Source organism: Hyalangium gracile (genome assembly GCF_020103725.1).
In the GTDB taxonomy this organism is placed as follows: Bacteria; Myxococcota; Myxococcia; order Myxococcales; family Myxococcaceae; genus Hyalangium; species Hyalangium gracile.
Window position 1 is genome coordinate 171,502 of the sequence record NZ_JAHXBG010000004.1, and the last position, 56,053, is coordinate 227,554.

The window sequence follows — 56,053 nt, forward strand, 5'->3', positions numbered from 1 at the left end:
CTCGGACGGTTGATGGCGTTTCACGACGTCATCTCCCTCATGCAGCAACAGGCTCAGGCCTTCGGGATCCCTCTGGCGGAGATAGGCCTGGACGACATTCAGCCAGAGAAGGATCTCGTGTGAGACCTCTTGGAGGAGTTCACCTCACGGCCCGACGATGGCCAGCACGCCGCGGTTGAAGTCGATCACCTGGCGCGCCACCTCGCGCACATCGTCCGCCGTCACCGCGGCGATGTTGTCCGAGTAGTGCAGGAAGTTCTCCAGCTTCATCCCGTAGCACGTGTCCAGCGCCAGCAGCCCCGCGCGCGAGGCGTTGCGCTGCAGGCCGATCTCGTTCGTCCCAATCAAATGCAACCGCGCCCGCGCCAATTCCACCTCGGGCACGCGCTCCTCGCACACCCGCGTCAGCTCCTTCTGGATGGCCTCCACCGCGTCGCTCACCTTCTCCGGGCTCGTGCCGATGTAGGCCGCGAAGTAGCCCGGATCCAGCCCCTCCACCGTGAAGCTGCTCACGCTGTAGGCCATGGAGCGCTTGTCCCTCAGCTCCACGAAGAGCCGCCCGCCCTGCCCGGACAGCAGCATCGAGAGCACCTCCAGCGCATGCCGCCGCGGATCATTCAGCCGCATCCCCATGAAGCCGTACACCACGTGCGCCTGGGCCCGCGCCAGCACCCGCTTCTCCTGGCGCGGCCCCTCCGGTGGCGCGTCCACCGGCACCACCGGCGCCGGCTTCGCCCCGCCCCGAGGCTTGCCGAAGTACTCCCGCGCCAGCGCCATCACCTCCTCCACCTTCACGTCTCCCACCACGCTCAGCGTCAGCTGTGACGGATCCATGTACGCCGCGTGGTAGGCGCGCAGCGCCTCGGGCCCCATCGCCTCCACCGGCCCGTGCTCACCCAGCGCGTGCAGCCGGTACGGGTGCGAGCGGTACAGCGTCTTGTTGAAGAGATCGAACGCCAGCCCCGACGGCTTGTCCTCCCGCGTGAGGATGTCCTGCAGCAGCAGCCGGCGCTCCCGCGCCACCTCGGCCTCGGGGAAGGTGGGCTCCGTCACGCACTCGGCGAACAGCCGGAAGGCCTGCTCGAAGTGCTTCGAGAGGAAGTCCCCGCGCATCCCCACCGAGTTGCGCCCCCCCAGCCCGCCCAGCGAGCCCGCGAAGGCGTCCACCAGCTGGGTAACCTCCTCCGCGTCCCGGGTGCGCGTGCCCCGCGTCAGGCTGCGCCCCAGCAGCGTCGACAGCCCGTTGTTCGCCGGCGTCTCGTAGCGCAGCCCGCCGAGGAACGCCGCCCGCATCGCGAACAGCGGCACGCCGTGCTCCTCGCGCACCACGATGCGCGCGCCCGACGGCAGCGTCTCCTGGACGATCTCCCCCGTGCTCGAGCGCGAAGGAACCACCCGCAGGGCCGCACCCTTCGCGGGCCGGCGCACCTTGCGGTCCGGCCGCACCGTGGGCGCCTCGTGCGCCACCGCGTCCAGGAGCTCCTCCGCCTGGGCCGCGCTGAAGTCCGTGCCCGGCGGCAGCAGCCCCGTCACCACCGCCCGGTCGAAGCGCAGGTAGCGCTCGGCCACCTCCCGCACGTCCTCGACGGTGAGCCGCGCCACCGCCTCGTAGTAGCGCTCCTCCGCCTCCAGCCCGCCCATCGCGGACTGGTAGTAGCCCATCTTCCGCGCCATGCCCTGCACCGTCTCGCGCTGGTACACGGCCTCCGCCTCGAGGATGGCCTTCACCGTGTCCAGCTCGTCCGCGGACACCGGCTGGGCGCGCAGCTCGGCCAGCGCCCGCGTCGTCTCCTCCAGCGCCCGGCGCGCGTTCGCCGCCGGCAGCGTCAGCGAGGCGCTGAACAGCCCCGGATCCCTCGGCGTGTACGCCGAGGCATGAATCTCGTTGACCAGGTTGAGCTTGCGCTTCACCTCCACCGCCAGCCGGGACGCCTCGCCCTGGCCCGCCAGCATCGCCAGCACGTCCAGCGCCGGCACGTCCGGGTGGTCCGCCCGGGGGATGCCGAAGCTCAGGTGGAGGTGCGCCTCCTTCACGTCATCCTCTCGCAGCAGCAGCCGGCGCTGGGTGGCCGCGGGCTCGCTGGGGCGCGGCGCCAGGCCCTCGAAGGGCCGGCCCCAGTCCCCCCCGAAGATTTCCTCCACCCACCCGCGCAGCTCCGCCTCGCGCACGTCTCCCACCACCGAGAGCACCAGGTTCCTGGGCGAGTAGTACCGGTGGTAGAACTCCAGCACCTTCTCCCGCGAGAAGCTCCGGACGCTCTCCTCCGTGCCGATGACGGGCCGCCGGTACGGGTGCACCTGGTAGGCCGTGGCGAACAAGTCCCTCGAGGCCCGCCGGGACGGGGTGTCCTGGCTTCGTTTGATCTCCTCGCACACCACCTCGATTTCCCGCGCCAGCTCCTCCCGGTCGAACGCCGAGTGCCGCACCGCGTCGCCCAGGATGTCCAGCCCCATCCGGGCAAACTGGCTGGCGATGACGATGTGGTAGACCGTCTGGTCGAAGGACGTCCAGGCGTTGATCTCCCCGCCGTGCGCCTCCACGTCCCGGGCAATCTCCCCGGGGCCCCGGCGCTCGGTGCCCTTGAAGAGCATGTGCTCGTGGAGGTGGGCCAGGCCCGCCTGGTCGGGCCGCTCGTCGGCGCTGCCGGCCTTCACCCAGACCTGGAAGGCGGCGACCTTGGCGGCGTGCTGTTCCTCGAAGACGACGGTGAGCCCGTTGGAGAGCGCGTAGCGGAGGGGCATAGGAGGCGTCCGAAGCTGGCACCAGCCCTGCACGGAAGCAAGGCGCGGAGTGAGGTTTCCCTCACTCCCTAACGTCCCCGGCGCCCCCGGGCGACCCGGACGCACGCCCGAGCCCCGGGCGGAGGGGCGGGCGGGAATCCGCGCGTGTGTATTGGAGAACAGCCCCAACGGGCGATAACCTGCGCCCGTCATGGCACCGCCCCTGGAAGAGCTGGATCCGCTCGCGGACCTGCGTGAGAGCTTGGACGACGGTGCCCCCACGGCCGCACCCTCGGTGAGCAAGCCCGCGCCCGCGGTCGCACCACCTCCGCTGCCGCCTCGCAAGAACGCCACGGCTCCGGCCCCCATCCCCACCGGCAGCCAGTCCGGCATCGCCTCGCCCCTGGCCAGGAGCAAGCCGCAGGCCCCCATCCCCACCGGGAGCCAGTCCGGCGTCGCCTCGCCCCTGGCCAAGAGCCCCCGCCCCCTGGGCGGGGAGGATCCGTTCGGCGAGCCCGCCGAGCCCCGCATGCCCATGGGGGCCGCCCCGGAGGAGAAGCTCGAGTTCTTCCGCCAGGTGCTCAAGCAGAAGACGGAGACGCTGGCCCGGGCGCGCTCGCTGTACTCGGAGAAGGACTCGGAGCTGACCGGGCTGCGCCAGTCGGTGGCGCAGCTCACCCAGGAGCTCACCACCGCGAAGAAGGAGCTCACCGACGCCCGCGGGCAGCTGGGCGGGCTGAAGGAGCTGCCCCAGAAGCTGGCCCAGGCGACGGAGGCCCAGGCCCGCCAGGAGAAGCGCGCGGCCACCGCCGAGGCGAAGCTGGCCGAGGCGGAGGGAGAGCTCCAGGCCGTCGAGGCCGACCGCAAGGACTTGTCCCGCGCGCTGGCGGACGTGGAGGCGGAGATTCCCCGCCTCACCGAGGACCTTCGGGCGGAGCGGGAGGCGCGCGCGGCGCTGGCCGAGGAGCTCATCGGCGCCAAGGAGGCCCTCTCGCTGGCGCAGGACCGCGTGGCGGACCTGGCCGCGGAGAAGTCCGAGGCCCAGGGCACGATGGAGGCCGTCCAGGAGCAGTTCCAGGCCGCGCTCGCGGACGTGGAGCGGCTCACCGGTGAGCTCGAGACGGCCACCACCGAGCGCGACGCGCTGAGCACCGAGCGCGAGGAGCTGTCGCTGCGCGCCAGCCAGCTCGAGGCGGCCCTGGCCGAGGCCAACGGCAACCTGAGCGCGCTGGAGAGCGAGAGCGAGTGGTCCCGGAGCTCGCTCGAGGAGGCCCAGTCCCGCGCCCAGCTGATGGAGGCGGAGCGGGACGAGGCCCGCTCGGAGACCGCCACCGCGCGGCAGCAGGTGGAGGCGCTCCAGAAGGAGAAGGCCGCGCTCGAGAAGGACAAGGCCACCCTCAAGACGCGCCTCTCCGAGCTCGAGCGCAACCTGGCCCTCAAGGACGCGGACCTCGTGGGCGTGCGCGCGGCGCTGTCTGCCCGCACGTCCGAGGCGGGGGCGCTCATTGGCCGCGCGGAGGTGGCCGAGGGCAAGGTGGCCACGCTCACCGACCGCGTGCAGCTGCTGGAGGCGGAGGTGGCCGCGGCCACCGAGCGCGCCCAGGCCGCCGAGGTGGAGGTGGCCTCGCTCCGGGGCGCCCTGGAGGCCAGCGAGGCCGAGCAGGTGTCGCTGAGGGACCGCATCGAGGCGGACGCGGCGGCGCTGTCGGAGACGGCTCGCACCGCCGAGGCCCAGGTGGAGGAGCTCAACTCGCTGCTGTCCACGGCGCGGGCCGAGCGGGACGAGGTGGTCGGCGAGCTCGACTCGGTGAAGGCGACGCTCCACTCCGTGCAGGCGACGCTGCAGTCCACGCAGGCGGCGCTCCAGTCCACGCAGTCCACGCTGCAGACGGTGCAGGCGGAGAAGGCCAGCCTGGCGGCGCGGGCCTCCTCGCTGGAGAAGGGCGGGGCGCAGCGGGACACGCAGGTGGCGGAGCTCAACGCGAAGCTGGAGGCGGCCCGCGCGGAGGCGGAGGACAAGACAACCCGGCTCTCCCAGCGCGTGAAGATGCTGGAGGGCGCGCTGGAGACGGCGCGCAACGAGGCCGCGGCTGCGGCGAAGAAGTCCGCCGCCGAGCTGGCCACCGCCGAGACGAACCTGCGCACGCTCCGCGGCAAGGAGGCCGAGGCCACCCGGGCCACCAAGGCCCTCGAGCAGAAGGTGGCGCAGGCGGAGGCGGCCCTCAAGACGGAGAAGGGGAGCCAGGGCTCGCTCGGGCAGAAGCTGGCGCAGGTGGAGGCCACGCTGGAGGCCGAGCAGGCCGAGCGCGCCAGCCTGGAGCAGCGGCTGGCCGAGTTGGAGTCGGCGCTCCAGGCCGAGCAGGCCCAGCGGGCGAACCTGGAGCAGGAGCTGGAGCAGGCGCGTGCCGCTCCGGCGGCTCCGGCGGGGGGCGAGGCTCCGGCGGAGCTCATCGCCGAGCGCGACAAGCTCAAGGCGGACATCACCGCCATGAAGAAGAAGCTGGTGCAGGCCGAGTCCGCCATCGAGGCGGCGGCTACCTACAAGGCGAAATTGGCGCGGCTGGAGGCGCAGTTGAAGGGTGGCAAGAAGTAACCACCCCATGTCGTTCTCCGCCCCCATCGATGCCTGGACCGGGATGCCGGCGGCCCGCTTCGGGCTGTACCTTCACTTCCCGTACTGCCTGGCGAAGTGCCCCTACTGCGACTTCGCCGTGGCCGTGGCGCGCCAGGTGCCGGAGGAGCGCTACGCCCACGCGGTGCTGAGGGAGCTGGACGCTCGGCTGGCCGCCATGCCGGAGCTCCGCAAGCGGCCGCTGGAGTCCATCTTCCTGGGAGGCGGCACGCCCTCGCTGTGGCACCCGAAGTGGGTGGCGCACGTGCTGGAGGGCATCGCGGCCCGGCTGCCGGTGGCGCCCGGGGCGGAGGTGTCCCTGGAGGCGAACCCGGAGGTGGCGGACACGGAGCGCTACGCCGGCTTCCAGGCGGCGGGGGTGAACCGGCTCTCGCTGGGCGTGCAGTCCTTCCAGCCGGAGACGCTGAAGGCGCTCGGGCGGGCGCACGACGCGCGGGGGGCGGAGGAGGCGTTCCGCATGGCGCGGCGCGCGCGCTTCGAGGTGGTGTCCATGGACTTCATCTATGGAGTGCATGGGCAGACGCGAGCGCAGGTGGAGGCGGACGCGCGGAAGGCCGCGGCGCTGGAGCCGGAGCACCTGTCCACCTACGCGCTGACCCTGGAGCGCGAGGTGCTGGCGGAGGACACGCCGCTGGCCAAGCGCCTGGCCCGGGGAGAGGTGGCGCTGCCCCAGGACGAGGAGGTGGTGGCCATGGCCGACACGCTGCGCGAGGTGTACGCCGCGCACGGCCTGCGCCGCTATGAAATCTCCAACCACGCGCGGGAGGGCTACAGCTCCAGGCACAACGCGCTGTACTGGACGGGGGGCGAGTACCTGGCGCTCGGAGTGGGCGCCACGGGCATGCTGCACACGCCTTCACCCCACCGGTACGTGAACCTGCGCGGCGCGGAGGCCTGGCTGAAGGCGGTGGAGCAGGGCGCGCTGCCCGAGGCGAGCCGCGAGGCGCTCGGCCCGGAGGAGCTCTTCGAGGAGCGGCTGGCGATGGGGCTGCGGCTGCGCTCGGGGGTGGACTGGGAGGCGGTGTGCGCCGCGTACGGCCAGGAGCCGGAGCCCCGGCGGGCGGAGGTGGCGCGGCTGGTGGCGCACGGCCTGGCGACGCTGAGCGGCCGGCGCCTGGTGCTGACGGACGCGGGGGCGGATCTGCACAGCGCCATCTGCGCGAGGCTGATTTAAGGTGAGTGCTTCGGTGACAGCTCGGGAATCGCGAACATGAGCACGTGGATGTTGTGGATGATCGCCTCGCTCCTCACGGGGCGGCCGCTGCTGTCGCTGGTGCTGGTGTTCGGGCTGCTGTGGCTGATGGACCGCTACACCCTGCAGGTGCTGCCGCGTCCGCTGCGCTTCATCCACCGCTGGCGGCGCGCGGGGCAGCTCGAGCGCACGCTGCTGGCCAACACCCACGATCGGCGGGCGCGCTTCGAATTGGCGGAGCTGCGCGTGGGGCAGGGCAAGTACGCGGCGGCCGTGGAGCTGCTCAAGCCCAACCTGGAGGCGGGGGACGAGGACGTGGACACGCTCTTCCTGCTCGGGGTGGCGTACCTGGGCGCGGGCGAGGCGGCCAAGGGCGAGCTGCTGCTGAGCGAGGCGGAGAAGCTGAGCCCGGACTTCCGCCAGGGCTCCATCGACCTGGAGCGGGGCCGGCTGCGGCTGGCGGGCGGGGACGTGAAGGGCGCGGTGGAGGCGCTGGAGCGCTTCGTGAAGGGCCGGCACGGGACGGTGGAGGGGCGGGTGCTGCTGGCCAAGGCCCTGGACAAGGCGGGGCGGGACGCGGACGCGGCGCTCATGCGCGACGAGGCCTGGAAGGAGTACCTGGCCGCCCCGGGCTTCCACCGTCGCCGGGAGCGGATGTGGGCCTGGCGTGCACGTCCCAGCCGCCCCCTCACCTACGCGGCCCTGGTGCTGGTGGTGCTGGCGCTGGGCTACCGGGTGCTGAGCCAGGTCCAGCCCCCCAGGGAGACCTACTCGGATCCCTACGCCGTGGGGGCGGACGAGGATGAGGAGTGAGGAGCCTGCTCCCCCTGTATTTTCCCGTCCATCCGGGCTTCAATGGTGGTGTCGCTACTCGTGGTTTCCGTAGACTTCCGGACGACACCTGCGAGAGGTAGCCGATGTTCCCCGCCCCATCCCATGTGCTCCGACAGCGAGAGGGGACGCTCGCGGAGGTGCCGCTGCCGTTGCTGCTGCACGCGCTGGCCATGGAGGAGCGCACGTGCACGCTGGAGCTGAAGGCGCGCCAGCGGGAGAAGCGCATCACGTTCGAGGAGGGCGCGCCCGTGGCGTGTGTCTCGAACCTGCTGCACGAGACGCTGGGCAAGTTCCTGGTGGAGAAGGGGAAGCTGAGCGAGGCGGACTACCAGAAGACGCTCTCGGAGAGCATCCAGACGGGGCAGGAGATCGGCACGCTGCTGGTGCAGAAGGGGCTGATCAGCCCGTTCGACTTGTACAAGCAGCTGCAGGCGAACCTGGGGCTGAGCCTGCTGGACTGCTTCCGGTGGACGGACGCGCGCTACAAGCTGATCGCGGACGTGGAGCCGCCGGGCACGAGCGTGCGGACGAACACGGCGCAGCTCATCCTCACGGGCGTGGCGAACATGATGCCGTTCGACGCGGTGGCCACGCACTTCACCTTCACGGATGACCGGCGCTTCGCGCAGGTGCCGGGCGTGGAGGGGCCGAAGCTGTCGGCGAAGGACGCGCGGCTGTTCCAGGCGCTGCGGCTGCGGCCCACCTTCTCGGAGATGCTGGAGCGCACGGGCTACGACACGGAGTCGGCGCTGCGGCGGCTGTACGCGCTGTGCATCGTGGGGGTGGCGGACTTCGCGGACGCGGTGGACGAGCGGGCGGCCTCGGCGCCTCCGCCGCCGGTCGCGGTGGTGGAGCCAGAGCCGGTGGCTCCGGCGGTGCCCTCGGGGACGCCGTTCTCGGACGAGGACGAGGCGGCGCGCAACGAGCTGATGAGCGCCTTCATGTCTCACCGGAGCCAGGATCCGTTCGCGCTGCTGGGGGTGGCGGAGGACGTGCAGCCGCTGGCGCTGCGCAAGGCGTTCCTGAACGCGGCGGACAAGTTCAGCCCGCTGCGCTTCAACACGGCGGACTTGAAGGAGAAGGCGGAGGTGCTGCTGGCGGCGTACGCCCGGGCCTTCGGGGTGCTGATGGAGCCGGACCTGGCGGCGCTGTGGCGCAAGCGTCGGGCGGCGGCGCGGGAGAAGGAGCGGGGGGCGACGGGGCGGCCGTCGACGCAGGAGCAGTTCCGCATCAAGACGGAGCTGCTGGACGGGCGCACGCAGTTCGAGCAGGGGAAGAAGCGGCTGGAGGGGCGCAACTTCGCGGGGGCGTTCGAGTACTTCGAGTACGCGTGCGACATCGAGCCGCGGCCGATGCACCTGGCCTACCGGGCGTGGGCGCGCTACCTGATGAAGCCGGAGTCCCACGGCAAGCTGGCGCTGCAGGAGCTGAGCGACGTACTGCGCCAGGAGCCGCAGCTGGAGGAGGGCTGGTTCTTCTACGGCGAGGTGAGCCGTGGGGAGAGCCAGTGGGCCCAGGCCGAGGACGCGTACCGCCGGGCCTTCAAGCTCAACCCGAAGAACCGGCGCTACGTGGACCTCATCCAGGAGACCATCAAGAACGCCAGGCGCTGAGCCGCTCCCCTCCGGCATGGCCGAGGGTACGCTCGTCGGACCGGAGCGCGGGCGTTATCCTCTTGGGTGGAGGAGCCGCGCCATGCCTCAGCTCGGCAGGTATCAACTGATAAAGAAGCTCGCCACCGGAGGCATGGCCGAGGTGTTCCTCGCCAAGGCCCAGGGCCCCATGGGCTTCGAGAAAACGCTGGTACTCAAACGGATCCTTCCCTACATGGCGGAGGACCCCACCTTCGTGGAGATGTTCCTGGCGGAGGCGAAGCTGGCTGCCCAGCTCAACCACCCCCACCTGGTGCAGATCTTCGACTTCGGCGAGGCCGACGGCCAGTACTTCCTGGCCATGGAGTACATCGACGGCGTCAACCTGCGCACCCTGCTGGTGCGAGCGGCCCAGCAGGGAATGGCGCTGGCCCCCGAGCTGTGCGCCCAGCTCGTCGCCTCCGCGTGCGAGGGTCTGGCCTTCGCTCATGACTTCCGGGACCCGGAGACCGGCGTTCCGCTGGGGCTCATCCATCGCGACATCAGCCCGGACAACATCCTCGTGTCGCGTCACGGCGCCGTGAAGGTGGTGGACTTCGGCATCGCCAAGGTCGCTGGCCAGCCCGACAGGACGCAGGAGGGCGTCGTCAAGGGCAAGCTGGCCTACATGCCGCCCGAGCAGATCCGCGCCGAGCCGCTGGATCGCCGGGTGGATGTGTATGCGCTCGGGGTGGTGCTCTACGAGCTGCTCACCGCCCACAAGCCGTTCCAGGGCCCCACGGACGCCAGCACGATGGAGTCCATCCTCTTCAGGCCGATGGTGCCGCCCTCGCAGTACCGGTCGGACGTGCCCGACTCGCTGCTCCTCATCCTTGAGCGCGCCCTCGCGGGGAAGCCCGAGCACCGCCAATCGGATTGCCTGTCGCTCGCGGCGGAGCTCGAGGACTTCATCCTCTCGGTGGGCAAGCCGGTGACGGCGCAGCAGCTCGCCCTGCTCGTCGCGATGGTCGTCCCCGAGCAGCCCCCCTCGGGCCCCATGCCCGCGCGGGCCCCGGCGCCAGCCGCTGGCGAAGCGCCTGGGAACCCGCGCCCCTCGCAGCTCGGGCTGGATACCACCTTCCTCGCGTACTCGCCCGGTGACACCCTGGAGATCGATCCAGCCTTGGTGCGGTCCCTGGCGGAGGTCGAGGAGCTCACGGAGCCTGGAGAGCCCGAGGAGTGAGCGGCTCCGCGCGTTGAGGGCCGGGAGCTGCGTCCGAGCGTTGGAGCCGGCGGGCCCGCCGCCTCACGGCGTCACGGTGGCGACGAACTTCGTCTTCCCATCCTCCACCTTGAGCACCACCGCCTGCTTCTCCGCGTCCCGCTTGGCGTTGATGGTGATCTTCCCCGCCACGCCCGGGAAGTCCTTCGTCGCGGCGATGGCATCGCGCAGCGCCTTGCCCGACAGGTCCGGTGCCCGCTTCATCGCGTCCGCCGCCAGCTTCGTCGCGTCATACGCCAGCGCCGCCACGCTGTCCGGCAGCGAGCCGTAGGCCTTCTGGTACTTCTCGCTGAACTCCTTGAGCAGCGGGTCCGGGTTGTCCAGCGCGTAGTGGTTGGAGAAGTAGCTCCCGTTGAGCGCCGAGCCGCCCAGCTCGAAGAGCTTCTCGGACTCCCAGCCATCCCCGCCCAGCAGCGGCACCTGCAGGCCCAGCTCCCGCGCCTGCCGCGCAATCAACCCCACGTCCGTGTAGTACCCCGGCACGAACACCGCCTCCGGCTTCGCCCGCTTGATGGCCGTGAGCTGCGCCCGGAAGTCCGTGTCCCCCTTCGAGTAGCTCTCGTTGGAGATGATCTTCCCGCCCATCTTCTGGAACTCCGCGATGAACACCTCGGCCAGCCCGATGGAGTACGCGGCCTTGTTGTCCGTGAGCACCGCCACCTGGCTCAGCTTCAGGTTCTCCCGCGCGAACTTCGCCATCACCAGCCCCTGGAACGGATCGATGAAGCACACCCGGAAGATGTAGTCGCCCTTCTGCGTCACCTCGGGGTTCGTCGAGGTGTACGTAATCTGCGGCACCCCGGCCGCCTGCGCCTTCTCCGCCATCGCCATGGACACCGACGAGGCCGCCTCGCCGATGATCACCGCCACCTTGTCCTGGGCGATGAGCCGGGTGGTGGCCTGCGCCGCCTCCTCGGGCCTGCCCTGGCTGTCGTACACCCGCACCGCCAGCTTCTTGCCCTTCACCCCGCCGGCGGCGTTCACCTCGTTGATGGCCATCTCGATGCCGTTGCGCGCCGAGATGCCGAAGGTGGCCTCGCTGCCCGTGAGGCTGCCCACCTCCCCAATGAGGATGGTGTCCGACTCAGCGGGCGGGCTCGCCTTGGCCTCGCCCGCCGGCGCGCCCGTCGAGGGAGCAGGCGCGGGCTGCGACTTCTTCTCGCAGGCCACCAGGGCCAGGGTCAGCACGGAGAGCAACAGCGAGGCGGAACGGCGCACGGGCAGGTGCATGGGGCGGACTTCCTCCAGAGGGCCCCCTCTCTTCACACGTCCCCTCGACGGCTTCAACCTCGAAGCCCCTTGCCCACCCCCCCGACGGCCCACCGGCACCCCCCCTCATTTTAATGTGGACCGATTTAGTACGGTTTAAGTAGAGAGGCGCCGCGAGCCCGCGGAGTGCCCCGCGCACAGGAGAGGAAACCGGATGTTCCGGATGAGCAAGATGACCGACTACGGCCTGGTGCTGCTGACCGAGCTGGCTCGGGACGAGGGCGCCACGCGCACCGCCCGCGAGCTGGCGGAGGCCACCCGGGTTCCTCTGCCCTCGGTGAGCAAGGTCCTCAAGGGGCTGCAGGGCGCCGGGGTGCTGGTGTCGCACCGTGGCGCCACGGGCGGCTATGGGCTGGCCCGGCCGGCCGCCGCCATCCCGCTCACGCAGATCATCACCGCCCTGGAAGGGCCCGTGGCCATCACCGAGTGCGTGCAGCACACCGGCACCGAGCCGGCCTGCGAGCTGGAGTCCGTCTGCCGCGTCCGGGGCCACTGGCGCGTCATCAACCAGGCCATCCATGACGCGCTGGGCCGGCTGACGCTGGCCGACCTGTGCGCCCCCACCCCGCGTGTCGAGCGCCTCGTCGGGCTGAACCTGCCCACGCGCCCGACCACCACCGGAGGGCTCTCCTGATGAGCACCGAGACCATTCAAGAGCTGACGCGGCGCCAGTACCAGGCTGGCTTCGTCACGGCCGTGGAGTCGGACACCCTGCCGCCCGGGCTGAACGAGGACGTCATCCGCCTCATCTCCGAGAAGAAGGGCGAGCCGCAGTTCCTCCTCGACTGGCGCCTCAAGGCCTACCGCCACTGGCTCACCCTGAAGGAGCCGCGCTGGCAGAAGGTGCAGTACCACCCCATCGACTACCAGGCCATCCGCTACTACTCGGCGCCCAAGCAGAAGCCCAAGCTGGACAGCCTGGACCAGGTGGACCCGGAGATTCTGCGCACCTACGAGAAGCTCGGCATCCCGCTGGAGGAGCAGAAGCTCTTGCAGAACGTCGCGGTGGACGCGGTGTTCGACTCGGTGTCGGTGGCCACGACGTTCAAGGACAAGCTGGCCAAGGCGGGCGTCATCTTCTGCTCGTTCTCCGAGGCCGTGCGCGAGCACCCCGAGCTCATCCAGCGCTACCTGGGCTCGGTGGTGCCGTACTCGGACAACTTCTTCGCCGCGCTGAACTCGGCCGTCTTCAGCGATGGCTCGTTCTGCTACGTGCCCAAGGGCGTGCGCTGCCCCATGGAGCTGTCCACCTACTTCCGCATCAACGCGGCGGACACGGGCCAGTTCGAGCGCACCCTCATCGTCGCGGACGAGGGCGCCTCGGTGAGCTACCTCGAGGGCTGCACCGCGCCCATGCGCGACACCAACCAGCTGCACGCCGCCGTGGTGGAGCTGGTGGCGCTGGACGGGGCCAACATCAAGTACTCCACCGTGCAGAACTGGTACCCCGGCGATGCCGAGGGCCGTGGCGGCATCTACAACTTCGTCACCAAGCGCGGCATCGCCCACAAGCGCTCCAAGATTTCGTGGACGCAGGTGGAGACGGGCTCGGCGATTACGTGGAAGTACCCCAGCGTCATCCTCAAGGGGGATGACTCGGTGGGCGAGTTCTACTCGGTGGCGCTCACCAACCACCGGCAGCAGGCGGACACCGGCACGAAGATGGTGCACCTGGGGCGCAACACCCGGAGCACCATCGTCTCCAAGGGCATCTCCGCCGGCCACGGGCAGAACACCTACCGCGGGCTGGTGAAGGTGACGAAGAACGCCGAGGGCGCGCGCAACTACACCCAGTGCGACTCGCTCCTCTTGGGCAGCAAGTGCGGCGCCCACACGCTGCCCTATATCGAAGTGAAGAACGCGTCCGCGCAGGTGGAGCACGAGGCGTCCACGTCGAAGATTGGCGAGGACCAGCTCTTCTACTGCCAGCAGCGCGGCATCTCGAAAGAGGACGCGGTGTCGATGATCGTCAACGGCTTCTGCCGGCAGGTCTTCAAGGAGCTGCCCATGGAGTTCGCCGTCGAGGCGCAGAAGCTGCTCGGAGTGAGCCTGGAAGGGAGTGTGGGGTAGACATGCTGCTGAGCGTTCGCAATCTGCACGCGCGCATCGGGGACAAGGAGATCCTCAAGGGCATCGACCTGGAGATCCAGCCGGGCGAGGTGCACGCCATCATGGGCCCGAACGGCTCGGGCAAGAGCACGCTCTCCCAGGTGCTCGCCGGCCGCGAGACGTACAAAGTCACCCAGGGCGAGGTGCGCTTCGACGGGAAGGACCTGCTGGCCCTGTCGCCCGAGCAGCGCGCCACGGCGGGCGTGTTCCTCGCCTTCCAGTACCCGGTGGAGATTCCGGGCGTGGGCAACCTCCACTTCCTGCGCACGGCGCTCAACGCGCAGCGGCGCACCCAGGGGCTGGAGGAGCTGGACGCCATGGACTTCCTCTCGCTGGCCAAGGAGCGGATGAAGCTGGTGCAGATGGACCAGGGCTTCCTCAACCGCTCCGTCAACGAGGGCTTCTCCGGCGGCGAGAAGAAGCGCAACGAGGTGTTCCAGATGGCGGTGCTCCAGCCGCGCCTGGCCATCCTCGACGAGACGGACTCGGGCCTGGACATCGACGCGCTGCGCATCGTCGCGGGCGGAGTGAACGCGCTGCGCTCGAAGGACCGGGGCATGCTCGTCATCACCCACTACCAGCGGCTGCTGGACTACATCGTCCCGGACAAGGTGCACGTGATGGCGGCCGGGCGCATCGTCCTGTCCGGCGGCAAGGAGCTGGCGCTGGAGCTGGAGAAGAAGGGCTACGCGTGGGTGGAGCGGCTGGCTCCGCAGGCGGGACGGGAGGCACGCCCGTGAGCGCGGGGCTCCAGCACTACCTCGACGTGGCCCAGCGCTTCCAGGCGGAGCAGGCCGCGAGCTCGCCCCTGTGGCTGCGCACGCTCCGGGAGCAGGGCCTCGAGCAGCTTTCGCGCCAGGGCTTCCCCACGGCGCGGCACGAGGACTGGAAGTACACGGATGTGGCGCCCATCGTCTCGCGGCCCTTCGCGCCCCTGGCCGTGGGCTCGAAGGTGGAGCTCCAGGCGCGGGTGGCGCAGCTCGCGCTGCCGGGGCCCCGGCTCGTCTTCGTGGATGGCCGGCTCTCGCCGGAGCTGACCTCCCTGGAGGGGCTGGCCGCCGGGGTGACGGTGAAGCCGCTGCGTCAGGCCATCCGGGAGGACGCGGAGGCGCTGGAGGCGGTGCTCGGCCGGAGGGCTCGCGCCGAGGCGCACCCCTTCGTCGCGCTCAACCTGGCGCTCCTGGACGAGGGGGCCTTCGTGCACGTGCGGCCGGGCGCCGTGGCCCCGGGCCCCGTGCAGCTCGTCTTCCTGGCCTCCGGCGCGGACGCGACGCCGGTGCTCTCCAGCCCGCGCGTGGTGGTGGTGGCGGGCGCCAACAGCGAGGCCTCGCTGGTGGAGCTGTACGCCGGAGCGGAGGGCAGCGCCTCGTTCACCAACGCGGTGACGGAGGTGGTGCTCGGCGAGAACGCGCGGCTGCACCACTACAAGCTCCAGGTGGAGCCGGACGCGGCCTTCCACGTCGCGAGCCTCCACGCCGAGCAGGCGCGCGACAGCCGGCTGGCCTCCCACGCCTTCGCGCTGGGCGGGGCGCTGGCGCGCAACGAGGTGAGCTCGGTGTTCGCGGGCGAGGGCGGCGAGTGCGTGCTCAACGGGCTCTATGTCGGGCGCGGCACGCAGCACCTGGACAACCGCACGGACCTGGACCACGCGATGCCTCGCTGCACCAGCCGCGAGCTGTACAAGGGCGTGCTGGATGGGCGCTCGCGAGGCACCTTCCACGGGCGCGTGCTGGTGCGCCCGGACGCGCAGCGCACGGACGCGAGCCAGACGAACCGCAACCTCCTGCTCTCGGAGGAGGCGCTGGTGGACACGCGCCCGCAGCTGGAGATTCTCGCGGATGACGTGAAGTGCGCGCACGGCGCGGCGGTGGGTCGGCTGGACGAGCAGGCTCTCTTCTACCTGCGGGCCCGGGGCATTCCCAAGGCCGAGGCGGAGCGGCTGCTCACCTACGCCTTCGCCAGCGAGGTGGTGGGCGCGGTGCGCCTGGAGCCTCTCCGGGCCCGGGTGGAGCAGATGCTGGCGGCGCGGTTGCCGGGCGGAGCCTGGCGGGAGGTGGTGGCATGAGCGGGGCTCGACTCAACGTGGCGAAGGTGCGCGCGGACTTCCCCATCCTCCAGCAGGAGGTGCGGGGCCGGCCGCTGGTGTACCTGGACAGCGCCGCCTCCGCGCAGAAGCCGCGGGCGGTGATTGACGCCATCACGAACTTCTACACGCACGACAACGCCAACGTGCACCGCGGGGTGCACTTCCTCTCCGAGCGCTCCACCGTCGCCTTCGAGGCCGCGCGCGAGAAGGTGGCCCGCTTCCTCCACGCGAAGGACTCCAAGGAGATCGTCTTCGTGCGCGGCACCACCGAGGCCATCAACCTGGTGGCGCAGACCTTCGGTCGCAAGAACATCGGCCCGGGCGACGAGGTGCTCATCACCGGCCTGGAGCACCACGCCAACATCGTCCCCTGGCAGATGCTCTGCGAGCAGCAGGGCGCGAAGCTCAAGAACATCCCGGTGAACGCGGACGGAGACCTGGCTCTGGACCGGTTGGACGAGCTGCTCACGCCGCGCACCCGCATCCTCGCGCTGACGCACGTCTCCAACGCGCTGGGCACGGTGGTGCCGGTGAAGGAGCTCATCCGCCGGGCGCACGCCAAGGGCATCCCGGTGCTGGTGGACGGGGCGCAGGCGGTGACGCACTTCCCCGTGGACGTGGTGGACCTGGACTGCGACTTCTACGCCTTCTCCGGGCACAAGCTCTTCGGGCCCATGGGCATCGGCGTCCTCTACGGCAAGAAGGAGCGCCTGGAGGCCATGCCTCCGTACCAGGGCGGCGGGGACATGATCCTCTCCGTGACGATGGAGAAGACCCTCTACAACCGAGTGCCCTACCGCTTCGAGGCGGGCACGCCGGACGTGGCGGGCGCGGTGGGGCTCGGCGCGGCCATCGACTACCTGGAGCGGGTGGGCATGGAGGCCATCGCGGCGCATGACCGCGAGCTGCTGGCCTACGCGGAGGAGGTGCTGGGGCGCGTGCCGGGCATCCGCATTCTCGGCCACGGCCGCGAGCGCTCCGGCGTGGTGTCCTTCGTGATGGAGGACATCCACCCGCACGACATCGGCACCATCCTGGACCGCGAGGGCGTGGCCGTGCGCACGGGCCACCACTGCGCCCAGCCGCTGATGCAGTGCTTCGGCGTGGCCGCCACGGTGCGCGCCTCGCTGGCGCTCTACAACACGCGCGAGGACGTGGACGCGCTGGTGCAGGGGCTCCACAAGGTGCGGGAGGTGTTCGGATGAGCTCGGACCTGCAGGACCTCTATCAAGAGGTGGTGCTGGACCACGGCAAGCGCCCGCGCAACTTCCGCGAGGTGGAGGGCGCCAACGCCCGCGCCCTGGGCCACAACCCGCTGTGCGGTGACCAGCTCACCGTCACGCTGAAGGTGGAGGACGGGGTCATCCGCGACGTCGGCTTCCAGGGACAGGGGTGCGCCATCTCGCGCGCGTCCGCGTCGCTGATGACGGGCGCGGTGAAGGACCGCACGCGCGAGGAGGCAGAGCAGCTCTTCGAGCAGGTGCACAAGCTGGTGACGGAGGGGCCGGCCGAGGTGGACACCGAGGCGCTCGGCAAGCTGGCCGTCCTGTCTGGAGTGAGTGAGTTCCCGGCGCGGGTGAAGTGCGCGAGCCTCGCGTGGCACACGCTGCGCGCGGCGCTCCGCGGTGAGGCGGAGTCGGTCTCCACGGAGTAGGGAGGGCGCATGAGAGGGCTGGTCGTCATCGAGCACGAGTGCGAGGCCACGCTGATCCCCAGCGGGGATCGGGTGATGATCCCCGCGGGCACGGACCTGCGCGTGATGCAGACGCTGGGCGGCAACGTCACCGTGCAGTCTGAGTCCACCGGGCAGCTGCTGCGCATCGACGCCAAGGACGCGTCCGTGCTGGGGCCGGAGTATGCCGAGGCGCCCAAACCCCCCGAGCCCGAGCCGGCGGCGGACGGCGCCTTCGACGAGGAGCGCGTCTGGGAGCAGCTCCGGACGGTGTACGACCCGGAGATTCCGGTGAACATCGTGGAGCTGGGGCTGGTGTACCAGTGCAAGGCCACGCCGCTGCCCGAGGGCGGTCAGCGCGTGGACATCGAGATGACGGTGACGGCGCCCGGCTGCGGCATGGGCCCGGTGCTCGTGGAGGACGTGCGGCGCAAGGTGTCGAGCGTCCCCGGCGTGAAGGAGGCCCACGTGGAGCTGGTGTGGGAGCCGCCCTGGGACCAGAGCCGCATGTCGGAAGTGGCGCGGCTCGAGCTCGGATGGATGTAGCGCCCTCGGGCGCTCACACGGGGGCTGGAGAAGGCGTCGCCAGATCGGCGGGGGCCTGAGGAAGGAGGACGCGGAAGGTAGCGCCCTTGCCGGGGGCGGAGTCGACGGTGATGTCGCCACCCAGGCCCAGGACGATGCCGTAGCAGACGCTCAGGCCGAGGCCTGTGCTGGAGCCCATGCGCTTGGTGGTGAAGAAGGGCTCGAAGACGCGGCCCAGGTGCTCCGGGGCAATGCCCTTGCCGTTGTCCTGGACTTCGATGACGACGCGGCCGTCCTCCTGAAGGCCGGTGGCCACGCGAAGGGAGGGAGCAGAGGAGGCCTCCTTGAGGGCCTGGGCGGCGTTGGCCAGCAGGCCGAAGAACACCTGCTGCAGGCCGTTCTCGCTGGCGAACACGGGAGGGACGTTCTTGAAGTCGCGCACCAGCTGGACGTCGGAGGCCAGCAGCGAGCGCACCTCGCCCAGGGCGTGCTCGAGCACCTCGTGGACGTTGACGCGGGTGCGAGGGGCCTCGTCCAGGCGGGAGAACAGCTTGATGTTCTGGATGATGCGGCGGATGCGCTCGGCGCCCTCGTAGGACTCGGCGCACACCTCGCGCAGCTCCTGCATGTCGTTGGGCGTGAGGCTGGAGGCCTCCAGCTGGGTGCGCAGGTAGCCGAGGTTGGCCAGGATGAAGCTCAGAGGGTTGTTGATCTCATGAGCCAGGCCGGCCGACAGGCGCCCCAGGGCCTCCAGGCGCTGGGACTGGACGAGGCGAGCGTTGGCGAGGGTGAGCTGGTGGGTGCGCTCCTCGACGGCGCGTGTGAGGTCCTCGAGGTGGAGGCGGTTGGTGCGAAGCAGCTCCCACTTCTCGGTGAGGGCGAAGGCGAGCTGGCGCACCTCGATGCCGTCGAAGGGCTTGCGAAGGATGAGCAGGCGCTGGGACAGGCCGAGCCTGAGCATCATCTCTTCCCAGGAGTAGTCGGCGTAGGCCGAGCAGATGACGACCTGGATGTCGGGGTCATCCTTCCAGATGCGGGAGGTGGTCTCCACGCCATCGATGCCCGGAGGCATGCGGATGTCGATGAAGGCCAGGGCGTAGGGCTTGCCCTGCTGGCGGGCCGCGCGCGCCATCAGCAGCGCCTCTTCCCCCTGGAACGCCGAGTCCACCTCGAAGCCCGGCAGCTGGGTGGCGGCCTCCGCGTGGCCGAAGAGATCCGCCTCCATCGCGTCCAGCGAGTCGTTGGCCACGGGAGGCGAGAGGATCTTCCGGAAGTCCTGGTGGATGGTGCGGTTGTCGTCCACCACCAGGATGCGGCGGTTGGGTGAACCGGGAGTGCTCACGACCTGACCTCCTCGTCCGACAGTGGCCACCCCATGCGCAGGCGTTGGGCCTCGGGGACGGACCGGACTCGAATGCTCAAGCGCTTCTCCTGTCTCTGACTTTCCACCAGCGCGTGCCGCGCGTTGCTCGACGAGTTGATTCGGATCTGGAGCAACTCGTGCCGGTTGATGACGGTGGGCGGGACAGTACCGTAGTTGCGTTGCCTGGGGCGCCAGTGCTGGCCGCCGCGAGGGCTCTCGACGTGCGTGTTCATCACTCGCCCCCCGGCAGTGCGCTGCGTCGTCTCGATGGCTTTGTGTTCGCCATGTCCCCTGGGCGTGCTTGCAGGGCTCCATCCCCACAACCCACCTGCACACCACGATTTTGTTCTGAAGATGACAGTATCTTCAAAGACCCCGGTAACTTTCGAGGGCCTTGAGGATGGGGGGACAGGTGGGATTCAGCCGCTCACCGCCGGATTGTCCCAAAAGACATGGGATGAAGACCTACCCAGGGGTCGTATGTGGGTGTTCCACGGCAGCCTGAGGAAGGAGGACGCGGAAGGTAGCGCCCTTGCCGGGGGCGGAGTCGACGGTGATGTCGCCGCCCAGGCCCAGGACGATGCCGTAGCAGACGCTCAGGCCGAGGCCTGTGCTGGAGCCCATGCGCTTGGTGGTGAAGAAGGGCTCGAAGACGCGGCCCAGGTGCTCCGGGGCAATGCCCTTGCCGTTGTCCTGGACTTCGATGACGACGCGGCCGTCCTCCTGAAGGCCGGTGGCCACGCGAAGGGAGGGAGCAGAGGAGGCCTCCTTGAGGGCCTGGGCGGCGTTGGCCAGCAGGCCGAAGAACACCTGCTGCAGGCCGTTCTCGCTGGCGAACACGGGAGGGACGTTCTTGAAGTCGCGCACCAGCTGGACGTCGGAGGCCAGCAGCGAGCGCACCTCGCCCAGGGCGTGCTCGAGCACCTCGTGGACGTTGACGCGGGTGCGAGGGGCCTCGTCCAGGCGGGAGAACAGCTTGATGTTCTGGATGATGCGGCGGATGCGCTCGGCGCCCTCGTAGGACTCGGCGCACACCTCGCGCAGCTCCTGCATGTCGTTGGGCGTGAGGCTGGAGGCCTCCAGCTGGGTGCGCAGGTAGCCGAGGTTGGCCAGGATGAAGCTCAGAGGGTTGTTGATCTCATGAGCCAGGCCGGCCGACAGGCGCCCCAGGGCCTCCAGGCGCTGGGACTGGACGAGGCGAGCGTTGGCGAGGGTGAGCTGGTGGGTGCGCTCCTCGACGGCGCGTGTGAGGTCCTCGAGGTGGAGGCGGTTGGTGCGAAGCAGCTCCCACTTCTCGGTGAGGGCGAAGGCGAGCTGGCGCACCTCGATGCCGTCGAAGGGCTTGCGAAGGATGAGCAGGCGCTGGGACAGGCCGAGCCTGAGCATCATCTCTTCCCAGGAGTAGTCGGCGTAGGCCGAGCAGATGACGACCTGGATGTCGGGGTCATCCTTCCAGATGCGGGAGGTGGTCTCCACGCCATCGATGCCCGGAGGCATGCGGATGTCGATGAAGGCCAGGGCGTAGGGCTTGCCCTGCTGGCGGGCCGCGCGCGCCATCAGCAGCGCCTCTTCCCCCTGGAACGCCGAGTCCACCTCGAAGTTGAGCGCCTGCTCCGGCTGCTCGGACTGCCCGAAGAGGCTGGCCTCCATCATGTCCAGCGTGGAGTCGCGCGAGCGATCCGGACAGAGGATCTTCCGGAAGTCCTGGTGGATGGTGCGGTTGTCGTCCACCACCAGGATGCGGCGGTTGGGTGAAGCGGATGTGCTCACAACCTGACCTCCTCTCCTGGGCCGGGTGACGGGGGGCCACGCAGCAAGACCCGGGGATTGTGGTCAGGAATCGCCGACGACTTCAAAGCGAAGAAAAGGTTTTCCAGGCACCTATTCTCCGTGCTGGCCGTTTTCACTTCTGGGAAGATTACACGGCCAGTGCCCCGCGCTCGCGAAGCTTGTAGCCGAGCGCGGCGACCGCCAGCCCCCCCGCGAGCCAGCGCAACCAGGACCGAGCCTCCTTGGGGCGCTCCCGGAGCTGGGATGCCGGGAGGTGCTCGGCGAAGAGCGAGACCATGGCCTTCTCGAAGGCCACCAGGTCGTGCGGCCCCCGGCTGGAGACCCAGGTGCCGTCGCGGACCACCGGGGTGTCCTCCCAGATGGCGCCCGCGTTGCGCAGGTCGTCCTGGATGCCGGGCCAGGAGGTGATGCGCCGCCCGCGCACCAGGTCCGCCGAGGCCAGCAGCCACGGGCCGTGGCAGATGACGGCGACGGGCCGCCCGAGCCGCTCGAAGTCGAGGACGAACTCCCGCGCCAGCTCGCTCTGGCGCAGCAGGTCCGGGTTGACGAAGCCGCCGGGGAGCAGCAGCGCGTCGTAGTCGGCCGCCTTCACCTCTCGGAGCGTGGCGTCCACGCCCACCTTCTTGCCGGGCAGCAGCAGGTTCATCCCGCGGATGGAGCCCGCCCGCAGCGAGATGATCTCCACCCGCGCGCCCTCGCGCCGCAGCTTCTTCACCGGACGCGTCAGCTCCACCTGCTCGAAGCCATCCGCCGCCAGCACCGCCACCCGAAGCCCCTTCAGCTGCTTGCCCATCGGCCCTCCCAAAGGAACGCGCTCCGGGTCCACCGAAGCGCCTCCCTGACTCTGGGGATGGAGCCGGGGAGGGGGAATGGGGCATGGGGAGCCGGGCAGGCGAGGGCCCCGCGCCCTCCCAGCGCCCCAGGGGGACAGGTGGCCCTTCGTGGGAGCCCCCACTAACGGGTGAGGACCAGATCCCTCGTCTGGATGAGGTCCACGTCGCCGGCGAACTGGGCGAAGGCGTCGTAGTCCTTGGGGTAGACGCGGTTGCGCGGCAGCCGCATGCCCTCCAGGAACGTCACCACGTTGCCCTCCTGCTTCTCCGAGCGCACGAAGCGGCCGAAGCGGCCCTTCACCTCCAGGGCGGCCTGCGGGTCCTGCAGCGTCCAGCCCGCCGGCAGGGTGAGCGTCGTGCGGTTGTTGCTGGCCTCGGAGTCCTCGAGGAACAGCGGCGTGTCGCGGGAGCTGAGCTGCACGTAGCGCCGGCCGAGCATGGCCGGGAAGGTGACGGGCCCCAGCACCATGCGCTTGTCCTCGATGCGGGCGAAGCGCGGGACGTTGAACTCGTAGCGCAGGGTGAAGGCGGCCCCCACCTGCTCGGGGTGATCCAGCTTCACGGACGTCAGCTCCGCGCCGCCGAAGTACCGGGTGACGGCGCCCTGGAGCGCCTGCTTGCGGCTCTCGGCGGAGAGGGCATCGAAGGCCTCGGCGAGCTGCGCGCCCGTGAAGCCCATGTACACCTCCTCGCCCTGGGCCACGAGCGTGCCGTCCGGCTTGAGCTCCAGCTTGAGGTCCACCTGCTTGTTGACGCGCTCCACCAGCGGCGGCGTCTTCAGCTTCACCAGGGGCCGGCCCGGCTCGGGCAGCAGGTACACGTCCCGCTCGCCCATGGCGTTCTCGGGCAGCTCGCCGAAGGGCCCGAAGCGCACCGTGGTGTCCACCCACACGGGCTCCTCGCCGGGCACCTCCACGTGCAGGCCCACGTAGGAGATGAGCGTCTCGGTGGGGAAGAGGTAGGGCGCCGGATCCGCGGAGAAGGGGCGCACCGCCGCCAGCCGCACGGGGATGCCCAGCGACTCCAGGGAGGCCTTGAGCAGCATCAGCCGGCTGCCCCGGTCCTGCGCCAGCGTGGAGATGGCCGACTGCGCCAGCCCCACGTCCCGCCCGGGGATGCGCTGCATGATGGCCGCGTGCAGGGCCTTCACCGCCTCCAGGCCCGACACGCCCTCCGTCACCTTGCGGGCGAAGGCCTGGACGTCCGCGTTCCACCGCGTCCGGTCGTGGAAGGAGTCCGCGTAGATGGCCGCCATGCGATCATTGCCCGTGGTGCCCGCGCCGACGATGACGAAGGGCAGGTACTCGTTGGAGGACCAGGGCGCGTCCGGCTCGGGGATGAAGGGCGGCACCTTGCGGGCCTCGTGGAAGAAGATCTCCACGTCCCCCTTCGTCTCGGGCGGGTTCACCTTCAGCCCGTGCGCGTCCACGCGCATGCCGGTGCCCTTGGGCGCCACCACGGTGTAGGTGGCCCAGTTGTTGGGCAGGTTGGCCACCTGGAAGAAGAAGGCGGACGCGGCGAAGCCCGGCTGCGCGGGGCCGCGGCCCGACTCGGAGAGCAGGTACTCCACCTCCACGTAGTCCCCCACGTTCACGCCCGGCAGGCTGATGTTGTCCTTGCCGGCGATGTTCTCCGGCTCCAGCACCGTGCCGTCCGCCTTGATGGTGCGCAGCGCCAGCACCTGGGCGTTGTTGGGCAGGTTCACCTCGGCGATATCCTCGATGCCGTTCTGCTCCAGCGCCTTCTGGATGGTGTGGATGCGGTTGACCAGCGTGCCGTCCGGGAACACCTGCACGGCGGCCGCGTCCAGCACGAACGTGGCGGCGGCGTTCTCCTCTCCGCGCGCCGACTCGTAGGCCGCGATGGCCGCCTTGCCGTCGACGGCGTAGTCCTGCAGCACCTCCTTGCCCGTCTTCGCGCGAATCACCGCGCGGCGCAGGGACAGGTCACTGCCCTCGAGCGACAGGGCCTTCTCGCGCAGCGCGAGCGCCTCGGCCGGGGCCCCGGCGTACTCGCGCACGTCCGCCAGCCGCTTGTAGAAGAAGGCGAAGCGGGGCCACTGGCGCACCAGCTCCTTGAGCGTGGCCGCGGCGTCGTCGTAGCGGCGCAGCGAGACGTAGAGGTTCGCCAGGGTGGCGCCGGTGCTCACGTTGCCCGGGTCCCTCGCGAGCATCTCCGCGTAGAGCTGGGCCGCGGTGGCCAGGTCTCCCCGCTGGCGCGCGTGCTCGGCCACCCGGGCCTGCGAGTTGGGGCAGCCGGCGAAGTCCGCGACGAGCTGCTCCATGAGCTCCGAGGCGTCCCGCCGGCGGGCCAGGCTGTAGCGCAGCGACAGCGCCTCGCACAGCTTGGGCTGGGCCTCGAGCGCCGCGGAGAGCGCCTCCTCGGCCTGCGCATCCACCTGGAGCGCGATGGCCGCCCGGGCGCGCAGCATCTGCAGGGGGTAGCTCTCCGGGCCGGCGATCTCCAGGGCCGTCTTCAGCACCTCCTGCGCGGAGATGGGCTGGCTGTCGCTCAGGGCCAGCTCGGCGCGCAGCAGCAGCGCGGACACGTCACGCGGATCCTTGGCGAGCACCGCCTCGAGATCCCTCGTGGCCCGGCCGCGCGACACCTTGGTGGGCACGGAGCGATCCTGCGCGGCCAGCTCCGCGCTCAGCATGAGCAGGGCCGGGGTTCCGCGCGCCGCGTCTCCCAGGCTCGCCAGCAGCAGTCGGGTGCCGTCGGGATCCCGCCCCACGCCGTCCCGCGCCGCCAGGTAGGTGGCCAGCAGCCCGCCCACCTCGGACTCGAGCGCGGCCGCGAGGTCCGCCGCGGTGGGGTAGAAGTTCGGAGCCTGGAGGGCGGCCGGCGCCTCGCCCGTCCAGGAGGGAGCGGGCCCCGTGGCGGCGGTGAAGCGCGCGTCCGACGGGCGGCCGTCCGCGCGCGGCAGGGTGAAGGAGATGGTGCCCGTGGCGCTCTCCTTGATGAGCTTCACCACGAAGCGGTGCTTGCCGGGGGCCAGCGTCACCGCGCGGCCGTTGACGGTGGACTCGGCGCGGCTGAAGGCGCGGCGCTCGAAGAGCAGGGCGCCGTCCAGCAGCACCTTGAAGGAGGAGGTGGCCACGGAGCGCGCCAGGTAGACGCCGCCCTCGGTCACCTCCGCGTCGAAGGCGAGGATGTACACATCGCTCTCGGCCGGCTCTCCCTCCAGCCGGTGCCTGCCGTCCGGAGCCTGCAGGGTGCGCGGCGTGAGCGGGCCGTAGGGGCCGGTGAACGGGCCCGCCAGCGAGCCGTCCTTCTCCGGCGGGGTGATGTCGTCGAAGGACAGCACGTGGAAGGGCGAGAACGGACCCACGAGCGTCGCCACGTGGGCGGCGCCCACGTCCTGGACTCCGGCCGCCGTGCCCTTGGCGTCGCCGCGCACCAGGTGGACGCCCATCTGGCAGCCGCGCAGCAGCTGGGCGGCCTCGCCCGTCGCGCCCGCGTCGAGCGCCTTCTGGGTGCCCTCGAGGATCAGCTTGTCCAGCTCGGGCGAGGTGCCCACCTGGTCGAGGATGTAGCGGGTGGCGGGCACGGCGAGCGGGTGGTTGGGCGCGCGCGCCACCAGCGCCAGCATCGCGGCGAGGGCCCGGTCCATGGCGCCCACGCGCCGCGCGAGCAGGCTCTGCCCCATGAGGGCGTACGGGTCACCCGGGTCCTTGGCGATCGCGGCGTCGAAGCGGGCCTGCGCGGCCTGGGCGTCTCCCTGCACCAGGTACGCATGGAAGCCCGCGAGCGCGAGCGTGCGGGCCTCGCCGCCGCCCTTCTGGGCCTGCTCGGCGGCGTTCTCGAGGAGATCGGTGGCGGACGGGGGACGGCGCGGGCAGCCGGTCAGGCCGGCGACGAGGGCGAGCAGCGCAAGGAGGCCGCGAGAGGTACGCATAGGGCCCGAAGGGATAATGCAATCCCTCGGGCGCGGCTACATCTGCATGCAGGGTGTGTCCACCCCAGGCAACTACCGCCCCTTCTTCTTGGGAGGCGGGGCCTTGGCCGGCGGCTTCTTGGCGGGGGGTGGGGCCTTGGCCACGGGCTTGGGGGCGGCGGGGGGGCGGGGCGTCAGCTCCGCCACGGTGGAGGTGGTGGCGGTGGCCGGGGCCTGCTTCACGGAGTAGCTCAGGCCCTCCACGCGGCAGGTGCCCTCGATGCAGCCGACGGCGGAGCGGGGCACCTCGCCGAACTGCTTCTGCCAGTCGCGGCCGATGATGAGCGGCTCGCCGACGGCGCGCCGGTCCTTGCCCGTGCCCACGAAGGCGCGCAGCACGCCTTCGGCGTCCACCTCCATCTCCAGGTGGGCGACGCCGGTGGGCGAGGCCTGGCCCAGCATGGTGCCGCGGCGCTCGCCGAGCGCCCACTCCAGCCGCAGCGGCGCGCCGGAGCCCTCCTGGATGAAGGCCACATAGCGCCCCGTGGAGCCCACGAGCATGAGGGCCACCTGAGGATCCGGCGGAGGCCCGTAGAGCACGGTGTGCAGCCGCGCGGTGGGCGTGAGCGGACTGCCGTCGGCGAGCACGTCCGCCTTGAGCAGGGCGATGTCGCCCTCCATGTCCACCACGTCCGCCACGGCCCGGCCCACGCGGGACTGGTTGCTCATCTCCAGGCCGGGGAACACCAGCGCCTTGCCCTCGGTGGTCACCGGCCGGCCGGTCGTCAGGAAGGAGACCGAATCCGGCCCCTCCCCCACCTCCAGGTACTTGCGCTCGGTGCCCTTGGCCAGCCGTCCGGGCAGGGTGCGCACCATGTCCGCCCCGAGCTCTCCGGTGAGGGCCGCTCCGGGCACCATCGGCGGGCGCTTCTCTCCGCTGCGCAGGTACGCCACCCCCAGCACGCCGAGGGCCGCCAGCACCACCAGCGTCATCACCACCTGGGCCACCGTGCGCACCACGCGGCGCGCGCCGACCTTGATGCGCTGCACGCGGGTGAGCGGCTGGGGCGGCTGGGAGGTGAGCACCGGAGCCAGGGGCTCCAGGTCCGCCATCAGCTCGGCGACGGTGGAGTAGCGGTCCGCGGGGTCCGGCTTGAGGCAGCGGGCGACGATGGCATCCAGCCGCGGATCGATGCCCGGCTTCGTCTTCGAGGGCGGATCAAACGTGCCCAGCGGCACCTCGCCCGTGAGCAGCTCGTAGAGGATGACGCCCAGCGAGAAGATGTCCGCGCGCTTGTCGGCGTTCTTGGCGTCCACCCGCTGCTCGGGCGCCATGTACGACAGCGTGCCCATGGAGACGTGGGTGCTGGTGAGGTTGAAGCGCGAGTTGGCGTCGTCCAGGAACGAGGCCAGCCCGAAGTCCGTCACCTTGGCGAGGCCTCCGGCCTGGTGATCGAAGAGGATGTTCTCCGGCTTCAGGTCGCGGTGGATGACGCCGCGGTTGTGCGCGTACTCCACGCCCCGGCAGATCTCCATCATCATCCGCAGGGCTTCCTTGGGCGTCAGCAGGGGTGAGCGCACCTGCTCGCGCAGCGAGGGCCCGTCGATGAACTCCATCACCAGGTAATAGGTGGTGTCCGTCTTCCCCTTGTCGACGATGGCGACGATGTTGGGGTGCGAGAGGGCCGCCAGCGCCGCGGCCTCCTTCTCGAAGCGCGCCACGAAGGCGCCATCCTTGGCGAGCTCCGGGTTGAGCAGCTTCACCGCGACGGTGCGGCCCAGCGAGAGCTGGACGGCCTTGTGGACCTCGCCCATGCCGCCCATGCCGACGAGGTTCTCGAGGCGATAGCCGCTGATGGGATCAGGAATGCGCGGCCGACTGATGGCGGTGGTATCCAGGGATGACATGGGTGCTTTGAGAGGGGGCCCAGGGTAGCAGACCTCGGGGCGAGACGAACCCCCCAGGGTGTGAATCACCCCGTCCCTTCCGTCATACCTGGAATGCGGCCCGGTGAAACCCGGCTCAGCGGCCGGCGCCCAGCGCCATCATCTCGGCCAGCTGGGTGCGCGTCTGCGACAGCGAGGAGCGCATCTGCCGGTGGCGCAGCGCCGTGCCGAGCCCGCCTGCCAGGGCCTTGAGCAGGGTGGTCTCCTCGGCCGTCCACACGCGGGCGCGGCGGCAGTCCTCGATGCCGACAAAGCCCCACTTCTCCTTGCCCACCTGCAGGGGCGCCAGCAGCACCGACTGCGTCTTGTGGTCGGTGAGCAGCAGCTTCATCCGCACCGGCGCGGCGCTCGTCAGGCAGGAGACCGTCTGGCCCTGCAGCAGCGCCTCGGACCACAGCGGCGCCAGCTCGCGCAGGGAGATCTGCCGCATCGTCGGCGAGTCCGTGAGCGCCGTCAGCCCCGGCGAGCTCCAGGCGTAGCGGGCGTCGGCCACCATGCGGCCTTTGATGGGGAAAGGCTGGTGCTCGAAGATGGACACCCGGTCCACTCCCATCGCCGTGCCGACCTGGGCCAGCGCCGACGTCACCGTGGTGGGGGTGAAGCCCGTCTCCATCAGCAGCTTGGACGCTTCAGAGATCTTCGCGAACGCTTCGATCATCGGCGGCTCCGGGGGAGAGCGATTGGCCGGCTTGTGCAGGAAAATGACGTATCCTGTAATGACAGATTAAGCATGATTTCGGCTTTTCTGTCAAATCTCGATCTCGCTGTATTTCGAGTGGGCCGGTGTGGGAGCGCCTGCGGAGAAAAAAGACAAGGGGACGCCCTCCGGGTTCGGGAGGAGGACGCCCCCTTGCGGCTCCGAGAGGAGCGCGGGAACTACTTGGTCTCGGCCGCGGTCTTGGGGGCCTCGGCCTTCTTGCCGTCCTTGGCGTCGACCGGCTTCGCCTCGGCCGGCTTCGCCTCGGCCTGCTTGGTCTCGGCGGCGGCCGGCTTGGCCTCGGCGGGCTTGGCGGCCTTGGCCGGCTCGCTGGCGAAGGCGGTGGTGGCGACGAGGGCGACGGCGACCATGAGCTTCTTCATGACGGGTATCTCCAGGTACGGGGGAGTGGAACAGCGCGACAAGCGCCGTGTCCGTTGGGAGGCAAAGCACTCCCCGTGCCACGCGGAACCCCGCGATTTCTGGACTTCCTGCTCCAGGGCCTGGGGAGCTTCTCCTCAAGTGAGGCGTGGGCCTGGTGAAACCCTCCTCACGGCGTGTCGCTACGACTTCGGATGACACCCACCCCGGCTTCGTCGAGGGCTGAGCCGAGCCGCGCCGGGCCCGCAAAGCAACGAGGGCGCCCCCTGGACAGGAGACGCCCTCGCGCCGATTCGCCTGGAGGCGAAGTGAGAACTACTTGGCGCCCTCGGCAGGCTTCGCCTCGGCCTTCTTGGAGGACTTCTTGGTGCTGGTCTTCTTCTCGGTCTTGGTCTCCGTCTTGGTCTCGGCGGCCGGAGCGGCAGTCTCGGTCTTGGTCTCGGTCTTCGTCTCGGTGGTGGCCTTGCTGTCAGCGGCGGGGGCCGGCTGGGCGGCGGGGGCCGGCTGGGCGGCCGGGGCCGGCTGGGCGGCCGGGGCCTGGGCGAAGGCGGTGGTGGCGGCGAACACGGCGGCGACGATGAGCTTCTTCATGGTGGAATCTCCGTTTTCAGGCAGGGACGGCGCGAGGTGCGCCCGTGTGCACCTGGCGCTAGAGCACCCCGCGTGCCACGGCGGCTCGCTCGGAGCGCTCGGCTCCGCGCGCCCTCTGTCGGGGAGAAGATCCACATTTGGAATTCCAACGATGAGGATGTTCTCCCCAGGCCTACTCTGGCGGTCTTTGACGGCCCCCCCCTCGCTGCTGCAATGTGCGGGTCATGCGGTACCTCTTCATCGCTGCGGTGGCCGCGGTGTGCGGGCTGGGGTGCGCGACGGTGCCCCCTTCCGCGCCCCCGCTGATCCAGGCCCAGGTGCAGGAAGTGGAGACGTGGCAGCGCCGCTATGAGGAGGCGCGCGCGCGCTCCGAGGAGCTGGCCTGTCAGCTGGCGGCGGCGGAGGCGGCCCTCGAGGTGCGAGCGCTGGAGCGCGCCGAGTCCGAGCAGTCCGAGCAGCTCCTCAATGAGGAGCTGGTGCGCCTGCAGTCGGATCGCCACCTGCTGGAGGAGCACAACGCGCAGCTCCAGGTCCGGCAGCGCGAGCTGGCGCAGATGCACGAGCAGATGTCGGACGTGTGGTTCGAGTCGGCGCTGTCCCGGGCGCGGCGGCACAGCGCGCCGCCAGAGCAGCCGCCGGCCCCCAGCCAGGGCGGCGGGCAGGGGGCCTCGCCCTGAGCGCTTCGTGAACGCGCGCGCTCCCATCCGCGGCTACCGGGCCGGGTTCCTCTTCGCGGTGGCGCTCCTGTCCGCCGTGGCGGGCTTCACGCTGTGGACGGAGGTGCGGGCCGGCCAGCAGGTGGACGCGCTGGTGCGCCAGGCGCTGGAGCGCGCGAGCCTCATCGGCCGCATCCGCGTGGATGCGCTCTCGCTGGAGAGCGCCATCGAGGCCCACATCCGCGCCAAGGACGACGAGGGGCGCCAGGCGGCCAACGCGGTGATGGAGGACATCCTCGAGAGCATCCGCCGCTCCACCGAGGCCTACACGCGCAACCTGCCGCCGGGAGAGAAGGTGGAGTGGGAGCGCTTCAACGCCGCGTGCCAGACGCTGGCGGACCAGGTCCGCGCCGCCGCGGTGCTCTCCAACCGCAGCGAGGCGGAGCTCGCCCGGCACCACCTGTCGGACAGGGTGCGGCCGCTGGTGATGGAGGTGGACACGCTGGCCACGCGGCTGTCGCGGGAGAACGCGGACGAGGCGCAGGAGCTCGTCGGGCGCCTGGCCTCCATGCGGGTGCGGACCACGTCGCTGGGCGCGGGGGTGACGCTGGTGGCGGTGCTCATCTCGCTGCTGGTGGGCTGGCACATCACCTCGGTGCTGCGGCGGCAGGAGGACACCATCCAGCGGCAGCTCGAGGAGGTGAGCCGGGCCAACCAGGAGCTGGACGCGTTCACCCGCCGGGTGGCGCATGACTTGATGGGGCCGCTGGCGCCGCTCAAGGGCTACCTCACGCTCATCCGGCGCACGGGAGGCGTGAAGGACGCCGGCGCGCTGGAGATGCTGTCCCAGTGCGAGTCGAGCGCCGTGCGGATGGGCGAGCTCATCGAGGCGCTGCTGCGCTTCTGCCGCTCCGGCACGCGGGGCGAGCGGACGGTGGCGGAGCTGGACACGGCGGTGAGCACGGTGCTGCTGGAGCTGTCGCAGACGGCCGCCGCGCAGGGGGTGACGCTGGAGCGCGAGCTGGAGCCGGGCGTGCGGGTGGACTGCCCCAACCAGCTGCTGCAGGTGGTGGCGCGCAACCTGGTGTCCAACGCGGTGAAGTACACGGCGGGGCGGCCCTCGCCGCGCGTCTCCGTGCGGGTCTCCGGGGTGGGCAGTGAGGCCGTGCTTCGGGTGGAGGACAATGGTATCGGCATGAGCGCGGCCACGCGGGGCTCGCTCTTCCAGCCGTTCTTCCGCGCGCCCGAGGCGCGGAGCCTGCCGGGCCACGGGCTGGGGCTGGCCACCGCGAAGCGGCTGGTGGAGGCGCACGGGGGCACGCTGAGCGTGGACTCGCAGGAAGGGGTAGGGACGACGATGACGGTTCGCTTTCCGAAGGTAGCCGTGGCGGAGGCCGTGAGCGCCGAGGCGGCTCCGTCCGCGCGCCGGGTGGCGCCATGACGGCCGCGCGCATCCTCGCCGTGGACGATGACCCTCACGCGAGGGATCTGCTCCAGCGGCTGCTGGGCACGCTGGGCGAGGTGCTGGTGGCCTCCGACCCGAAGGGTGCCTCCGAGCGGCTGGCCGAGGAGGGGCCGTTCGACCTGGTGTTCACGGACATGGCGATGCCCAGCCCGGGTGACGGGTTGCAGGTGCTCCAGGCGGTGAAGGCGAAGCTGCCGGACACGCCGGTCATCGTGGTGACGGCGTTCGGGAACATCGAGGGCGCGCTGGACAGCATCCAGCAGGGGGCCTTCGACTACCTGGCCAAGCCCTTCGACGTGGACGCCATCCTGCGGGTGGCGCGGCGGGCGCTGGAGCAGAAGCGGCTGGTGGAGGAGAACCGCTCGCTGCGCAAGCAGGTGGAGCGCAGCTCGCTGGTGGGCCGCAGCCCGGCGCTGCTGGAGGTCTACAAGCAGGTGGCGCGGGCGGCGACGACGCAGGTGCCGGTGCTGATTACGGGCGAGACGGGCACGGGCAAGGAGATGGTGGCGCGCGCGCTGCACAAGCGCTCGCCGCGCGCCAGCGGGCCGTTCATCCCGGTGGACTGTGGCGCCATCGCCGAGACGCTGATGGAGAGCGAGCTGTTCGGGCACGCGCGAGGCTCCTTCACGGGGGCGACGGGGGCGCGGCGTGGCCTGTTCGAGGAGGCCAGCGGCGGCACGCTGTTCCTGGACGAGATTGGCGACGTGGGGCCCAAGGTGCAGTCGCAGCTGCTGCGCGTGCTGCAGGAGGGGGAGATCCGCCGGGTGGGGGAGAGCGCGCCGCTGAAGGTGGACGTGCGGGTGGTGGCGGCGACGAACAAGGACTTGAAGGACCGGGTGGCGGAGGGGCTGTTCCGCGAGGACCTGATGTACCGGCTGGACGTGGTGCACCTGCACCTGCCGCCGCTGCGCGAGCGCCGGGAGGACATTCCGGCGCTGGTGGAGCACTTCGCGGCGCTGCACGCGCGGGGCGGGGTGCGGCCGGTGGTGACGCCGGAGGCGATGTCTCGGCTGACGGCGTACGACTGGCCGGGCAACGTGCGGCAGCTGGAGAACGTGGTGGCGCGGGCGCTGGCGCTCAACGTGACGGGCGTGCTGGGGCCGCAGGACTTCCCGGAGCCCATCGGGGACGCGTCCAAGAAGGCCACGGGGCTGGCGGAGGACATGCCCAGCCTGGCGGAGCTGTCCCGCCGCTACGCGGCCCACGTGCTGCAACACGTGGGCGGCAACAAGAGCGAGGCGGCGCGGCTGCTCGAGGTGGACCGCAAGACGCTCTACAAGCTGCTGGAGACGCCCGAGCCGGAGGAGCGCTGAGCCTGGCGCTACGCCCGAGGGAAGCGCAGCGTGAAGGTGGTGCCCTTCCCGGGCTCGGAGTCCACCGTGATGGCGCCGCCGCTGCGCCGCACGAAGGTGTCCACCATGGCCAGCCCCAGGCCGGTGCCCTTGTCCCCCTTGGTGGTGAAGAAGGGCTCGAAGAGGTGCTGCTTCACCTCGGGGGGCATGCCCTGGCCGGTGTCGGCCACCTGCAGCCACCCGCCGTGCTCGGAGGTGCCCGTGCGCACGGTGATGGTGCCACCCTCCGCGGGCATCGCCTCCTGGGCGTTGACGACCAGGTTCACCAGCGCCGTCACCACCTCCGCGCCTCGGACGAGGGCGCGCACCGGGCCTCCATGCATCACCTCCAGGTGCACGCGGCTGTGCTCGCCCAGCCGGGGACGGCAGAGCGCCGCCGCCTCGTCCACCAGCACGTTCAGGTCCACCTCCTCCGTGCGCACCTCTCGGGACTGGTGCCCGAAGAGTCGCAGCCGCTCCACCGTCTCCACGCCGTGCTTCACCACCTGCTTCATCTGGCCGGCGAGCTCCACCACCTTCTCGGGGTTCTTCGCCAGGCGCTTCACGATGTCGATCTGGAGCGACAGCGGGTTGAAGATGTTGCGCAGGTCATGCGCGATGCCGGCGGACATCTCTCCCAGGGCGCGCAGCCGCTCGGTGCGCACCAGCAGCTCCCGCGTGGACTGCAGCTCCGCCATGCTGCGCTCCAGCGTCCTGCGGTGGAAGGCCTGGTCCAGCGCCACCGCCCCCAGGTCCGAGATGCCTCGCGCCATCAGCGGCCGGTAGTCGCTGAAGCCTCCCGGCTCGCGGAAGCAGAGCACCAGGACGCCATACAGGTTGGTGCTGCTCACCAGCGGCAGGGTCTTCACCTCCGCGTACCGCGAGCCGCAGGAGGAGTGGATCTGCAGCTCCATCTCCCGCCCGATCGTCTCCGTCGAGAACTGTCCGGAGCACGCCTCGGGCGGCATGTCCCGAGTGGCCGCGACCCGGAGGCCGTCTCCCTCCGCCACCTCCAGCACCATGGCTGCCTGGGCCCCCAGGTGGTCGACCGCCGTGTCGGCCAGCAGCCGAAGGATCTTCTCGGGGTCCTGCGCTTCGGAGATCAGCTGGGCGAAGCGCACGCAGGCGGTGATGACCTGGGCAACCGAATTCTCCATATGAGGCCATCATGACCATTTGGCGAAACTGAACAAGGCGCTTGTCCTGCGTTCCATCCGCTGCCTACCTTGGGCAGGCCGGGAGGGAGATGATGCTTTCCACACGGGAGTACATGAACAGGCTGGGCTTCACCGAGCAGGAGCTCGCCAGCCGCCGGGCCTATTTCCAGCTCGCCGACGAGGACCTCTCCCGCCTGGCGGCCCTGCGGCCCTTCGCCGAGCGCCACAATGACGCCGTGGTGGACGCCTTCTACCAGGAGCTGATCCTCAAGCACGCGGACAGCCGGCTCTTCTTCACGGACCAGGCCTCGCTCCAGCGGGCGGTCGCCGCGCAGAAGCGCTACTTCCTGGAGCTGTTCTCCGGCGCCTGCGACCTGGACTACCTGGAGAACCGCCTGAAGGTGGGCGCCACCCACCAGCGCATCGGCGTGGCGCCCAAGTGGTACCTGGGGGCCTACGCGCACTACCTGCGGCTCATCTCCACGCGGCTGCTGGCGGAAAAGGGCCACTCCGCGGAGACGCAGGGCCAGCTCCAGAGCATCCAGAAGATCATCTTCTTCGACATGGCGATCGCCATCGAGACGTACATCGCGGCGGGCATGGACGCGCTGGCGCGGCACCAGGCGGCCATCCGCGAGCTGTCCACGCCCGTCATCCAGGTGGCGGAGAAGGTGCTGCTGCTGCCGCTGATCGGCACCATCGACACCGCGCGGGCCATGCAGGTGATGGAGAGCGTGCTGATGCGCGTGGTGGACCGGCAGGCCCGCGTCCTCATCCTGGACATCGCGGGGGTGCCGGTGGTGGACACCCGGGTGGCCAACCACCTGCTTCAGACGACCGAGGCGGTGCGGCTGCTGGGGGCGGCCACCATCCTCACCGGCATCAGCCCCCAGGTGGCGCAGACGATGGTGCAGCTCGGCGTGGACCTGTCGGCGATGCACACGCGCGCCAACCTCGAGGAGGGGCTGGAGCTGGCGCTGGACCTGACGGGCCGGGTCATCCGGCCGAAGGAGAAGTGATGCAGTCAGGGCTCATTCCCATCCTCCGCATTGGCTCCACCCTGCTGGCCACCATCCAGACGGAGCTGCGGGACACGACCGCCCAGGCCTTCCAGCAGGACGTGCTCAAGGCCATCGAGAAGTCCCGGGCGCGGGGGCTCATCATCGACATCACCGGCCTGGACATGGTGGACACGTTCGTGGCGCGCATCCTCACGGACACCGGGCGCATGGCCCTGCTGATGGGGGCCCACACGGTGCTGTGCGGCATGCGGCCGGAGGTGGCCGCCACGCTGGTGCGGATGGGCTTCGTCATGCAGGGGGTGCACACGGCGCTGAACATCGACGACGGCATGGAGCTGCTGGCCAGGCTCCAGCGCGCCCAGGCGAAGGGGTGAGGACCGCATGCCCGTTCGTGTCCTCTCGACGCAGGAGATGAAGCTCGACAGCGAGGACGACGTGGTGCTCATCCGCCGCGCCGTGCGGGCGCTGGCGGATCGCCGCGGGTTCGACTCGTTTGCCTCCGCGGCCCTCACCACCGCCGTCACCGAGCTGGGCCGCAACGTCTGGGTGCATGCCCGGCGGGGCAAGGCCATCATCGAGGAGCTGGAGGACGCGCTGAAGCCGGGCCTGCGCGTGGAGTTCCGGGACGAGGGGCCAGGCATTCCCGACATCGACTGGGCCATGGCGGGCGGCAACAGCACCGCGTCGTCGCTGGGGCTGGGGCTGTCCGGGACGAAGCGCCTGGTGGATGAGTTCCACCTCCAGTCCGAGGTCGGACGAGGAACGACGGTCCGCATCACCAAATGGAAGCGCTTCTAAACCGCTGGCTGGAGGGGACCGACGCCGTCCTCACCCTGGACGAGGCCTCCATCTCGCAGGCCCGCGAGCGCGTGCGGGCGGTGGGGCGCGAGCAGGGGCTGGCCGGGCCCGAGGTGGAGCGGCTGGCCATCGTGGTGAGTGAGCTGGGGCACAACCAGCTCGCCCATGCCCACGGGGGAGCGATCGCGGTGCTGCCGGTGTCGCGTGGCGGCGTGGCGGGGGTGGAGGTGATCGCGGCGGACCGGGGCAAGGGCATCGCCGATCCGGTGGCGGCGCTGCGAGGCCCGGGCAGCGTGACGGGCTCGCTGGGCCAGGGGCTGGCGGGGGTGGTGCGGCAGGCGGACGAGGTGGACTTCGATGTGCGCTGGGGCGAGGGCACCTGCGTGCGCGCGCGCAAGTACGTCACGCCGCCCTCCTACCGCGCTGAGGTGGGGGTGATCGGCCGGGCGTACCCGGGCGAGCCCGTGAGCGGAGATCACGCCCTGTGGCAGTGGGGAGACAACGAGCTGGTGGTGGGCGTGGTGGACGGGCTGGGGCATGGGGTGGACGCGCACGAGGCGGCGGATCGGACCATCGAGCTGTTGCGCGCCCAGCCGCTGTTGTCCCCCGAGCTGCTGCTGCAGCGGTGCGACGCCGGACTGAAGGGGACGCGGGGCGCGGCCCTGGCCGTGGCCCGGCTGCAGCGAGGGAGCGGGGCGCTGGTGCATGCCTGCGTCGGGAACATCGCCACCCTGCTGTGCCGGCCCGGGCAGGTGGAGGCGCTGGCCTGCACTCCTGGGGTGCTCGGCATCGCGCAGCCGCGGCTGCGAATCCGCCGCTCCGAGGCCTCGCTCCGGCCCGGAGAGCTGCTGGTGATGCATTCCGATGGCCTGAACACGCGCACCACGGTGGAGGACGCGGTGCTCCTGCGGCGCCACCCGCTCGAGGTGGCCTACGAGCTGATGACCCGCTTCGGAAAGAACCACGACGACGCCCTGGTGCTGGTCGCGCGGTCGGGCTGAGGCGGGGATCAGGCAGGTCCGAGGAAGTCTCTTCAAGCCCACCCTCCTGCCGGACACTGGCCGAACTGGTCTGCTTGTCATACCAGTTCGGTACCGGTTCACTCACAGGGCGCCTCCCGGGCCAGGCCGTTCCCCTGGCACAGGCGCCTCCTTCCAGGGGGCAGGAAGTCCTTCGGCAGGACTCAGGGTGGGTACCTGCCCGTGCTCGGAGGCGGGGGTGGGCGTGCGAGGAGCTCCTTTCGGCGCTGGAGGACGTCCTTCACGGGATCCCACGTGCCACAGACCCAGGGCAGGACGTCGTCCACGATGGCCTTGCGGACCTCCCGGGCGGCCTCCTGCTCGGAGAGGCGGGGCGCTTCCTCGCTGGAGCCGAGGGCCATGGTGATGACGGACCGGCTGCCGAGCGCGCGGCAGGCGCTGAGCACGGTGGAGCCCAGGAAGCCTCCCTCCGCCGAGTGGAGCGGTTCAGCCCGGCTCTTCCACTCCGCGAGTTGCGCGTCGCTGGGGATGCAGAGGGTGGCGAAGGTGGTGGCCCACGAGGCCGAGAACGCGGAAGGTGCGCAGAGCTGGCTTGGGGTGAGGTCCGCCCGCTCGACGGCGATTCGAGCGCTCGTGTCGTTGGGATCGTTCAGCCAGTCCGCCACGAGCTGGAGGGCATCCCGGGGCGAGCCGTGCAGGGAGTACTCGGTCTCCCAGAGGTTCTCCACGCGCCGGGCCGCCGCCAGCGCGATGCGCACGCAGAGCTCGCGTCCGTACGGGAGGAAGCCCGCGGCCCAGCGAGAGAGCGCCTTGTCCGGAGGTTCGGTGGGCTCCAGGAGCGAGGGCTCCTCCAGGAGCCGGACGGCGCGCTCATCCCGGAGTTGCTCCGCGGTGGGCGCGGGCTTCTCGGCGAAGAGCTGTCCCCGGGCGATGCTGTCGACGGCGGTCATGAGGAAGCCCTCGGCGCGAGAGCCGGGCGGGAGGCGGCGCAGGGCGGGAAGGAGGGGCTCGGCCCTGACGCCGAGCTGCTCCACGAGCTGGAGGGCGCGGAGGGTGGCCAGCAGGCGCCGATCGTCCCGATCGGACTTCTCCACGAGGAGGAGTTCCTCCTGGAGGAACCCGAGGGCGCGCGGCGCGTCGAAGGCGAACAGGGCGGTGATGGCCTCGAGCCGGTTGGCGTCATCCAGGATGACCTGCTCCTCGATCGCCGTGCGCACCTCCGGGTCGGGCGCCGGGAGTCGGGCCAGGAGGTGGAGCACATGGCGGCGCACCCGCTTGTTCGGGTCGGTCAGCCGCTCGAGCGCCGCGCGGCGGAGCTCGGGAGGAAGAGGGGCGGCGAGCCTGGACAGGGCCTGCGCGGCGTCGGCGCGGACCTCCGGCTCGTTCCTGCTCTTCAGGCAGGAGAGCAGCTGGCGGACGGCGAGGGTGCTCGGGTGAACGGGGAACGTCGTCAGGGCGCGAAGCGTGAGGCGGCGCAGGGTGGTGCTGGGGACGGAGAGGGTCTCCAGGAGGGCGGGGATGGCGCAGGTGGGAAGCGGCTGGATCCGCGCCAGGGTCAGCACACAGTGGCCGCGGATCCAGATGTCGTGCTGGCTCCGGGTGGACAGGCGCTTCGTGCGCAGCGTCTCGACCAGGGCGGGGACGGCTGGGAGTCCGGCCTGGATCAACCGCTCCGCGGGCTCGGGAGCGGAGAAGTAATGGCCCAGAGGGTAGCTGCTGTACTCCGAGATCCACTCCCGGAAGGCCTTCCCCCCCACCTTCCAGCCCGTGCGCTGGAGGGCGCGGTCCAGCCGCCGCAGGGACTCGAGGTCGTCTGGTCGGGCCTTGCGCCTCAGGTGTTCGAGTTCATCGCTCATGGCCGGCCACCCTGACTCTAATCTCCCAGGGAACTGACCTGGGAGGCAGCGGGCCTGTGCACTTCCACCATAGGATGCGGGCATGGGCATGAGGCTGGATGGCAGGACCGGGTTTCTGGCGGGGGCAGGCATCCTGGGAGGCGTGCTCTTCCTGGTGGCGGTGGAGCTGGAGGCCTTCCATCTCCGGCTGGGGACCAAGGCCATCCCCATCGTCTGCCTGCTGCTGTGGATGTGGCCGCCGCGCGAGCGCTACGCGCGGCTGATCTGCGTGGGGCTCGTGCTCTCGCTGGTGGGAGACCTGCTGCTGGAGGTGGACTCGAGCCTGTTCCTGCCCGGCCTGGGAGCCTTCCTGTGCGCCCACGTCGCGTACGTGGCCGCCTACCTCATGGTGACCCGGGTCCCGAGCCTGACGCGGGGAGTGCCCTTCGCGCTCCTGGGCGTGGGCGCCACGGTGTTCCTCTGGCCCGGGCTGGGAGGGCTGGCGCTGCCGGTGACGGCCTATGTGGTCGTCATCTGCACGATGGCGTGGCGCTCCGCCGCCATGGTGGGAGCGGAGGGCCTCGCGCGGCGCGAGCAGTGGCTGGCGCTGGCGGGGGCGCTGATGTTCGCCGCGAGTGACGGGCTGCTCGCCATCAAGCTCTTCGTTCAGCCCGTGGCAGGCGGCAGCTACGCCATCATGCTGCTGTACTGGGCTGGACAGCTCTGCATCGCCCTCTCGGCGCGAGAGCCGACGGAGACAGCGCGCGCGCTTGTACCCGGCTAAGGTCCCCTCCCGGATTTCCGGGCTCGAAGGGAGCAGACCCATGCCTCAGTACGACTTCGATCTGTTCACGATTGGCGCGGGCTCGGGTGGCGTGGCCTCCAGCCGCCGGGCCGGCTCCCATGGCGCACGCGTGGCCATCTGCGAGTCGGATCGGGTGGGCGGCACCTGTGTCCTGCGCGGCTGCGTGCCCAAGAAGCTGCTCGTCTACGGCGCGCACTTCCGCCACGACTTCGAGGACTCGGTCGGCTTCGGCTGGTCCGTCCCCGAGCCCAAGCACGACTGGAAGAAGCTCCAGGCGGCCAAGGACAAGGAGCTGGACCGGCTCAACGGGGTGTACAAGCGGCTGCTGCGGGACTCGGGCGTGCAGCTCATCGAGGGGCACGGGCGCATCGTCGACCCTCACACGGTGCAGGTGGGTGAGCAGCGCTACACGGCGGCGCACATCCTGGTGTCCACGGGCTCGCATCCCTTCCTGCCCGAGCTGCCCGGCATCGAGCATGCCATCACGTCGGACGGCGCGCTGAGCCTGAAGGAGCTGCCGCGCAGGCTCATCATCGTGGGCGGGGGCTACATCGGCGTGGAGTTCGCCGGCATCTTCAACGCGCTGGGCGTCAAGGTGATGATCCTCATCCGTGGCGACACGGTGCTGCGCGGCTTCGATGACGACGTGCGCGCGTTCCTCACCCAGGAGATGCGCAAGAAGGGCATCGACATCCGCTCCGAGGTGTTCGTGCGCGACATCGAGAAGCGCTCGGACGGGACGCTGAGCGTGCTCACGCGGATGGGAGACACGCTCGAGGCGGACGCGGTGCTGTTCGCCACGGGCCGCGTCCCCAACACCCGAGGGCTGGGGCTGGAGGAGGTGGGCGTGAAGCTGGATGCGCGCGGAGCGGTGGTGGTGGACGAGGGCTCCCGCTCGTCCGTGGAGAACATCTATGCGGTGGGGGATGTGACGGACCGGCTCAACCTCACGCCGGTGGCCATCGCCGAGGGCCGGGCGCTGGCGGAGACGCTCTTCAACGACAACCCCATGCGGATGGACCACTCCGGGGTGCCGTCCGCGGTGTTCAGCCAGCCGCCGGTGGGCACGGTGGGGCTCACGGAGCTCGAGGCGTGCCAGCTGCACGGGGCCGTCGACGTGTACGTGTCCAGCTTCCGGCCCATGAAGCACACGCTGAGCGGCCGGGAGGAGCGCTCGATGATGAAGCTCATCGTCGAGCGGAAGAGCGGCAAGGTGCTGGGCTTCCACATGGTGGGGGCGGACGCGCCGGAGATCATCCAGGGGCTGGCGGTGGCGCTGAAGTGCGGCGTCACCAAGCAGCAGCTCGACTCCACGGTGGGCATCCACCCCACGGCCGCCGAGGAGTTCGTCACCATGCGTGACAGGCGCCCCGACCCCCAGACGAGCGCGACCGATGAGCTGGGCCGCGAGGCCGTGAAGAAGTGAGCCACGGAGCCGGGAGGCTGGTAGGGTCCGCGCCCCATCCAACCTCCTTTTCCTGAGAGGGACTCCATGGTCTCGGCCATCTTCAACCCGGCGCGCTGGAAGGCCGTCGACGGCTTCAACTTCAAGGACCTCACCTTCCACCGGGCGGTGGACCAGGGCACGGTGCGCATCGCCTTCAACCGGCCCGAGGTGCGCAATGCCTTCCGGCCGCGCACGGTGGACGAGCTGGCCACGGCGCTCGACGCCACCCGCTTCATGACGGACGTGGGCTGCGTGCTCATCACCGGCAACGGCCCGTCGCCCAAGGACGGCGGGTGGGCGTTCTGCTCGGGCGGGGACCAGCGCATCCGCGGCAAGGACGGCTACAAGTACGAGGGCGACGAGGGCAAGGTGGACCCCGCCCGCCTGGGGCGCCTGCACATCCTGGAGGTGCAGCGGCAGATCCGCTTCATGCCCAAGGTGGTCATCGCCGTGGTGCCGGGCTGGGCGGTGGGTGGCGGACACAGCCTGCACGTGGTCTGTGACTTGACGCTGGCGAGCAAGGAGCACGCCCTGTTCAAGCAGACGGATCCGGACGTGGCCAGCTTCGACAGCGGCTACGGGTCGGCGCTGCTGGCGCGGCAGGTGGGCCAGAAGCGCGCCCGGGAGGTCTTCTTCATCGGCCGCAACTACACGGCGGAGGAGGCCTTCCAGATGGGCATGGTGAACGCCGTGGTGCCGCACGCGCAGCTGGAGGAGTTCGCGCTCGAGTGGGCGGCGGAGATCAACACCAAGAGCCCCACGGCCATCAAGATGCTCAAGTACGGCTTCAACCTCCCGGATGACGGGCTGGTGGGCCAGCAGCTCTTCGCCGGCGAGGCCACGCGCCTGGCCTACGGCACCGAGGAGGCGCAGGAGGGCCGCGACGCCTTCGTGCAGAAGCGCAAGCGCAACTTCTCGCGCTTCCCGTGGACGTACTGAGGCCGCCCGGCCGTCCTCACGCCGCCGTCTTGTGGAAGCGGCGGGAGGCCACCGTGAGCACCGCCGCGCCAAAGAGGGCCAGGAGGAGGACCTGGGGCCACAGGTCCGAGAGGCTCGCGCCCTTGAGCAGCACGCCGCGCAGCACCTCGACGTAGAAGCGCACGGGGTTGAGCCAGGTGAGCCACGCCAGCCAGTCCGGCATGGCGCGCAGGGGCGTGAGCACGCCAGAGAGCAGGATGGCGGGTAGCAGGAAGAGGAAGCCGCCCACGAAGGCCTGCTGCTGGGTGCGGCTCAACGTGGCGATGAGCAGGCCTACCCCCAGCGTGGACATGATGTAGAGCAGCGTGGCACCCGCCACCAGCCCGAGGTTGCCTCGCAGCGGCACCTCGAACACCCAGGTGCCCACGGTGAGCGCGAGCCCCACGTCCACCAGCCCGATGAGCACGAACGGCGTCACCTTTCCCACCATCAAGATGCCTGGCTTGAGCGGCGTCACCTGGAGCTGCTCCAGCGTGCCGCTCTCCCGCTCGCGGGCCAGGCCCATGGCCATCGTCACCGTGGTGACGATGAGCAGCAGCATGGCCATGATGCCGGGAATCACATACACGGCCGTGGACAGCGTCGGGTTGTAGAGGACCCGGGGCACCAGCTCCAGCGCCTGTCGGGGTGGCGTCTCCCCGCGTGCCTGCGCCTGCTCCTGGAGGCGCTGCACGGCCCGCGCCGCCGCGTGCCGGGCCACCGCATCCACGGCGGTGGACGAGCGCACCGGATCCGAGCCATCCACCAGGGCCTGCACTTGAGCGCCCTCGCCGCGCAGCAGCTCCCTCTGGAAGTCCGGGGGGAACACCAGCGCCACCGCGGCGTCGCCTTGTACCAGCAGCTCCTCGGCGGCGCGCTCGTCCGCCGGCTCCGCCTTCAGCTCCAGCGTGTCGCTGGCGAGCAGACCGCGCGCGTGAGCCAGGCTCTCCTGGCTGCGGTCCCGGTCCACCACGGCGGTGGGCACATGGCGCACGTCGAAGTTGACGGCGAAGCCCAGGACGAACAGCTGCACCAGCGGCGCGAAGGTGAGCAGGGCCAGCACGCGCTTGTCGCGCACCGTCTGCCTCACCTCCTTCACCACCACGGCGCGGTACTGCACGAGGAGCGGGTGCATGCGGACGGTCCTCCTCTCAGTCCAGCCGGCGCTGGAAGCGCGCCATGGCGGCCATCAGCACCAGCGCCGCGAAGAGGGTGAGCGCCACGAGCTGGGGCCACAGCTCGGGGAAGCCATTGCCGCGCAGCAGCACCCCGCGCAGCGTGCCCACGAAGTAGCGCGCGGGGATGATCGTGCTGAGCAGGCGCAGCGGCAGCGGCAGGTTCTCGATGGGGAAGATGAAGCCCGACAGCAGCATGGAGGGCAGCACGGACGTCATCGTCGCCATCTGCGTGGCCACCACCTGGTTGCGTGTCACCACGGAGATGAGCAGCCCCTGGCCCAGCATGCCGATGAGGAACAGCAGCGCCCCGAGCCCCAGCACCACCAGGCTGCCGCGCACTGGCACGTCGAACACCCAGGCGCCCACGGTGAGGACGAGCAGCACCTGCAGGATGCCGATGCCCAGGTAGGGCAGCAGCTTGCCCACGACGATCTCCATGCGCCCCACGGGCGTGGCGAACAGCTGCTCCATGGAGCCGCGCTCCCACTCGCGCGCCACGGTGAGCGCGGTGATGAGCACGGCGACGATGGCGAGCAGGTACGACGCCAGTCCGGGCACCAGGTACAGCGCCGAGCGTCCCGTCGGGTTGAAGAGCGTGCGGACGCGCACCTCCAGCGGCGGCGCCGGCAGGGACATTCCCGGAGGGGCGAACCGCTGGGAGGCGGCCTGCACCAGGGCCTGGGCCTTGGCGAGCGCCTGCGTGGCGGTGTTGCCGTCCGCGCCATCCACCAGCAGCTGCACCCGGGCTTCGCCGCGAGCGATGTCCCGCGAGAACCCACGAGGCACCACCAGCACCGCCACCGCCTGTCCGCGCCGCAGCTCTCGGAGCGCTTCCTCGGGAGCGGCGCCCTCATGGACGGGGGTGAACTCGCCGGCCGCGGTGAAGTGGCGAACCAGCTCTCGCGAGGCCGTGCTCCGGTCCTGGTCCACCACCGCCAGCTCCAGGTGGTCCACATCGAAGCTGATGCCGAAGCCGAAGAGCACCAGCATCAGCACCGGCATGGCCAGCGCCAGGTACAGCGTGCGGATGTCCCGGCGGATGTGCTGCACCTCCTTGCCCGCCATGGCGAGGGTGCGGCCCAGGGTGCGTCGGAGGGCGGAGGAGGCCATGGCGCGTCACTCCTTCCGGCCCGCGGCCGACGTGAGGGCCAGGAAGACGTCATCGAGCGTGGGCGCGGCCTCTTCCAGCTCCAGCGGCTCCACGCCTCGGGCACGCAGCAGGTCCGCGAGTGCCTCCGCGGACAGGCGCTCCGGGTCCACACGCACGCTGGCTCCGGCTCCGAAGCGGCTCACGTCCAGCACGCCCGGCGTGCTCTTCAAGTCATCGAGCGCCCGGGACAGTCCGGGGCCGCGCACCTCCAGCACCCGCCCCGGAGCATGCGTGCGCTTGAGGCCCTCGGGCGTGTCCAGCGCCACCAGCCGCCCGTCCACCATGATGCCGATGCGCGCGCAGTACTCGGCCTCATCCATATAGTGGGTGGTGACGAAGACGGTGGTGCCCTGGGCGGACAGCTCGCGGATGAGCTGCCAGAAGCCGCGCCGCTGCAGCGGATCCACTCCGGCGGTGGGCTCGTCCAGGAAGACGATGCGGGGGCGGTGCATCACGGCGCTCGCCAGCGCCACGCGCTGCTGGATGCCTCCGGGCAGCCTTCCCGTCACCTCGTCCTGCACGGAGCTCAGCTGCATGCGCTCCAGCATCTCGTCGATGCGCGCGTGCAGGGCAGCTCCGTGAGAGCCGTAGGCCGAGGCGAAGAACTCCAGGTTTGCCCGCACCGTCAGGTCCAGGTAGAGCGAGAAGCGCTGGGACATGTAGCCGATGCCGGCCTTGACGCGCTCCGGCTCTCGCCCCACGTCGAAGCCCGCCACCCGCGCGTGCCCTCCCGAGGGCTTCAGCAGCCCGCAGAGCATCCGGATGGTGGTGGACTTGCCGGCGCCATTGGCTCCCAGGTAGCCGAAGATCTCCCCCGCCCCCACGGAGAAGCTCACGTCGTCCACCGCCGTGAAGCCACCGAAGCGGCGCGTCAGGTGCTCGACCTCGATGGCGCTCATGCGGCCCTCCCTCGGATGAGCTCGAGGAACACCGCCTCGAAGTTGCCCGGCGCCACGCCCTGCGCCCGGGCCAGCTCGCGCGGCGCGCCCTCGGCGATCACCTCGCCCGCGTACAGGAGCCCCACCCGGTGGCAGCGCGCCGCCTCGTCCATGTAGGGAGTGGACACCACCAGCGTCATGCCCTCGTGCACCAGCCCGTACAGCAGCTCCCACAGCTCGCGGCGGCTCACCGGATCCACGCCGTTGGTGGGCTCGTCCAGCAGCAGCACGCGCGGCCGGTGAAGCAGCGCGCACGCCAGCGCCAGCTTCTTGTACATGCCTCCGGAGAGCGCGTCCGCGCGCCTGTCCGTGAAGCGCTCCAGCCGGGTGATGGAGAGCAGGCGCTCCCGCCGCGCCTCGAAGTCCGCGCGGGCCAGCCCGAACAGCCGCGCGAAGAAGCGCAGGTTCTCGTCCACGCTCAGATCGCCGTAGAGGCTGTTGCGCTGGGGCACCAGCCCGAGCTGCTCGCGCACCGGGCTGCGCGGGTGCGCCGGATCCTCTCCGAGCACCCGCACCTGGCCCTCGTCCGGGCGCATCAGCCCCGACAGCATGCGGATGGCCGTCGTCTTCCCCGCGCCGTCCGGGCCTACCAGGCCGTAGACCTCGCCGGAGCGCACCGCCAGGCACACGCCTCGCAGGGCCTGGGTGGCGCCGAAGGAGCGGCGCACGCCGGACAGCTCCAGGTCCACGGCGTGCGCGCTCATGGCCGTCGCTCCGCCACCGCGCCGGCGCGCGGCGAGAGGGTGATGTCCACGGGCATGCCCGGCAGCAGCAGCCCGTCGGGATCCTCGATGCGGACCTCCACCGGATAGACGAGCCGGTCGCGGTCGCTCCGGGTCTGCACGTTGCGAGGCGTGAACTCCGCCACGGTCGCCACGGTGACCACGCGGGCCTGGAAGCTGCGATCGGGATACGCGTCCGCGCGGACGATGGCGGGCTCCCCGGGACGCACGGCGGCCAGCTCCGCGTTCGGCAGATAGAAGGTGGCGCGCGAGTTCCGCGTATCCACCAGCCGCGCGAGCACCGCGCCGGGCATGGCCAGCTCCCCCACCTCCAGCACCAGCGTCTCCACCGTGCCCGCCAGGGGCGCGTGCAGCTCGCACTCGGCGACGGACAGGCGCGCGCGGCGCACCGTGGCCTCGGTGGCCTGGACGGCCTGGGTGGCGGCGGAGGCCTGCTCGCGGCTGGCGCGCTCCTGCTCGGCGGCGGCTCGCGCCTGACGGCTGGCGGCGGTGCTCGTGTGCTGGGAGGCGGCGAGCTGCTGGCTCAGGGCATCCGCCTGGGCGCGCGCCTGGTCTCTCGTGGCCACGGCGACGGCCTCTCCCATCTGCTCCATGCGCGCGGCCTGCCGGGAGGCGAGCCCCTGCTGCGCGGCGAGCGACTCGAGCTGCGCCTGGGTGCCGCTGGCCTGCGCCGTGGCGGCCTCACTGGCGCGCAGGGAGGCGAGGGCGGCGGCATCCGCGGCGTGAGCCTGGGCGCGCGCCATGGCCAGCCGGGCCTCGGCCTCGGCGAGCAGGGCCTCGGGCTCGGTGCAGTCCAGGGTGGCCAGGAGCGCGCCCTTCTCCACGCGGGCTCCCTCCTTCACGTGCAGGGCGAGCACCCGCGCGTTGAGCCGCGAGCGCACGTCCACGGCGGTGCCCTCCACCACGCCCGAGCCGCCCGGCGGGCCTTCCGCCGCTCGGCGATCGCGCACCAGCCGCAGTCCCAGCAAGGTGCCCAGCACGACCACCAGGGCGATGAACAGCACGACGACGCGGCGCATGCTCCCTCCTCGAGCCGCCGCGGACCGCGCGGCGTCCCAAGGCGAGAGACAGCAAGGCACATGCCGTAGGTGCGCTCCGAAGGCACCTGGGAAGACCCTGTCGGGAGCCCGCGCGTCCCCCTGCCGGGAATCCGGCACCCCCTGTTCGAGATCCCGGCGGTCGCCACCTCTCCATCGAGCGGAGAGCCCTGGCACCCCCCTTGCTCTCGGAGGCTGAGGCGCATGTGCGCTCCAGAAGGCCCGAGGCCCCATGATCAGCCTGCTCCTGTTCCTCTATGCACCGCTCCGCGCACCCCGAAAGGCGCGGCCGCACCCGAGCCGTCCCGCGAGGCAGCGCCCCGAGCTCCGGCTGGTCGAGCCGTCCGAGCCGACAGAGCCGAGCTCCCGCTCGGGTGCCAGGGCCTCCCGGAAGCGTCGCAAAGCGGGAAGCTCGGCGCCGCTCGCCATTGTCGGAGGCCGCGCTGGCATGCCATGAACCGTGGCTGGCGGAGAGCGGAGGCTGTCGTGTACACGCAGGTACTGCGCAACTTCGATGACATCCAGCTCAAGCACCTGGGGCGGACGTTCGGCCGAATGGTGCGCATACGCCTGCGAATTGGTGTCGGGCTGGCGGTGGTGGCGACGGTGGCGACCCTGCTGGACCCCGCGCCCTGGCGGCTGGTGTGGCTGGGCGTGACGGTGCTCGGTGCCGGCGCGTTCATCCTCTACGAGGAGCGTCGGTTCGCCCGCGAGGGGTTCACGGCCCGGAGCCTTCCGATCAACCTCTGGGTGGCCCTGCTCATGGAGCAGAGCCTGCTGCTGGGCACGGGAGGGATCAGCAGTCCGCTCCTCCCCACGCTCCTGGCCATCACCTTCGTTGGCAGCGTGGCCGCCCAGCCCCGGCAGCGATGGCGGTTGCTGGCGGCGGCGCTCGGCGCGCTCACGGCGATGTCCGTGGCCCAGCTCTCCGGGTGGCTCCCGGGACTGCCGCTGCGCTACCTCGGCTCGGCTCCGCCCGCCCTGGTCGCCACCTGCGCGACGGTGATGGGGCTGCTGTGCATCGCGGCCACCGTCGTGGGAGGCGTGCTGCGCCGGACCTTCGACAACATGCTCGCGGAGGCCCTGGCGCACCGGGATGAGCTGCTGTCCACCCACCGGGCCCACGCGCGGGAGCTGGAGGCGCTGTCCGGCGAGATCGCCCACGAGCTGAAGAACCCGCTGGCCACGGTGAAGGGGCTCACCCAGCTCATGGCGCGCGAGGCCGGCCGTCCCCAGTCGGTCGAGCGGCTCCAGGTCCTCTCGGGGGAGGTGGCGCGCATGCAGGGCATCCTCGAGGAGTTCCTCAACTTCTCCCGGCCCCTGGTGCCGCTCTCGGTGAGCGCGGTGGACCTGGGGGCGCTGTGCGACGAGGCGCTGGTGCTCCACGAGGGCCTGGCGGGCGAGCGCGGCGTGCGGCTGGAGCGGCGGGGCTCGGCGCAGGTGAGCGCGGCGTGTGATCCGCGCAAGGTGAGGCAGGTGCTCATGAACCTCCTGCACAACGCCATCGAGGCCAGTCCCCCGGGGGGCCAGGTGACGGTGACGGTGGAGCCCACGCCCGCAGGGGATGCGCGGGTGCGGGTGCGGGACGAGGGGCCGGGGCTCGCGCCGGAGGTGGAGGGGCGCGCCTTCGAGGCGGGAGTCACCACCAAGGCTCGGGGCTCGGGGCTGGGGCTGACGGTGGCGCGGGCGCTGGCGCGGCAGCACGGCGGCGAGGTGACGCTGACCAACGGGACACCGGGCGGGTGCGTGGCGGAGCTGCTGCTCCCGCGCGAGCTGCCCGCGGGCGCGCTGGGGCCCGTGCGCGAGGTGGCCCATGGCTAAAGGAACTCCGGAGAGTCCCCGCCCTCGGGTGCTGGTCGTGGATGACGACGCGGGAGTGCGCTACACGCTGCGAGAGACGCTGGCGACGCTGCCGGGAGTCGAGGTGGACGAGGCCGCGGACGGCACGGTGGCCCTGGAGCGGCTGGCGGCGCACTCGTGCGATCTGGTGATCACCGACCTGCGCATGCCGAGGATGGATGGCCTGGAGCTGGTGCGTCGGCTGCAGGGGCTGCCCCATCCGCCGCGGGTCATCGTCATCACCGCGCACGGCTCCGAGCGCTTCGCGGTGGAGGCGATGAAGGCGGGAGCGTACGACTACTTCCGCAAGCCCTTCGACGTGGACGAGCTCTTGGCGGTGGTGGGCCGGGCGCTGGAGACGGTCCGTCTGCGGCGGGACAACGAGCGGCTGGCGGGAGAGCTGAACCTGTCGCGCTCGATGGTGTTCGCGTCGGAGGCGATGAGCCGGCTGGCGCAGCTCGTCCAGCGGGCGGGGCCCAGGGACGTCACGGTGCTCATTACCGGAGAGAGCGGCACCGGCAAGGAGCGGGTGGCGGAGGCGCTGGTGAGGGCCTCGCCTCGAGCGGGCCGGCCATACCTGCGCTTCAACTGCGCCGCGCTCACGCACGAGCTGGCGGAGGCGGAGCTGTTCGGCCACGCGCGGGGCGCGTTCACCGGGGCGCACAAGGACCGGCTGGGGCTGTTCCGAGAGGCGGACGGCGGCACGCTGCTGCTGGACGAGGTGGGCGAGCTGGCCCCTCCGCTCCAGGCCAAGCTGCTGCGAGTGCTCCAGGAGGGCGAGGTGCGGCCGGTGGGGGAGGACCGGGCCATCAAGGTCGATGTGCGCATCATCGCCGCCACGCACCGGGACCTGCGCAAGCTGGCCGCGGAGGGCAGGTTCCGAGAGGACCTTTACTACCGGTTGAATGTGGTGCACCTGCGCGTGCCCTCGCTGCGAGAGCGTCCGGAGGACATCCCGGTGCTGGCGCGCATGTTCCTGGATCGCTTCAGTGACCGGTTTCACACGGGGCCGCTGAAGGTGCCCGCGGGCTTCCACGAGCGGCTGCTCGCCTGGCCCTGGCCGGGGAACGTGCGTGAGCTGGAGAACACCCTGGAGAGCCTGGTGGCGCTCTCCAACGAGGGAGAGCTGGAGCTGAGCCTGATCCCAGGCTCTGAATCTTCCACGCCGGCTGCGGGGACGGCGGTGGTGGTGGGCAGCCCGGAGGACCCTGGTCGCGAGCCAACGGCCTCGGCGAGCCTGGGGCTCAAGGAGCGGGTGGAGGCCTACGAGCGAGGTCTCATCCTGGACGCGATGCGTCTGGCCGGGGGGAACCGGAGCGAGGCGGCCCGGCGGCTGGGGATCGGCCGCGCGACGCTGCACGACAAGCTCCGCAAGTATGGGATGGACGTGGCAGCTTCCTCGGGGGAAGGGGGATCCACGGGGTAAGCTGCGGATCTACTGTCCAGGCGGCCTCGATGACTCCTTCACCTCCTCCGATTCCCGCCCCCCGTCCAGAGGACGTCGCCACCCCCGCGGCCATTGTCGCGGCGCTCTACGACGTCATCTCCGGGCCGAGGGGACAGGCTCGTGACTGGAACCGCTTCCGGTCCCTCTTCGCGCCGGGGGCGAGGCTGATCCCCTCCGGCAGGCGCCCGGACGGCCACACCGGCCACCGCGTGCTCACCCCCGAGGAGTACATCGCCCGGTCCGACAGGCTGCTCGCCGAGGAGGGCTTTCGGGAGCGGGAGCTCCACCGTCATGAGGAGCGCTTCGGCACGCTCGCGCACATCTTCAGCACCTACGAGGGCTTGCGCGACGGAGACACGAAGCCCTTCGTGCGAGGCATCAACAGCATCCAGGCGGTGCACGATGGCAAGCGGTGGTGGCTGCTGACGGTCGCATGGACGCCAGAGACGGCGGAGTACCCCCTGCCCTCGAAGTACCTCCGCCCGTGATCAGCCCACGACGGAGACGGTGACGCGGCGCCGGTGCGGCGCGGTGCGGTGCTCCCACACGTAGATGCCCTGCCACGTGCCGAGGTCCGCCGCGCCGTCCTGGACGGGGATGGACAGCGAGTTCTGGGTGAGCACCGTGCGCACGTGGGCCGGCATGTCGTCCGGGCCCTCGGCGTCGTGCTGGAAGAGCGAGTCCCCATCCTTCACCAGGCGGGAGAAGAAGGCCTCCAGGTCCCTGCGCACGTCCGGGTCGGCGTTCTCGCAGAGGATGAGGGACGCGCTGGTGTGGTGCAGGAACACGGTGCACAGGCCCTGGCGGGCGCCGCTCTCCTTCACGGCGCGCTGCACCTCGGGGGTGATGTCGTGGAACCCCCGTCCCCGGGTGGACACCGTCAGCTCCCGTGAGTGGTACACGGCGTGCGCCTCCTCAGCGGGCTTCCAGCCGCGCCACCAGGAAGTCCGCCATCCGCTTCAGTTCCTCGGGCGCGATGGTGTGCGGCCCATCGAAAGGTACGAACTCCACCCCCAGGCCGGCCTCCGTCAGCAGCTCGTGCAGGCGCTCGGCGGCCTGGAAGGGGAGGATGTCGTCATACCGCCCGTGGCCCTGGAAGACGGGCATGCCCTTGCGAGCCGCCGCCCGGGCCTTCCACTCCTCGCGGGCGATGAGCGTGCCGGAGAGGATGCACAGGCCGGAGGGAGGCTCCTCCAGGCGCAGCGCCACGTCGGTCGTCACCATGCCGCCCTGGCTGAAGCCGCCCAGCACGATGCGGCCGTAGGGCAGCCTCGTCGCGGCCGACAGCGCGGAGATGGCGCTCATCACCGCCCGGCGCGCGGCGGGGAGCCCCTCGGGCACCGCGCGCGCGTACTCGTCCCAGTCGCGCTGGCGGCCCGTGAGCAGCTCCATGGGCAGGTGAAACCAGGCCCGGCTGGAGGGCATCCCCAGCTCCATCAGCGACAGGGGGGCCGCGGGGAAGACGAAGCGAGCCCGCTTCGCCAGCTCCGGGCGGAGCATCATCAGCTCGGCGGCCAGGGGCACCAGGTCGGTGGCCGGAGCCCCGTAGCCGTGGCACAGGAGGACGGCGAGCTCCGGCTCGGTGCCGGGAGGCAGGGCATCGACGACCTGGCAGTCCAGCTCGCCGAGCCGGGTGGAGACGCGTCTCATGGCGCGCCTACGGCTGCTTGTCGGAGATGGTGACCTTCTTGATTACCACCGGGGTGACGGGGGCGTTTCCGCCGCTGGTCGGCACCTTGGAGATCTTCTCCACCACGTCATAGCCCTTCACCGTCTCACCGAAGATGGTGTGGTGGTTGTTGAGCCAGGGCGTGGGCGCCACGGTGATGAAGAACTGGCTGCCGTTGGTGGCGGGGCCGCGGTTGGCCATGGCGAGGATGCCGGGCTTCTCGAAGGTGCGGCCGCTCTTGAACTCGTCCTCGAAGGTGTAGCCCGGGCCGCCGATGCCCTTACCGAGCGGGTCGCCGCCCTGGATCATGAACTTGGGGATGACGCGGTGGAAGATCGTCCCGTCGTAGAGTGGGCGCGTCGTCATCTGCAGGGTGGTGGGGTCCTTCCACTCCTTCTGGCCGGTGGCCAGGCCCACGAAGTTGGCCACGGTCTTCGGCGCATCCTTGGAGAAGAGCTTCACGACGATGGTGCCCTCGCTCGTGTCGAGGGTGGCGTAGAGGTCCTTGCCCTCCATCGCATCCTTCTGGAAGCCCGTCAGCTCGGCCTGGGCGGGCGGCGGGGGGGTGGTCGGGGGAGCGGGGGGCTCGGGGGGCCTGGCCTGCGGGGGCTCCGGAGGCTTCACCGAGGTAGCGGCGGACTCGGGAGGCTTGGCCTGGGTGGTCTCCTTCTCCTTGTCCTTGGAGCAGGCGGTGAGGGCGAGCAGCAACAGTCCAGTGGTCAGGATTCGGGTGCGCATGGCGGGCGCATCCTAACGCCAAACCGGCGCGTTCGCTCGACTTTCTGTAGCATTTCCGGTGGTTTACGGTGGGCAAAGCCCGTCAGATGATCCACCCCCAGGGCTCATCGAAGTCCGGGGAGTTCCACTCCTGAAGGATGTTCTCGCCCTGGTCGAGCACGGCCTGGACGAGGGCGTCCACGTCCGCGCGGGTTGCGCGGTGGTTCACATTGCAGGCGCGGATGGCGAAGGCGCCGTTCACGATGGTCGAGGAGGGCACGGCCAGGCCTCGCTCCTGGACGCGGAGGAGGAGCTCCGTGTTGAGCCGATCGAGCTGCTCGGCCGGGAGGCCCTCTGGCCGGAACCGGAAGCACGCCACGTTGAGCGGCGCGGGAGCGAGGAGCTCGAGGCGGGGGTGCTCCTCGATCTTCCGGACGAGGTAGCGCGTCTGCTCGACGTTCTGCTCGATGATGCGCGCGAAGAGCTCCACGCCGTAGGCCTTGAGACACATCCAGGCCTTGAGCGCCTTGAAGGCGCGAGTGAGGTCCACGCCCCGGTCCGAGAAGGGGAAGCCGCCCGCGCTGACGCCTCGGGGCTGCCGGGCGATGTAGCTGGGCGCGAAGGCGAACGTCCCGGTGTGGGCCTCCGGGTGACGGACGAGCAGGCACGCGATCTCGAAGGGGAGGTACATCCACTTGTGGAGATCGAAGGCCAGCGAGTCCGCGCGCTCGAGGCCCGAGAGGAGGGGCGCGAGCTTCGGGGACAGCCGGGCGAGGGCGCCGAAGGCCCCATCCACATGGAACCAGAGGTCCTGCTCCTGGCAGAAGTCCGCGAGCGCCCGCAGGTCATCGATGGCGCCGGTGTTCACGGTGCCGGCCGAGCCGACGACACAGATGGGCCGGTGCCCGGCGGCCCGGTCTGCGGCGACAGCGTCCCGGAGCGCGGCGACGTTCATCCGGAACTGCGTGTCGACGGGGATGCGCCGCAGCCAGTCGGTGCCGATGCCGAGCAACTCGACGCCCTTCTGCACCCAGCCGTGCGTCTCGGTGGAGCAGTACACGGTGAGCCGAGGTCCGCCGCCCTGGAGGCCCTGCTTGCGCATGTCCATGCCGGACTTCGCGTGCCGGGCCACGGCCAGGCCGAGGATGCTGGCCATGGTGCCGCCGGACTCGAGGACACCGCTCGCGTTCTCCGGGAAGCCCATCAGCGCCGCGAGCCAGGAGACGACCTTCTGCTCGACCAGGGCGGGGGCCTGGTTGAAGCCAGCCAGGTGAGGATTCATCCCGGAGGCGAGCATGTCGGCCAGCATCGCGAGCGGGATGCCGTTGCCCTGCACCCAGCCGAAGAAGCGCGGGTGGAGATTGCCATTGGGGTAGGGGAGGACGTTGCGGCGGAAGTCCTCGTAGGCCCGAGCCTCGCCTTGTGGGAGCCGCGGAAGGGGCTCGTTCAAGAGGTCTGTCTTGATGGAGTCGGGAACCTGTCTCCAGGCGGGCTGCTCGCGAAGGGTTGAGAGGTGGTCAACCATGTCATCGAGCATCCGATGCCCCAAGGCCCTGAAGTCCTCCCAGCTGCGGGGATCCAGGTTGAACTCTTGAGCGCTCGGACTCGCCACCTCATCCTTGTCACGCGCCATGCTGTCTCCGTGGGACTGCCGGCGCGGGACTCTCGTGCACCCCAGGGTCAATGGCCACCCGGATCTTGCGCTGCGTGGCCTGTATCCGAGGAGTGTTTAGCTGGCGCCGCCTGGGCACGCTCGGCATAAGTGTGAGATCCGGATGGATCTTTTGAGGTGGTAGAAGGATGCCGGGCAGTGGGGCTGTGAGGAGGGTACGCTATGGAGGGTCTGGGCGAGCGATCGCTTGTGGAACTGATGGCGGTGCTGAGCAGCTCGCTGGACCTGAACGAAGTGCAGACGCGCTTTTACGAACACCTCTCCCGGCCCCTGGGCGCGGATCATGCGGCCCTGTGCGTGTCCAAACCCGGACGTGCCCAGGACTACGACTGGATGGTGGCGCAGATACCGCAGGCCTTCTTCGCCCATTACTCCGAGCTGGCGGGCGAGGATTTCGTGCTGCGTTCCGTGGTGCGGCACCGCAACATGGTGCTGCGTGACTCCGAGATGGTGTCGCGCACCGAGCTCAAGCGCAGCCCCCTGTACGCGCACTGCCGGAACCTGGGCATGCCCATGGAGTACGTGATGGCGGTGCTGCTGGACCAGGGACTCGACTGGCATGGTGGCTTGACGTTGTACCGCGACAGCCAGCGGCATCCGTTCACGGATGACGAGCGGATCTTCTTGCAGCGCTTGACGCCGATGCTGGCGAGCACGCTGCGCAACTGTCGGTTGCTGGGGAAGGTGGCCCAGAGCGGTCAGCTCCTGGAGGCGCTCTGCCGCCAGAACGACTTCGAGCTTGTCGTGCTGAACCCACCATCGACCGAGGTGATGCGCACGTCCCGGGCGACGGAGTTGCTCGAGAGGTGGTTTCTGCGCCTCGAGTGCAGTCACTCCGGCCTGCCGATCGCGCTGTTGGGGCAGCTGGGGCAGCTGGTGGCCACGGGAGGGCCCGTGGTCTTCGGGCAGGACACGCTCGTGCGCGAGAAGGGGACGCGACGCCTGGTTACCACCTTCGTTCCGCTCCCTCCCCAGGACGGGAAGCAGCTCTGGGCCTTGGTGCTGCAGGAGTCCTCCATCATTCCGGAGAAGTGGCGCAAGCAACTGACCGAGCGCGAGGTAGAGGCGGTGGAGGCGGTGATGCAAGGCTGGGACAACCAGACCATCTCCAGCGAGCTGCAGTGCGCGCTCGACACGGTGAAGGTGCATCTGAGGCACAGCTACAGCAAGCTGGGAGTGGGCAGCCGGGCCAAGCTGATCTCCGCGGCCTCGGAGCTGAACGGGGAAATACATAGGTTGGGAGTGGGCGGGTGAGCCGTCCTCCAGCTCACGCGCCCTCCCTTCGGGCTCAGGTCGCCAGGGTTGGATTCGCGCCCTCCTCCTCGGGGAAGAGGCTCAGGTAGAGAGCACGCGTGGTGCGGGCCGAGAGCAGGATGGCGGCCTGCTCCTCCGGCTCCTCCAGGGAGCGCAGCACCGTGGCCAGCTCGGCCACATGCTCGCCGTCCGCGCCCGCGTGCCCGCGCAGGAAGGTGACGGCCTTGTGGATGTTCGGGATGGCATTCCGAGCGAGCAGTCGCTCCACGGCCAGTCCCGCGCGATGGACGGAGAGGTACTCCAGGACATACGCCGTGCCGAGGAACGCGGTGGGGGTACCGGCCTCCGAGGTGAAGCGGTTCCACGCCACGTAGGCGGCCACCGAGGGGCGAAGCTCGAAGCGCTCCACCTGGTCGCGCGTCCACCCCAGGTTCTTCAGGTCCGCCAGGAGCCACCGCTCATGGCCCCGCTCCTCCGAGGCCTTCTGGAGCAGCAGCTCCGCGAGCACCGGGTAGCGCCCGAGCCGCTTCATCCGCTGGCCCGAGAGCGCCAGCAGCGGCGTCGTCCACCGGACGTAGTGGTA

49 protein-coding genes (2 of these 49 running past the window's edge) are annotated in these 56,053 nt (G+C 70.6%); 27 read left to right on the forward strand and 22 right to left on the reverse strand.

The annotated features are described in order from the left end of the window. On the forward strand, positions 1–123 hold the 3' portion of the coding sequence (locus KY572_RS09615; RefSeq protein WP_224242245.1) for a hypothetical protein. It extends 108 nt beyond the left edge of the window; only the last 123 of its 231 coding nucleotides appear in the window; the start codon falls outside the window, past its left edge; the stop codon is at positions 121–123. A 21-nt stretch (positions 124–144) separates the two neighbouring features. On the opposite strand, the gene KY572_RS09620 is transcribed toward KY572_RS09615, so the two are convergent. Beyond that, positions 145–2,742 (reverse strand): M16 family metallopeptidase, encoded by a 2,598-nt coding sequence (locus KY572_RS09620; RefSeq protein ID WP_224242246.1) that lies wholly within the window; start codon positions 2,740–2,742, stop codon positions 145–147. Between the two features lie 190 nt (positions 2,743–2,932). Between KY572_RS09620 and KY572_RS09625 the strand changes: the two genes are divergently transcribed. The 5 genes from KY572_RS09625 (at position 2,933) to KY572_RS09645 (ending at position 10,193) form a co-directional block, all read left to right on the forward strand. Beyond that, positions 2,933–5,314, forward strand: a complete 2,382-nt coding sequence (locus KY572_RS09625) for a gliding motility protein (RefSeq protein WP_224242247.1) — start codon at positions 2,933–2,935, stop codon at positions 5,312–5,314. Between the two features lie 7 nt (positions 5,315–5,321). After that, entirely contained in the window at positions 5,322–6,527 is a 1,206-nt protein-coding gene (gene hemW / locus KY572_RS09630; RefSeq protein WP_224242248.1) for a radical SAM family heme chaperone HemW, read from the forward strand. A 36-nt stretch (positions 6,528–6,563) separates the two neighbouring features. Then, the gene (locus KY572_RS09635; RefSeq protein ID WP_224242249.1) at positions 6,564–7,358 is read left to right on the forward strand and encodes a tetratricopeptide repeat protein; all 795 of its coding nucleotides are present in this window, start codon (positions 6,564–6,566) and stop codon (positions 7,356–7,358) included. A 104-nt stretch (positions 7,359–7,462) separates the two neighbouring features. Further along, positions 7,463–8,992: a J domain-containing protein gene (locus KY572_RS09640; RefSeq protein WP_224242250.1), complete on the forward strand. Its 1,530-nt coding sequence runs from the start codon at positions 7,463–7,465 to the stop codon at positions 8,990–8,992. 82 nt (positions 8,993–9,074) lie between these two features. Further along, positions 9,075–10,193, forward strand: a complete 1,119-nt coding sequence (locus tag KY572_RS09645; protein ID WP_407659922.1) for a serine/threonine protein kinase — start codon at positions 9,075–9,077, stop codon at positions 10,191–10,193. A 63-nt stretch (positions 10,194–10,256) separates the two neighbouring features. On the opposite strand, the gene KY572_RS09650 is transcribed toward KY572_RS09645, so the two are convergent. After that, positions 10,257–11,450: an ABC transporter substrate-binding protein gene (locus KY572_RS09650; protein ID WP_407659931.1), complete on the reverse strand. Its 1,194-nt coding sequence runs from the start codon at positions 11,448–11,450 to the stop codon at positions 10,257–10,259. 205 nt (positions 11,451–11,655) lie between these two features. Between KY572_RS09650 and KY572_RS09655 the strand changes: the two genes are divergently transcribed. The 7 genes from KY572_RS09655 to sufT are packed head-to-tail and all read left to right on the forward strand — an operon-like array spanning position 11,656 to position 17,914. Further along, positions 11,656–12,135, forward strand: coding sequence for an SUF system Fe-S cluster assembly regulator (locus tag KY572_RS09655; protein WP_224242252.1), 480 nt, complete (start codon positions 11,656–11,658; stop codon positions 12,133–12,135). Continuing rightward, positions 12,135–13,571: a Fe-S cluster assembly protein SufB gene (gene sufB / locus KY572_RS09660; protein WP_224242253.1), complete on the forward strand. Its 1,437-nt coding sequence runs from the start codon at positions 12,135–12,137 to the stop codon at positions 13,569–13,571. Before KY572_RS09655 ends, sufB begins: the two co-directional genes overlap by 1 nt. Positions 13,572–13,573: 2 nt before the next feature. Then, the gene (sufC, locus tag KY572_RS09665) at positions 13,574–14,350 is read left to right on the forward strand and encodes a Fe-S cluster assembly ATPase SufC (RefSeq protein ID WP_224242254.1); all 777 of its coding nucleotides are present in this window, start codon (positions 13,574–13,576) and stop codon (positions 14,348–14,350) included. Further along, a complete protein-coding gene (sufD, locus tag KY572_RS09670; RefSeq protein WP_224242255.1) occupies positions 14,347–15,675 on the forward strand; it encodes a Fe-S cluster assembly protein SufD in 1,329 nt (442 codons plus the stop codon). The genes sufC and sufD overlap by 4 nt, the downstream gene beginning before the upstream one ends. Then, positions 15,672–16,901 carry a cysteine desulfurase gene (locus KY572_RS09675; protein ID WP_224242256.1) on the forward strand — a complete coding sequence of 410 codons (1,230 nt, stop codon included), beginning with the start codon at positions 15,672–15,674 and terminating at the stop codon, positions 16,899–16,901. Before sufD ends, KY572_RS09675 begins: the two co-directional genes overlap by 4 nt. Next, on the forward strand, positions 16,898–17,350 hold the full coding sequence (gene sufU, locus KY572_RS09680; RefSeq protein ID WP_224242257.1) for a Fe-S cluster assembly sulfur transfer protein SufU: 453 nt from the start codon (positions 16,898–16,900) through the stop codon (positions 17,348–17,350). The genes KY572_RS09675 and sufU overlap by 4 nt, the downstream gene beginning before the upstream one ends. A gap of 9 nt (positions 17,351–17,359) precedes the next feature. Beyond that, complete coding sequence (gene sufT, locus KY572_RS09685) at positions 17,360–17,914, forward strand: putative Fe-S cluster assembly protein SufT (protein ID WP_224242258.1); 555 nt, start codon at positions 17,360–17,362, stop codon at positions 17,912–17,914. Between the two features lie 13 nt (positions 17,915–17,927). On the opposite strand, the gene KY572_RS09690 is transcribed toward sufT, so the two are convergent. From KY572_RS09690 to KY572_RS09725, 8 genes are all read right to left on the reverse strand, one after another. Beyond that, positions 17,928–19,235, reverse strand: coding sequence for a hybrid sensor histidine kinase/response regulator (locus tag KY572_RS09690; protein ID WP_224242259.1), 1,308 nt, complete (start codon positions 19,233–19,235; stop codon positions 17,928–17,930). A gap of 486 nt (positions 19,236–19,721) precedes the next feature. Then, positions 19,722–21,026, reverse strand: coding sequence for a hybrid sensor histidine kinase/response regulator (locus tag KY572_RS09695; protein ID WP_224242260.1), 1,305 nt, complete (start codon positions 21,024–21,026; stop codon positions 19,722–19,724). Between the two features lie 148 nt (positions 21,027–21,174). Then, complete coding sequence (locus KY572_RS09700) at positions 21,175–21,840, reverse strand: type 1 glutamine amidotransferase domain-containing protein (protein ID WP_224242261.1); 666 nt, start codon at positions 21,838–21,840, stop codon at positions 21,175–21,177. Between the two features lie 161 nt (positions 21,841–22,001). After that, positions 22,002–25,778, reverse strand: coding sequence for a tetratricopeptide repeat protein (locus KY572_RS09705; RefSeq protein ID WP_224242262.1), 3,777 nt, complete (start codon positions 25,776–25,778; stop codon positions 22,002–22,004). Positions 25,779–25,850: 72 nt separating this feature from the next. Then, a complete protein-coding gene (locus KY572_RS09710) occupies positions 25,851–27,665 on the reverse strand; it encodes a serine/threonine-protein kinase (protein ID WP_224242263.1) in 1,815 nt (604 codons plus the stop codon). A 115-nt stretch (positions 27,666–27,780) separates the two neighbouring features. Beyond that, a complete protein-coding gene (locus KY572_RS09715; protein WP_224242264.1) occupies positions 27,781–28,362 on the reverse strand; it encodes a GAF domain-containing protein in 582 nt (193 codons plus the stop codon). Positions 28,363–28,580: 218 nt separating this feature from the next. Continuing rightward, on the reverse strand, positions 28,581–28,784 hold the full coding sequence (locus KY572_RS09720) for a hypothetical protein (RefSeq protein ID WP_224242265.1): 204 nt from the start codon (positions 28,782–28,784) through the stop codon (positions 28,581–28,583). 313 nt (positions 28,785–29,097) lie between these two features. Continuing rightward, positions 29,098–29,373 (reverse strand): hypothetical protein, encoded by a 276-nt coding sequence (locus tag KY572_RS09725; protein WP_224242266.1) that lies wholly within the window; start codon positions 29,371–29,373, stop codon positions 29,098–29,100. 224 nt (positions 29,374–29,597) lie between these two features. On the opposite strand from KY572_RS09725, the gene KY572_RS09730 reads away from it, so the two are divergent. Genes KY572_RS09730 through KY572_RS09740 form a run of 3 tightly spaced genes read left to right on the forward strand, consistent with a single transcriptional unit; the run spans position 29,598 to position 32,807 of the window. After that, positions 29,598–30,050, forward strand: a complete 453-nt coding sequence (locus KY572_RS09730) for a hypothetical protein (RefSeq protein ID WP_224242267.1) — start codon at positions 29,598–29,600, stop codon at positions 30,048–30,050. Between the two features lie 7 nt (positions 30,051–30,057). Beyond that, positions 30,058–31,470 (forward strand): sensor histidine kinase, encoded by a 1,413-nt coding sequence (locus tag KY572_RS09735; RefSeq protein WP_224242268.1) that lies wholly within the window; start codon positions 30,058–30,060, stop codon positions 31,468–31,470. After that, positions 31,467–32,807, forward strand: coding sequence for a sigma-54-dependent transcriptional regulator (locus KY572_RS09740; RefSeq protein ID WP_224242269.1), 1,341 nt, complete (start codon positions 31,467–31,469; stop codon positions 32,805–32,807). Before KY572_RS09735 ends, KY572_RS09740 begins: the two co-directional genes overlap by 4 nt. Positions 32,808–32,815: 8 nt before the next feature. Here KY572_RS09740 and KY572_RS09745 read toward each other — a convergent pair whose 3' ends face one another. Then, positions 32,816–33,982: a sensor histidine kinase gene (locus KY572_RS09745; protein WP_224242270.1), complete on the reverse strand. Its 1,167-nt coding sequence runs from the start codon at positions 33,980–33,982 to the stop codon at positions 32,816–32,818. An 89-nt stretch (positions 33,983–34,071) separates the two neighbouring features. Here KY572_RS09745 and KY572_RS09750 point away from each other — a divergent pair, with 89 nt between their 5' ends. Genes KY572_RS09750 through KY572_RS09765 form a run of 4 tightly spaced genes read left to right on the forward strand, consistent with a single transcriptional unit; the run spans position 34,072 to position 36,803 of the window. Next, a complete protein-coding gene (locus KY572_RS09750) occupies positions 34,072–35,001 on the forward strand; it encodes a protoglobin domain-containing protein (RefSeq protein WP_224242271.1) in 930 nt (309 codons plus the stop codon). Beyond that, entirely contained in the window at positions 35,001–35,378 is a 378-nt protein-coding gene (locus tag KY572_RS09755) for an STAS domain-containing protein (protein WP_224242272.1), read from the forward strand. The genes KY572_RS09750 and KY572_RS09755 overlap by 1 nt, the downstream gene beginning before the upstream one ends. A 7-nt stretch (positions 35,379–35,385) precedes the next feature. Further along, positions 35,386–35,802: an anti-sigma regulatory factor gene (locus tag KY572_RS09760; RefSeq protein ID WP_224242273.1), complete on the forward strand. Its 417-nt coding sequence runs from the start codon at positions 35,386–35,388 to the stop codon at positions 35,800–35,802. After that, positions 35,787–36,803 (forward strand): SpoIIE family protein phosphatase, encoded by a 1,017-nt coding sequence (locus tag KY572_RS09765; protein WP_224242274.1) that lies wholly within the window; start codon positions 35,787–35,789, stop codon positions 36,801–36,803. Before KY572_RS09760 ends, KY572_RS09765 begins: the two co-directional genes overlap by 16 nt. A gap of 182 nt (positions 36,804–36,985) precedes the next feature. On the opposite strand, the gene KY572_RS09770 is transcribed toward KY572_RS09765, so the two are convergent. Further along, positions 36,986–38,638 (reverse strand): HEAT repeat domain-containing protein, encoded by a 1,653-nt coding sequence (locus tag KY572_RS09770; protein WP_224242275.1) that lies wholly within the window; start codon positions 38,636–38,638, stop codon positions 36,986–36,988. 82 nt (positions 38,639–38,720) lie between these two features. On the opposite strand from KY572_RS09770, the gene KY572_RS09775 reads away from it, so the two are divergent. From KY572_RS09775 to KY572_RS09785, 3 genes are all read left to right on the forward strand, one after another. Further along, positions 38,721–39,401, forward strand: a complete 681-nt coding sequence (locus KY572_RS09775) for a lysoplasmalogenase (RefSeq protein ID WP_224242276.1) — start codon at positions 38,721–38,723, stop codon at positions 39,399–39,401. A 40-nt stretch (positions 39,402–39,441) separates the two neighbouring features. Beyond that, on the forward strand, positions 39,442–40,848 hold the full coding sequence (gene gor / locus KY572_RS09780) for a glutathione-disulfide reductase (RefSeq protein ID WP_224242277.1): 1,407 nt from the start codon (positions 39,442–39,444) through the stop codon (positions 40,846–40,848). Positions 40,849–40,914: 66 nt separating this feature from the next. Continuing rightward, the gene (locus tag KY572_RS09785) at positions 40,915–41,808 is read left to right on the forward strand and encodes a 1,4-dihydroxy-2-naphthoyl-CoA synthase (RefSeq protein WP_224242278.1); all 894 of its coding nucleotides are present in this window, start codon (positions 40,915–40,917) and stop codon (positions 41,806–41,808) included. Between the two features lie 16 nt (positions 41,809–41,824). On the opposite strand, the gene KY572_RS09790 is transcribed toward KY572_RS09785, so the two are convergent. The 5 genes from KY572_RS09790 to KY572_RS09810 are packed head-to-tail and all read right to left on the reverse strand — an operon-like array spanning position 41,825 to position 46,854. Continuing rightward, complete coding sequence (locus KY572_RS09790; RefSeq protein ID WP_224242279.1) at positions 41,825–42,961, reverse strand: ABC transporter permease; 1,137 nt, start codon at positions 42,959–42,961, stop codon at positions 41,825–41,827. A gap of 16 nt (positions 42,962–42,977) precedes the next feature. Further along, entirely contained in the window at positions 42,978–44,114 is a 1,137-nt protein-coding gene (locus tag KY572_RS09795) for an ABC transporter permease (protein WP_224242280.1), read from the reverse strand. Between the two features lie 6 nt (positions 44,115–44,120). Further along, positions 44,121–45,053 carry an ABC transporter ATP-binding protein gene (locus tag KY572_RS09800; protein WP_224242281.1) on the reverse strand — a complete coding sequence of 311 codons (933 nt, stop codon included), beginning with the start codon at positions 45,051–45,053 and terminating at the stop codon, positions 44,121–44,123. Continuing rightward, positions 45,050–45,796, reverse strand: coding sequence for an ABC transporter ATP-binding protein (locus KY572_RS09805; RefSeq protein WP_224242282.1), 747 nt, complete (start codon positions 45,794–45,796; stop codon positions 45,050–45,052). The genes KY572_RS09800 and KY572_RS09805 overlap by 4 nt, the downstream gene beginning before the upstream one ends. Further along, entirely contained in the window at positions 45,793–46,854 is a 1,062-nt protein-coding gene (locus tag KY572_RS09810) for an HlyD family secretion protein (RefSeq protein WP_224242283.1), read from the reverse strand. The genes KY572_RS09805 and KY572_RS09810 overlap by 4 nt, the downstream gene beginning before the upstream one ends. A 504-nt stretch (positions 46,855–47,358) precedes the next feature. Between KY572_RS09810 and KY572_RS09815 the strand changes: the two genes are divergently transcribed. From KY572_RS09815 to KY572_RS09825, 3 genes are read left to right on the forward strand one after another with little or no spacing between them, the layout of a single operon-like run. Next, the gene (locus KY572_RS09815) at positions 47,359–48,693 is read left to right on the forward strand and encodes a sensor histidine kinase (RefSeq protein ID WP_224242284.1); all 1,335 of its coding nucleotides are present in this window, start codon (positions 47,359–47,361) and stop codon (positions 48,691–48,693) included. Further along, positions 48,686–50,137 carry a sigma-54-dependent transcriptional regulator gene (locus KY572_RS09820; RefSeq protein WP_224242285.1) on the forward strand — a complete coding sequence of 484 codons (1,452 nt, stop codon included), beginning with the start codon at positions 48,686–48,688 and terminating at the stop codon, positions 50,135–50,137. The genes KY572_RS09815 and KY572_RS09820 overlap by 8 nt, the downstream gene beginning before the upstream one ends. A gap of 29 nt (positions 50,138–50,166) precedes the next feature. Further along, entirely contained in the window at positions 50,167–50,646 is a 480-nt protein-coding gene (locus KY572_RS09825; protein WP_224242286.1) for a nuclear transport factor 2 family protein, read from the forward strand. Here KY572_RS09825 and KY572_RS09830 read toward each other — a convergent pair whose 3' ends face one another. From KY572_RS09830 to KY572_RS09845, 4 genes are all read right to left on the reverse strand, one after another. Beyond that, positions 50,647–51,060, reverse strand: a complete 414-nt coding sequence (locus tag KY572_RS09830) for a secondary thiamine-phosphate synthase enzyme YjbQ (RefSeq protein ID WP_224242287.1) — start codon at positions 51,058–51,060, stop codon at positions 50,647–50,649. A gap of 13 nt (positions 51,061–51,073) precedes the next feature. Further along, the gene (locus tag KY572_RS09835) at positions 51,074–51,808 is read right to left on the reverse strand and encodes an alpha/beta hydrolase (RefSeq protein ID WP_224242288.1); all 735 of its coding nucleotides are present in this window, start codon (positions 51,806–51,808) and stop codon (positions 51,074–51,076) included. 7 nt (positions 51,809–51,815) lie between these two features. Beyond that, the gene (locus tag KY572_RS09840) at positions 51,816–52,565 is read right to left on the reverse strand and encodes a peptidylprolyl isomerase (RefSeq protein WP_317987832.1); all 750 of its coding nucleotides are present in this window, start codon (positions 52,563–52,565) and stop codon (positions 51,816–51,818) included. 82 nt (positions 52,566–52,647) lie between these two features. Next, positions 52,648–54,177 carry a pyridoxal phosphate-dependent decarboxylase family protein gene (locus KY572_RS09845; protein WP_224242289.1) on the reverse strand — a complete coding sequence of 510 codons (1,530 nt, stop codon included), beginning with the start codon at positions 54,175–54,177 and terminating at the stop codon, positions 52,648–52,650. A 237-nt stretch (positions 54,178–54,414) separates the two neighbouring features. Between KY572_RS09845 and KY572_RS09850 the strand changes: the two genes are divergently transcribed. Next, entirely contained in the window at positions 54,415–55,470 is a 1,056-nt protein-coding gene (locus tag KY572_RS09850) for a LuxR C-terminal-related transcriptional regulator (RefSeq protein ID WP_224242290.1), read from the forward strand. 34 nt (positions 55,471–55,504) lie between these two features. On the opposite strand, the gene KY572_RS09855 is transcribed toward KY572_RS09850, so the two are convergent. Beyond that, positions 55,505–56,053, reverse strand: partial view of an iron-containing redox enzyme family protein gene (locus KY572_RS09855; RefSeq protein WP_224242291.1) — the 3' portion only. The gene runs 156 nt beyond the window's last position; 549 of the gene's 705 nt are visible here — the last part of the coding sequence; its start codon lies beyond the right edge, outside the window; its stop codon occupies positions 55,505–55,507.

Coding starts and splice junctions, on each gene's coding strand:
- KY572_RS09850 (WP_224242290.1), top strand. CDS start 54,415: ATGGCGGTGCTGAGCAGCTCGCTGGACCTGAACGAAGTGCAGACGCGC.
- sufT (WP_224242258.1), top strand. CDS start 17,360: ATGAGAGGGCTGGTCGTCATCGAGCACGAGTGCGAGGCCACGCTGATC.
- KY572_RS09770 (WP_224242275.1), bottom strand. CDS start 38,638: ATGAGCGATGAACTCGAACACCTGAGGCGCAAGGCCCGACCAGACGAC.
- KY572_RS09745 (WP_224242270.1), bottom strand. CDS start 33,982: ATGGAGAATTCGGTTGCCCAGGTCATCACCGCCTGCGTGCGCTTCGCC.
- KY572_RS09705 (WP_224242262.1), bottom strand. CDS start 25,778: ATGCGTACCTCTCGCGGCCTCCTTGCGCTGCTCGCCCTCGTCGCCGGC.
- KY572_RS09730 (WP_224242267.1), top strand. CDS start 29,598: ATGCGGTACCTCTTCATCGCTGCGGTGGCCGCGGTGTGCGGGCTGGGG.
- KY572_RS09820 (WP_224242285.1), top strand. CDS start 48,686: ATGGCTAAAGGAACTCCGGAGAGTCCCCGCCCTCGGGTGCTGGTCGTG.
- KY572_RS09715 (WP_224242264.1), bottom strand. CDS start 28,362: ATGATCGAAGCGTTCGCGAAGATCTCTGAAGCGTCCAAGCTGCTGATG.
- KY572_RS09620 (WP_224242246.1), bottom strand. CDS start 2,742: ATGCCCCTCCGCTACGCGCTCTCCAACGGGCTCACCGTCGTCTTCGAG.
- KY572_RS09655 (WP_224242252.1), top strand. CDS start 11,656: ATGTTCCGGATGAGCAAGATGACCGACTACGGCCTGGTGCTGCTGACC.
- KY572_RS09740 (WP_224242269.1), top strand. CDS start 31,467: ATGACGGCCGCGCGCATCCTCGCCGTGGACGATGACCCTCACGCGAGG.
- gor (WP_224242277.1), top strand. CDS start 39,442: ATGCCTCAGTACGACTTCGATCTGTTCACGATTGGCGCGGGCTCGGGT.
- KY572_RS09845 (WP_224242289.1), bottom strand. CDS start 54,177: ATGGCGCGTGACAAGGATGAGGTGGCGAGTCCGAGCGCTCAAGAGTTC.
- KY572_RS09835 (WP_224242288.1), bottom strand. CDS start 51,808: ATGAGACGCGTCTCCACCCGGCTCGGCGAGCTGGACTGCCAGGTCGTC.
- KY572_RS09720 (WP_224242265.1), bottom strand. CDS start 28,784: ATGAAGAAGCTCATGGTCGCCGTCGCCCTCGTCGCCACCACCGCCTTC.
- KY572_RS09625 (WP_224242247.1), top strand. CDS start 2,933: ATGGCACCGCCCCTGGAAGAGCTGGATCCGCTCGCGGACCTGCGTGAG.
- KY572_RS09825 (WP_224242286.1), top strand. CDS start 50,167: ATGACTCCTTCACCTCCTCCGATTCCCGCCCCCCGTCCAGAGGACGTC.
- KY572_RS09645 (WP_407659922.1), top strand. CDS start 9,075: ATGCCTCAGCTCGGCAGGTATCAACTGATAAAGAAGCTCGCCACCGGA.
- sufB (WP_224242253.1), top strand. CDS start 12,135: ATGAGCACCGAGACCATTCAAGAGCTGACGCGGCGCCAGTACCAGGCT.
- KY572_RS09635 (WP_224242249.1), top strand. CDS start 6,564: ATGAGCACGTGGATGTTGTGGATGATCGCCTCGCTCCTCACGGGGCGG.
- KY572_RS09800 (WP_224242281.1), bottom strand. CDS start 45,053: ATGAGCGCCATCGAGGTCGAGCACCTGACGCGCCGCTTCGGTGGCTTC.
- KY572_RS09785 (WP_224242278.1), top strand. CDS start 40,915: ATGGTCTCGGCCATCTTCAACCCGGCGCGCTGGAAGGCCGTCGACGGC.
- KY572_RS09775 (WP_224242276.1), top strand. CDS start 38,721: ATGGGCATGAGGCTGGATGGCAGGACCGGGTTTCTGGCGGGGGCAGGC.
- KY572_RS09765 (WP_224242274.1), top strand. CDS start 35,787: ATGGAAGCGCTTCTAAACCGCTGGCTGGAGGGGACCGACGCCGTCCTC.
- KY572_RS09790 (WP_224242279.1), bottom strand. CDS start 42,961: ATGCACCCGCTCCTCGTGCAGTACCGCGCCGTGGTGGTGAAGGAGGTG.
- KY572_RS09700 (WP_224242261.1), bottom strand. CDS start 21,840: ATGGGCAAGCAGCTGAAGGGGCTTCGGGTGGCGGTGCTGGCGGCGGAT.
- KY572_RS09640 (WP_224242250.1), top strand. CDS start 7,463: ATGTTCCCCGCCCCATCCCATGTGCTCCGACAGCGAGAGGGGACGCTC.
- KY572_RS09805 (WP_224242282.1), bottom strand. CDS start 45,796: ATGAGCGCGCACGCCGTGGACCTGGAGCTGTCCGGCGTGCGCCGCTCC.
- sufU (WP_224242257.1), top strand. CDS start 16,898: ATGAGCTCGGACCTGCAGGACCTCTATCAAGAGGTGGTGCTGGACCAC.
- KY572_RS09760 (WP_224242273.1), top strand. CDS start 35,386: ATGCCCGTTCGTGTCCTCTCGACGCAGGAGATGAAGCTCGACAGCGAG.
- hemW (WP_224242248.1), top strand. CDS start 5,322: ATGTCGTTCTCCGCCCCCATCGATGCCTGGACCGGGATGCCGGCGGCC.
- KY572_RS09675 (WP_224242256.1), top strand. CDS start 15,672: ATGAGCGGGGCTCGACTCAACGTGGCGAAGGTGCGCGCGGACTTCCCC.
- KY572_RS09750 (WP_224242271.1), top strand. CDS start 34,072: ATGATGCTTTCCACACGGGAGTACATGAACAGGCTGGGCTTCACCGAG.
- KY572_RS09840 (WP_317987832.1), bottom strand. CDS start 52,565: ATGCGCACCCGAATCCTGACCACTGGACTGTTGCTGCTCGCCCTCACC.
- KY572_RS09810 (WP_224242283.1), bottom strand. CDS start 46,854: ATGCGCCGCGTCGTCGTGCTGTTCATCGCCCTGGTGGTCGTGCTGGGC.
- KY572_RS09755 (WP_224242272.1), top strand. CDS start 35,001: ATGCAGTCAGGGCTCATTCCCATCCTCCGCATTGGCTCCACCCTGCTG.
- KY572_RS09710 (WP_224242263.1), bottom strand. CDS start 27,665: ATGTCATCCCTGGATACCACCGCCATCAGTCGGCCGCGCATTCCTGAT.
- KY572_RS09725 (WP_224242266.1), bottom strand. CDS start 29,373: ATGAAGAAGCTCATCGTCGCCGCCGTGTTCGCCGCCACCACCGCCTTC.
- KY572_RS09795 (WP_224242280.1), bottom strand. CDS start 44,114: ATGGCCTCCTCCGCCCTCCGACGCACCCTGGGCCGCACCCTCGCCATG.
- sufC (WP_224242254.1), top strand. CDS start 13,574: ATGCTGCTGAGCGTTCGCAATCTGCACGCGCGCATCGGGGACAAGGAG.